The sequence below is a fragment of the Erythrobacter sp. NFXS35 genome, assembly GCF_040148725.1.
Classification (GTDB): domain Bacteria; phylum Pseudomonadota; class Alphaproteobacteria; order Sphingomonadales; family Sphingomonadaceae; genus Erythrobacter.
Window position 1 is genome coordinate 1 of sequence record NZ_JAGDEB010000001.1, and the last position, 54,600, is coordinate 54,600.

Sequence of the window (54,600 nt, forward strand, 5' to 3'; positions counted from 1 at the left end):
ATCCCAGCTTCCTGCTCCTTCAAGATCGCAATGATCTGCTCTTCATTGAACCTGCTTCGCTTCATATCGTCCGACTCCTTGCGTCAGACTCTACCAAAAAGCGGTCACATTTCAGGGGAGCACGTCACGATGATGTCATACCTTCTGACAATAGTTGTTAGTGAAAACTTCATACAAATTGATTCAGAATCATTAATTTTGGATCTGTACTGAATTAAGGGTAAACACGGAGAGTTCATTGTGGCTGATATAGACGTAAGGAAGCTCGCCGAGCAGCTCGACGCCGCTCAGGCGATCCTTGACGAGATCCGTGTGACCAGTGGCTGCGATGCATTTGGTCCAGCGCGAGAGCCAGCCTCCAAAAGAGTCGAGGCTGCCTTGGAGAGCGCTCAGCGGGCTCTTCATGAAAGAAAGACGCGGACCAATTTCGTGGGCAATCCCGAAATGTTCGGCGAGCCCGCCTGGGATATGCTTCTGGATCTTTTCATTCGCCAGACGAAGGATGAGAAGATCAGCGGGAAAAATGCCTTTATCGATGCAGAAGCGCCGACCGCCACGGCCAAGCGTTGGCTCAAGGTTCTTGAGCAGAATGGCCTCATAATTTCGCAGCCCGATCCCGCCAGCAGCGACGGCGACCGGACTCATCTCACCCCTACCGGCTATGAGGGTATGTTGCGCTATCTGGAGAGCATTGCGCACTAACCGGAGTACAACGGGGAGCCTGGGCCCATTAACGATAAGGGCTCTACAAGCTTCAGGGGCGCACGTTGATGATGGTATCAGGCGGGCTGGCTGTCGTTTGACGCAGAAGCCGCCAGTGCCTTAAATTGTGGCAGGCTCGCAAGGTCACCAGAGCTGACAGGCCTGCCGAGATAAAAACCCTGCGCCAAGTCACATCCCATCGCCTTCAGCAGAGCGAGCTGTCCTGGCGTTTCAACATGTTCGGCGACACACAGCGCGCCGGCTGCATGACAAAGGTTGATCAGGCCTAGCAGAATCTGGCGAGATCTGGCGCATTCCTGAATGCTCGTTGTTAACGAGCCGTCGAGTTTGACCACATCAAATACCAAATCACGAAGGTATGACACAGAGGCGTGGCCCGCCCCGAAATCATCGAGGGCGACAAGGCTGCCCGCGTCGCGCAGGGCCTGCAATTCCTGCTTGGCCGTCTCGAAATCGGTGAGAACGGCTGTCTCGGTTACCTCGAACAGCATGCGGGAAGGGGGAAAGTCCTGTTCGCAAACGGTCTGAAGAATACGTGCAGCAGCACCCGGACGGCTGACCTGAGTTGCGCTCAGATTGAATGAAAGACGGATGTCATCCGGCCAGCCTCGCGCACCACGAAGCGCCTTTTTCAGCAGAACTTCGCTGATCTGCTCGATCCTGCCGATCCGTTCCGCCAGATGGATGAATTCATAGGGAGCCACATCACCGAGCTCGGCGCTTCGCCAGCGGGCCAGCGCCTCGGCATAGACTGCTTTGCCATTCTCAACCATCATGATCGGCTGATATTCGACCGTCAGCTCGTTGCTCGCCTCCAAGCTGATCAGCAGTCTTTCGAGGCTTGCCTTTCGTTTGTCGATGGAGAAGACGACCTCGTCGTAGAGTTGAAATCGTCCTCGCCCAGAGGCCTTCGCGTTGTACAATGCAGAATCCGCCTGCCGCATGAATTCCGCTATCGAAGTGGTATGCGGCCCCGCCTCCGTTATCCCGCAGGAGAGGCCTACAACCAGCTTTTTACCATCCCATTCAATTGGTTGCCTGACAATTTCGCAGATGCTCGCGCCGCGCGCGAGGATCTCGTTTCGCGCAAGGCCTCTGCTCCAGAAAATCGCGAATTCATCACCGCCCAATCTTGCGACGAGCGCCTGATCTTTGAATGCTGCTACCAGGCGCTCGGCAACGACTTTGAGAATGGCATCGCCGGCGGCATGGCCGAATACGTCGTTGGCCGGCTTGAAACCATCGAGATCACATATCGCAAGCACGCTACCACCTCCCGAACTGGGTCCCGGTACCATGTTGCGTCCCATTTCCCGGATCAGGCGCGCGCGATTGGCAAGGCCGGTGAGGCCGTCTTCATCTGCGCGCTTCAAGGCTGCAACTTCTGCCGAGATCGCACGGTTGTGTTCGCGTGCAACAGCCATCCGGCTGCTGACCAAGCCGGACAGTGCATGGCCGTGGGTCTGCAACAGGCGCATGAAAAGGAGAATGACGAGCAACAGGCTCAGTCCCATCGCCTGTGTCAGATTATCGCCCGTAAAGAGCAGGCGCACTGCGACGGGAAAGCCCAGAATCGCCAATGGCAGCACGGCAGCACGCGGGAAGCTGCTCAATCCGTAAGCGGCGCCCAAGGCCGCCAATATGTTGAAGAGAATGATCGCAAGGGTCAGGTCGGGATGCCTGCTGATCAAGAGCTGCGCCCAGATCGAGAAGCCTGCGCACAAAACGACTGTAAAAAGCACCACGCCGATAAGCTCGGATTGAACTTTCTCGTGGCTCTGGGTCGGCTTTTGCAGAAAGGTCCAGAAGATCGTGCGCCAGACAAGCAGGCCCGACAGCACGGTAACGGCTGAATAGAACGATAGCTCCGAGCCCCCGATCGCAACATGCATACCGATCAGGTTGACGATGGCGCTGGCGTAAAGCAGCGGGATCTGCCTGCGCAGATTGTCATAGATCGCAATCATTTGCTCGCGCTGCTCGCACGAATTCTTCGCCGGTAAGAGGAAGTCGAGCAGCTGCATCACACGCAATAGCTTATCAAATCTGCCTCGCTTTTTGCTTAATCCAGACCTCGGGGAATCATAGGGGAACCCAAGCTGCGCGCTTAAGGTTTCTTAAGGAACCGAGCGCCTTTTGGTGTTCGCTTGGCGAGGCGTGCAACGGTTTTATTCCGGTGGTCAGGAACAGCGTCACTGGCCCGGCCGGCGGGCACGGGGGAACCGGAAAACCAGCTGGCAGGCCTGCGATTGAAGAGGGTTGCCGGGCAGAAAGCATGGTTGCGATCCAGCCATTGCCCTTGGGTGAGACCTGATCCGGGTTTGGCTCGTGGATCGCTGCTCCGCCAGTCGCCGCGCTTGGCGTTTTTGGTGCCGAAAAAGCCTGGAACCACTGTTGTGAGCCTACCGGAAGCGTCCGCATGATATCCCGGCTATCGGTCCTTTTTACGCGTGCTGATTGGGCGACAAAGCTTACCTGTCACAGGTTCAATGGCGTTTTATCCGGAAATGTCGGCGCGCTTCAGTTTTCCTGAAGGCCTGCAAGTTTGCTGCATGCAGAGGCTAGGCGGCTCTCTGCCTGTCACCTCAAGTGGGACCTGAGAGATACCTCATGCACCATGCAAGCTCCGACCGTGCGGCATTGCTCCCGCGCAGGTGAGGCGCGTGTTTGCGGCAAGGGGCCCTCCCATCGGGCCTGCCGATGCGGTTCGAGAGATATTGCAGCTCAGTCCGCCTGTCACTTGCGGCGGGCACGAGCTGCCGCGCCAGCCAGCGCGGACGGTTAGGGCAGCGCAGGCCTTATGAGGGGCAGCCAAGACTGCCGGGCTTTTAGGCACGGCGTGCCTGTCCTTACATGCAACACCGATCACCCGATGGCTTGGCGATGTGATTTTCTGCCCGATAATTAGGCAGCATAATTGCTACCTAATTATCGGTCGCCGCGGCCCGAAACCTGTGCCGCAAATTGAGGCGGTACGCCGCAGCCCGCTTCCCTTCGCGGCCCTCATTGGTGGTCTGGGTCACTGATCTCCCGGTGGGCTTATTCCTCCCAGACTCTCCCGGCTTCTTTGCAAAACAGGAACCGAGGTTGGTCGAACCTGATCATCAGGCTTTGCTCACCATACTCATCCTCCACCCAGGCATCGGAGATGATCAGGTCAGGCGTAAAGAGCGGATGTTCGATCACCTCGGTGATCGAGCGGCCCGGCAGCCGGAGCAAGATAGTGACTGGCAGTACCATGTTCCGAATCTTCACGGTGTCGTAGCGCCACGAGAAAGCTCTGGTATCCTCGTCCCATCCATGGGCGCGAACGTGGCCATCGAAGGTAGATAATGATGGTCGCGCCCCGTAATGATCAGACTGGTAGAGCAATCCAGATCGTAGGAACTCTGCTAGATCGTAATCGAGCTTGATGGCGTTGATTGCGAGCTTGTCGATCCACCCATGTGCGCCAAGCGCTGCAAGCGTCTGTTTGACTTGAGCTCTTTCAAACGGAATTCCTCTCGCGCCATATTGATCGAGGAGGTCGTTGAGGGAATCCTCTTCAAGTTCGAAACTCTCCATTTCGAGGTGCTGGTTCAGAGTTCGGTATCGCGCTATGACCGGAGTTTGCTGATGAAAATACCAAGTGCTGGTGCGTAGGATCCGAAGATCCTCTAGCTCGACCGGAATTCCATTTGCCGACCACCTTTCTGACATGATTTTGAGCCGCCACCGCGTTGTCTCAATGCGGTCTGCCAATTCCTCAAGACGCATGTCCACGCCAAACGATACCCAAAATGACACGAGATAGGCAACGCGATCCGCAAAGCGAGTTTCGGCATCATAATCGCAATCGTCCTTGTCCTCGTCATCTTCTTCCTCATCCTCATCCTCCTCTTCCTCTTCCTCGTACCCCACTTCCTCGGTACTGAATCTGACGAGCAGGACAACGCATGGAACGAGTTCAAGCTCGACGTCGCAACTGAGCTGTTCCTCATCGATCGCGATGGACAGCACCTTTGGTTGCCGCCCCTCGATTGAACACTGCTTGCGCTCGATCGCGTCCAAGACTGTCAAGGCGCTTTGCGATGCGCTGTGCCTGCCGTCCTTGCTGTGCCAGACCGTCATGACGAGGCGTCCAGCGCCAAAGTGCTGCTGTTATGGCTTATGTCCATGGCTGTGCCCTTCACTTTGGCCGGAAGGGAAAAGGCGCGAGGCCCGGCGCGGCCGTCGCTGCACGCTGAAGCGCGGCCGTGCCCTGCATCAGGCGAATGGCGAAGTCGGCGCGGGGAACCGGGCCGAAGCGCACGAGGCGTGCATTGCTGTAGCCGTATCCCGTCTCGTCATCATGTGCCGCGATCATGAACAGCTCGGGATTGGGGGAATACCACGGCGAACAGCGCGGATTGATCCTGATCTTGTTGTTGAGCCGCTCGTAGACGGCGATGTTGGTCGGTCCTTCATGTTCTTGCCCGGGCTGGAACGCGACCGCGACCACGTCGCGGTCACGCGTGAAGCCTTGCTCGTGAAGTCCGAGTTCTTTTCCTGCCGGAACCGCGATCAACGCCGCCTCCCGGGGGTTTGCAAGTTCGCGCGGGGCTCCGGTCATGATCAGAGTGGCCAGCGCGGTCACATATTTGTGAGCCTCTGCGAGGTTCAGCGGTGAGTTCTTGTAAGCATCCATTTGTCGGTCCTGTCCATGCTCCACGCGCACGCCTCCCGGTGAGGGAAGCGAACGCGGCGGAAGAGATGCGTCGCAGACGCAACTCTCCTGTGGTTCAAAATGTCGGGTTGCCGAATCCGTGGCTTGTCCACTCTCGGCCGGAGCGCCCACAAAAGGCTCGATCATATCCGGCCAGAAGGCCGCACATATGGACACGCTCACTCCCAATATCGGCACATTGTGCGGAATGTTAAAGGATTTTTTTCGGTGCCCGCGTTTTTTTTGATTTTACGCGGTCAGCCTTCGGTGTTTCGCCGCGCCGAGGGCGCGCTAGAGGCGGACGAATCCCCGGCGCCGACACCGACGAAAGCGGATTCTAAAAAGCGTGGGCGCCGAGCGCACCGGGCGATCCGCTCGTACTGGAGGGGGTCTGGCTCGGTCGATGGCCTGTCAGGCGGCACGGTGCGCGATGGGCATGGCCTGCAAGCTGCCAGCGCCGACGTCCTGTCTCGCGCGGCTTGAACAATCAGCGGTCTGGGCGGCGCGGGGCTTCGGCCGCGACCGAGGCGTTCCCTGATTGCCCGGCAGCGAATGCTGCGCTCAGGGCCGCGACTCCAGGCCCGGCGCCGCGATCGGGTGGGCAACCAGCGCGAGCGGCGGCGAGGGCTGAGCAGGCGCCGCGGCGCCCGCCAGCAAGACCGGGCGTCCGGCCGCGGCAAGGGGAAGTGGCCGGAGCCTGAGGTGAGCGCGATGCGGGCATATTAATGGCCAGGCACTGACGGAAACACCTGGCGCTGCCGGGCGGCCCCGAGCGGGCGTTGGTCGGACCGAAAACGAGCGTGCCAGGCGCTTTTTGCGTGATGCCGATCAGGATAGCGTGACGATTGCGAAATCCGGCCGATCGGGTTTGGCCCGCAATCGGCACGCTTTCCGGTGGATAAACGCAAAAAATTCCGCAGGCATCTTGCGCCCGGAATCGCGGCGAATCATAGTGTCGAAATGAGGACCACGACAGGGTACCACGGCAGGGTACCGCGGGGTTTTGACTCGAACAGAAACGCGTTTCTTTTCAATGCTTTGGATTTGAAGAAATCCATGGCTGGGGTGGCAGGATTCGAACCTGCGCATGGCGGTACCAAAAACCGCTGCCTTACCGCTTGGCTACACCCCAGCAGAGCCGCGCTCTATAGCGCGTGATTTCGCGTTGTGAAGGGGCTGAAAGCGCACAAGTGCGCCTCCTTCGGCTGCGGTTCAGACCGGCGGGCCTGAAACCAGCCGCTTGCCTTCGAAATCGGCGGCTGAATGACGCTCTTTCATCTGGGTGTCCTCATCGCCCCACACCTTGTTGACGATCCGCCCGCGTTTCACCGCCGGACGCGCCGCGATTTCCTTCACCCAGCGGCCGACGTTCTTGTACTCATCGATGCTGAGGAAAGTCTTGGCATCATTGTAGATGTGGCCAGTGGTGAAAGGAGCGAGCCACGGGAAATTGGCGATATCGGCTATGGTGTATTCGTCCCCGCCGAGATAGCGGCTGTCCGCCAGTCGCTTGTCAGCCACGTCGAAGATACGCTTCACCTCCATTGCATAGCGGTTGATCGGATATTCGTACTTTTCAGGCGCATAGGCGTAGAAGTGGCCGAACCCGCCGCCGATGAACGGGCCGGTGCCGACCTGCCAGAACACCCACGAAAGCACCTCTGCGCGGGCCGCCGGGTCGGTCGGCAGGAATGCGCCGAATTTCTCGGCGAGGTGGACGAGGATCGCTCCGCTTTCGAACACCCGGAACGGTTCCGGCCCGCTGCGGTCGATCAGCGCGGGAATCTTGGAGTTGGGGTTCGCCGCCACAAAGCCGCTGGTGAACTGCTCGCCTTCGGATATGTTGACTGTCCACGCGTCATACTCCGCGCCCGCGTGGCCCGCCTCCAGCAGTTCCTCCAGCATCACCGTCGCCTTCACGCCGTTGGGCGTGGCGAGCGAATGAAGTTGGAACGGGTGTTCGCCGACCGGCAGATCGCGGTCTTCGCGGGCTCCGGCGGTTGGGCGATTGATGCTGGCGAAGCGTCCGCCCGACACGGTATCGGGGTTCCAGACCTCGGGGGGCGTGTAGCTTGCATCGGCCATGGGAATCACTCCTTTGGGCGCGCGGGAAATGCGCGTTGTCTCGAAAGCCAAGCTGGCGTGCGGCGCGGCGCAGCGCAAGGTGGAACATCGCTGCACCGGTCCGCTTTTGCTTGGCGATGGAAAAGCTGGTCTATGTCGACGACGATCTTCCCGGCATCACCCGCAGGCGCGCGGGCAGGGGCTGGGCCTATTACGATCCAGCCGGAAAGCTGATCCGCGATTCAAGCGAACGCAAGCGGCTCAACGCGATTGCACTCCCGCCCGCCTATTCCGATGCATGGTTCTGCCCGGTGGATAACGGCCACATCCTCGCCACAGGATACGACGATGCCGGGCGCAAGCAGTACCGCTATCACCCCGGTTTTCGCGAGGCGCGAGAGAGCGCGAAATACGATGCCTGTGCCGCTTTCGGAAAGCTGCTGCCGTTGATGCGCAAGCGGGTGGACGAAGACCTCAGCCAGCCCCGCGTCACCCGCACACGCGCACTGGCCGCGGTGGTGCGTCTGCTGGATGTGTCGGCGATCCGCATCGGCAACGAGCACTACGCGCGCACCAACGAAAGCTACGGCGCGACCACGCTGCGCAGCGATCATGCCGAAGTTGGCGCACGGCGGATCGCGCTCCATTTCGTCGGCAAGGGCGGCAAGGAACGCGACATCGATCTGGCCGATGCGCGGCTGGCGCGGGCGGTGCGCCGGATGCAGGATCTGGACGACAGCGACGACGATCACCTGTTCCGCTATGAGGAGGAAAACGGGGATGGGGACGTTGCCGTGCGCCCCGTCACCTCCGCCGACGTAAACGCCTATCTGCGCGAGACGATGGGTAAGGATTTCTCGGCCAAGCATTTCCGCACCTTCCACGCCAGCGCGCTCGCCTTTGAAAAGCTGGCGACCGGCAGGGGGCACGTGAAGTTGGGCGAAATGCTCGATCACGTGGCCGAGCATCTCGGCAACACCCCGGCGATTGCGCGCAGCGCCTATGTCCATCCCGCGGTGATCGCGCGGATCGAGGGGCAGGGGGCCTGGCGCGAAGGGCTGCGACTGCCGCGCGCGACCCGCTGGCTCACCCGTGCCGAACGCGGACTGATCGCGTTTCTTGAAGAGTGCGGCGACCTGCACGATCTTCGGGCCAGCGACGACGACTGAGGCTTGAACTCTAGGCAGCGGCCCCCGCGCACGTTACAGCCGCGCGAAGCAGGAGACGCAAGCGGATGACGCAGGGCCACCCCTTTTACGATATGCACGAACACGGCTTCGTGCGCGTCGCCACAGCGACTCCGTGCAGCCGCCCGGCCGATGTTCCCCACAACACCGCAGGCGTGCTGGAAGAAGCGCGCAAGGCGCACGAAGCGAATGTCGATCTGGTGGTGTTCCCCGAACTGACGCTGTCATCCTATGCGATCGACGATCTGCTGTTGCAGGATGCGCTGCTGGCCCGTGTCGAACAGGCACTGGCGGAGGTGGTCGCGGCATCGGCCGATCTCACCCCGGTGCTGGTGCTGGGCGCGCCGCTGCGCCGCGGGGACAAGCTGTATAATTGTGCAGTGGTGATTGCGGGCGGCCAGATCCTCGGCGTGGTGCCCAAGAGCTTCCTGCCCAATTACCGGGAATTCTACGAAAAGCGTCACTTCGCTCACGGACGCGGCTGCACCGACCTGTGGATCGCGGTGGCGGGCGAGGAAGTGCCGTTCGGCACCGATCTGGTGTTTGCCGCGGCCAACCTTCCCGGCTTCCGCTTCGGCGTGGAAATCTGCGAGGATTACTGGGCGCCGATCCCGCCGGGGATGACTGCTGCTCTCGCGGGCGCGCTGATTCTGTGCAATCTCTCCGCCTCGCCGATCACCATCGGGCGTGCGGATGATCGCCACCTGCACTGCCGCTCCAGCGCCAGCCGCGCCATCGCCGCCTATGTCTATTCCGCCAGCGGCCACGGCGAAAGCACCACCGATCTCGCATGGGACGGGCAGGGCGTGGTTTACGAAATGAGCGACCTGATGGCGCAAAGCGCGCGGTTCGACCTGTCGGGCGAATTGTGCGTGGTAGACATCGATACTGATCGCCTCGCCGCCGAGCGGATGCGCAACCAGACCTACGCCGATGCCGCCGAATGGGCCGGGCGCCCCGAAGACAGCTACCGCCGGATCATCTTCGAACATGGGTATGCAGAGGGCGATATCGGGCTGCTGCGCCCGGTCGCGCGCTTTCCGTTCGTTCCGGCGCGGCCCGAAAAGCTGGACGAGGACTGTTACGAAGCGTTCAACATCCAGGTCGATGCGCTGATGCGGCGGATCGAGGCGACCGGTAGCAAGAGCCTCGTCATCGGCATTTCGGGCGGGCTGGATTCGACCCATGCGCTGATCGTGGCGGCCAAGGCGTGCGACCGGCTCGGCCTGCCGCGCAGCACCATTCGCGGCTACACCATGCCCGGCTTCGGCACGTCTGAAGGGACGAAGTCGAACGCGCACCGGCTGATGGACGCGATGGAAATCACCGCCGGAGAAATCGACATCCGCCCCGCCGCGTCCAAGATGCTGGAAGATATCGGCCACCCCTTCGCCGCCGGAGAGCCGGTGCATGACGTGACGTTCGAGAACGTGCAGGCGGGCCTGCGCACCGACTACCTGTTCCGCCTCGCCGGGCAGCACAAGGGCTTCGTGATCGGCACCGGCGATCTTTCCGAACTGGCGCTGGGCTGGTGCACCTACGGCGTGGGCGACCACATGAGCCATTACGGGGTCAATGCCGGCGTGCCCAAGACGCTGATCCAGTACCTGATCCGCTGGGTGATCCAGACCGGGCAGTTCACCGATGCGTGCGGGCAGGTTCTGGGCGCGATCCTCGATACGGAGATTTCGCCCGAACTGGTGCCGCCGGGCGCGGACGGGCAAATCCAGTCGACCGAGGAGTTGATCGGCCCGTATGAATTGAACGACTTTTTCCTCCACCACGTGATCCGCTTCGGGCAGCGCCCTTCGAAGGTGGCGTTTCTCGCATGGCATGCGTGGCGGGAGCGCGAAGGCGGCGAGTGGCCGGCAGGCTTCCCCGATGCGCGCAAGAACGAATATTCGCTGACGACCATCGCCCGCTGGCTCGACAAATTCCTGCACCGCTTCTTCGGCTTTTCGCAGTTCAAGCGTTCTGCGCTGCCCAACGGGCCGAAGGTCTCATCGGCAGGCGCGCTGTCCCCGCGCGGTGACTGGCGCGCGCCGTCGGATGCGGTGGCGACGGTGTGGCGCGAGCAGCTTCGCGAAAGCCTGCCTGCCGATGTCGCGCGAGAGGTGTTCGGCGACGACCACAGCTGATGGTTGCCGTTTCGAAGACCGGCGGCCTGCCTTTTTCAGCGCTCGCGATCATGGTGTTCTGCAACATCGCGTGGGCCCTGAATGTCGTGGTCAGCAAGATCGCGGTGAGCACGCTCGGCCTGCCGCCGCTGTTCTATACCGTGCTGCGTTCCGCCATGGTGCTGATTGTGCTGTTCCCGCTGCTGCGCCAAATCCCGGCGCGCCTGCCGTGGGTGCTCGCTATCGGCTTTGCCGTCACCGGGGGCAGTTTCGGGTTGCAATTCGTCGGACTGCAGACCGCGAGCCCATCGGCCGTGGGGATCGTCAACCTTGCAGGCGCGCCGCTGACGGTGCTGTTCGCGATCCTGTTTCTGGGTGAGGAAGTGCGCTGGCGGCGCGGCATCGGCATGGCGCTGGCATTGGGAGGCGTGGGGCTGGCGATCGGCTCGCCTTCGGCATCGGGCAGCTTTGTGGGCCTCGCCTTCGCGTTCGGCGGCGTGCTGATGGGCGCGTTTGCCTCGGTGTTCGTCAAGCGGCTGGCGATCGGCTCGGTCGCGCTTCAGGCGTGGGCGGCGGTCGCTTCGCTGGTGGTGATGCTGCCCGCCACACTGGCGCTGGAAAGCGGCCAGATCGAAGCGGTGCGCGCTGCGCCATGGGCGGTGGCAGCTTGCGTGGTATTCGCCGGGCTGGTGGTGTCGGTCGGCGCGCACTCGGCCTATTTCAAACTGTTTCAGGCGCATGATGCCAACCTGATCGTGCCGCTGACTTTGCTCACCCCGCTGCTGACGATCGCTTTCGGCACATGGCTGACGGGTGACGAGATCGGCTGGCCGCTGCTGGCGGGCGGGGCGATGGCGCTGGCGGGGGTGGCGATCATCGTGGTGCGCCCGAGCCGCAATATCTTCAAGCCGCTGCTGGTGCGCCCGCGGCTGTGACGGGCGCGCCAATGTTTCGCGTGAAACATTCGTAATCCGGCGAAGCCGAGGCAAGATCGCGGGCTGGCGGGGGCAAGCGCGACCTGTTGCGCTCGCCCCCTGCTTGCATCACGCGGCCAGCTTCATTGCGGCATCCTGCGCGGCGGCGATCTTGGCCTCGCCGTCTTCGCCCATGATCCCGTCGGCGGCCACGATTTCCACATCTGTGATCCCGAGAAAGCCGAGGAAGAAGACCAGCCACCGGCTCATGAAGTCGATGTCGCTGCCCATCGGGGTGCCGCCGCTGGCAATGGCGAGATAGGCCTTCTTGCCGGTCAGCAGCCCTTCGGGACCGGTCGGCGTGTAGCGGAAGGTCGTTCCGGCGCGCGCCACCAGATCGGCCCACGCCTTGAGCGTGGCGGGCGGGCCAAAATTATAGACCGGCGAGGCGATGACGATGGTGTCAGCCGCCTGCAATTCGGCGATCAGTTCATCGGCGATGGCGGCGAGTTCGGCCTGTTCCGGCGTGCGCTCGGCAACGGGCGCGAGGTTTGCGGCGAAACGCTCGGCGCTGACATAGGGAATATCGTTCGCGGCGAGATCGCGGGTGGCGACAGCCGCGCCGGTTTTGGTGGCAAGCCCTTCGACCAGGCGCTGACCGAGACCGCGCGAAACGCTGTCGCCGTCCGAACGGATGCTGGCGGTGATGTAGAGAATGTTGCTCATGGCGGGGTTCCTTGAATGCGGGGAGGGTGGAGCCGGCCAGCGGTTGAGGTTGGGGGAACCGGCCGGCTCCGGGGAAAGGCTTAGGCCGCGTCGACCAGCACCACTTCGCTGTCTTCCAGCGCGGTAATGGTGATGCTGTCCAGCGCGGTGATCGCCACGCCGTCACGGGCATTCGCCTCGACATCGTCGATCCGGATCTTGCCGGTGGCGGGCACCAGATACAGGTGACGGTCTGCGCTGCGGGGCGTGTAGGTCACGCTCTCACCCGCCTTGATCGTTGCCCCCAGCACCCGCGCATCGGCCCGGATCTTGAGCGCGTCATTATCATTCGCCACGCCGCTGGCGAGCGGCACGAAGGCGCCGTTGCGGCTGTCCTTCGGGAACTGGCGCGCACCCCAGCTGGGTTCGCCGCCACGCTCGTCGGGGATAATCCAGATCTGGAACAGCGTGGTGTCGGTGCCTTCGCGGTTATATTCCGAATGGCGCACGCCGTTGCCCGCGCTCATCACCTGCACGTCGCCCGCTTCGGTGCGGCCTTCGTTGCCCATGCTGTCGCGGTGGGTGATCGCGCCGGTGCGGACATAGGTGATGATCTCCATGTCGCTGTGGGGATGGGTGGGAAAACCGGTGCCCGCAGCGATCTTGTCATCGTTCCAGACCCGCAGGGCGCCCCAGTGGACGCGGGCGGGATCGTGATAGCTGGCGAACGAGAAGTGGTGGCGCGCATCCAGCCAGCCGTGGTTGGCGGCACCCAGCGTGTTGAAGGGACGAAGTTCGATCATGGCGTTTCTCATTGTTTCGGAGTGGCCCGCAACTGGGCTCGCTCTGTTGCAACGGGAGATAGGCTGGATGGTTCAGACGGATAAGTGCGATAAAACTTGCCAAGATGTTCGTATTATCTGAACATGCAGCCCATGAAACTCGGTGAACCCTCCCTCGATCAACTGCGCATTTTCATCGCGGTGGCCGACCACGGCAGCTTCGGCGGCGCGGCCAAGGCGATGGGGCGCGCGGTTTCGGCAGTGTCCTATGGCATCGCCCAGTTGGAGGCGCAGCTGGCGCTCACCCTGTTTCACCGCGAAGGATCGCGCCGCCCGGTGCTGACTGCGGCGGGCGAGGGCCTGCTGGCAGAGGCGCGCAGCGTTGCCGACCGGGCCGATGCTCTGCTGGCCAAAGCGCGCTCGCTCCACGCGGGGCAGGAAGCAGCGATCACGCTGGTGGTCGATGTCATGGTGTCCGGCGAGGTGACCGCGCACGTGCTCGGCGCATTCCGGCAGATGTTCCCCACCTGCGCGCTGACCTTGCGGATCGAAGGGCTGGGCGCGGTCGCGGCCTGCCTGATCGAGGGCGAGGCCGATCTGGCCATTGGTGGCCCGGTGATCGGCGATCAACCGGGGCTGGAGCGGCAGGTGGTGGGCGAGATCGACCTGATCCCCGTCGCCGCGCCGTCTCACCCCTTGGCGCGCGCAGGTATCGCGGCGGGGGAAAGCCGCCGCCACCTGCAGCTGGTGCTGACCGACCGCTCGCCGATGACAGAGGGCCGCGAATTCTCGGTGCTCAGCCCGCTGACATGGCGGCTGGGCGATCTGGGCGCCAAGCATTCGCTGCTGCGCGAAGGGCTGGGCTGGGGCAACATGCCGCGCGCGATGGTGGCGGGCGATCTGGCGTCGGGCGCGCTGGTGGAACTCGACCTGCCGGAAAAGCCGGGGGCGCAGTATCGTCTCAGCGCCCTGTGGCGGCGCGACGCGCGGCTCGGCCCGGCGGCGAGTTGGTTGGTCGATGCGTTTCGGGAGGGGCTTTGATGGCGTGTTCAGATTGCGCGATCAGTCCCCCGAACCCGTTTCCCTGTCGGCCAAAGTCACCCTGAGGGTCGTCTCAGCCATACAAGAGCTTGCATCTTGCTGTCGCAAAATTCGACCTCGATGCCTTGGCTTAGGCGGCTGTATTGTAGCTTCACAAGGGCTGGAGCGGACACAATCGCAACGCGCTGAAGCCCGTATTTTTGCGACATCATCAAGTGATCGCGAATTGCCGCGCCGGTTTGGCGGTCCTGAGCCAAAAATCCTTCCATTTCACCCAACACACGAATTGGCGTTCGCTGTTTGACAATTGGAGCAGCGGCATTGATCAACTCGTCAAGAAACGCTCTCATCTGTTCGAGCTTCCAGAACCCACCGATGGCGAAATAGATTTCGCCAAGTCGGACGTTTCGAGTGACCTCGTGGCTGGGAGCTGTCGTGACCATCCCAATCACTGTAAACGAGCCGTGTTAACATAGTGTTAGCGCGATAATTTAGCGGGGCCGAACATTACAGGTGCATCCCCTGCGATCAGAGATTGGTGGGAACTTGCCGCCCCCTAAACCTGCTCCAGCGCCTCAAGCACCGTCCCCGCAGCGAGCCATGCCTGTTCGGCATCGGCCAGCGCGTCGGCGGCCTTGGCGCGGGCGCTCAGCAGACTTTGCAGCTTTGCGCTGTCCGCTCCGGGCTTGCCGCTGCTCGCCGCGAGGATCTGCTGATCCAGCCGCTCGACCTCGGCAGAGGCGCGGGCGAGGGTCTTCTCCGCCTTGTCCAATTCCGACTGGGCAAAGCGCGCCTGCGCCATGGTCTTCGCGCCGTTCGGCTTGGCGCCTGCGCTGCTCCCCTTGATCGCATCGCCCTTCGGCTTCCGGCCGAGGATGAAGTCGATGTAATCATCCATGCTGCCGGCATATTCGCGCGCGGTTCCGTTATCGACCAGCACCAGCCGGTCGGCGGTCAGTTCGACCATGTGGCGATCGTGGCTGATCAGGATCACCGCGCCGGAATAGCTGTTGAGCGCCTGAATCAATGCCTCGCGCGCGTCGACATCCAAGTGGTTGGTCGGTTCGTCGAGGATCAGCAGATGCGGCGCATCACGGGTGATCAGCGCCAGCGCCAGCCGCGCGCGTTCCCCGCCCGAAAGCTTGTCGACCCGCTGGTTCGCACGCGGCCCGGAAAAGCCGAACCGGCCCAGCTGTGCGCGAATGGCGCCCTGCGATTGCCCGTCCATCGCACGGTTCATCAGATCGAGCGGGGTGTCTTCGCCCGCCAGTTCTTCCACCTGATACTGCGTGAAATATCCGACCTTCAGCTTGCCGGGAGCATTCACCGCGCCCTCCGCCGGGGACAGCTGCGAGGCGAGCAGCCGCGCCAGCGTGGTCTTGCCATTGCCATTGCGGCCCAGCAGCGCGATCCGGTCATCAGCCTCGATCCGGAAATTCAGCCGCTTCAGGATCGGCGGCGCTTCGCCGTAACCCACCGCCGCCTGCTCCAGCGTGATCATCGGCGACTTCATTTCCGCCGGATCGGGAAAATCGAAGCTCAGCGTCGGGTCTTCCATCATCGCGGCGATGGGCTGCATCTTGGCGAGCATCTTGGCGCGCGATTGCGCCTGCTTGGCGGTCGAAGCGCGGGCCGAGTTGCGGGCGACATAATCCTGCAGCCGCGCGCGCTGAGCATCCTGCGATGCCTTGGCCGAAGCCAGCTGCGCGGCGCGTTCGGCCCGCTGCTTCTCGAACGCGTCATAGCCGCCGGGATAGAGCGTCAACTGCCCGCCCTGCAGGTGCAGGATGTGATCGACCACCTTGTTGAGCAGGTCGCGTTCGTGGCTGATGACCACCAGCGTGGCCGGGTAGGATTTGAGGAAGTTCTCCAGCCACAGCGTCGCTTCGAGATCGAGGTGGTTGCTGGGCTCGTCCAGCAGCAGGATGTCGGGTTCGGAGAACAGCAGCGCGCCGAGCGCAATGCGCATTTTCCAGCCGCCGGAAAAGCTGTCGACCGGGCGCTTCTGCATCTCTTCGTCGAACCCGAGGCCGTTGAGGATCTTGGCCGCACGTGCCGGGGCGCTGTAGGCGTCGATGGCGAGCAGACGTTCGTGGACATCGCCCATCCGGTCCATGTCGGTGCAGGTTTCCAGCTCTTCCAGCAGGCTGGCGCGCTCGGTGGCCGATGCCAGCACCACCTCTTCGGGCGTCATGCTGCCGCTGGGGGCTTCCTGCGCGATATAGCCGATCCGCGCACGCGAAGGCTTGCTGATTTCGCCATCATCCGGCTCGATCTCGCCGATCAGCGCCTTCATCAGCGTGGATTTGCCCGCGCCGTTGCGGCCGATCAGCCCGACGCGTGCGCCCACCGGCACGGTTGCGCTGGCGCGTTCGAGAATGGCCCGGCCGCCAAGCCGCACTGTGACACCGTCGATGGTAAGCATGCGCGCGCCTGTAACAGCCTATTGCTTGCGGCCCAAAGGAAATTCCGCATTGCAGCAAATGCGGCTACGGCCCGAAGCGGATCGGCGCGTCTCCCGCCTGCCAGGGCGTGAATTTGGGCATGACAGCCTTGAACAGATCCGAAGCAAGGTGCCGTTCGAGCCACTCCTGCACATGCGGCAATCCCTGCGCGTCGAACCAGTCGCGATCGGTGTTGGCGAACTGGCGGATAAACGGGAACAGCGCGATATCGGCTAGGGTCGGGCGATCACCGCGCAGATACGCGCTCATGCCAAGCCGCGCATCGAGATCGAGCAGCACCGACAGGCCATGTGTGCGATGATCGAGGCGGAATGTGGCCTCGTCGCCGGCTGCCTCTTCGGGATAGCGGTTCGGATATTTGTAACGGTCGAGATGGTGCTTGAACGGCCCGTCATTGCGCGAAATCAGCGCCGCATCATCGCCTGCCAGCCAGCCTTCGGGATCATTCTGCGCCAACGCCCAGCGCATGATGGCGAGGCTTTCGTCCACCACGGTTCCGCCCGTAAGCACCAGCACCGGCACGGTCGCCTTGGGGGAGGCTTCGGCAAGCTGCGGCGGCTTGGCGGCGAGTTTTACCTCGCGCAACTCCACCGCGATCCCCGCCGTCCATAGCGCCATCCGCGCCCGCATCGCATAGGGGCAGCGGCGGAAGGAATAGAGGATGGGCAGCGCAGTCATGGCATCACCTTGCGCACCGCACCCACGTGCAATTCACCGCGTGCCTTGGCGAGCGCTTCCTGCCGCTGGCGCTCGGCGTAACCGGCGCGTTGTTCGGGCGTGCGTTCGTCGATGCAGGCGGGGCAGCTCACCCCGTCCTCGTAGTCCGGATGGGCCAGCGCGGCGGCGTCGAGCGGGCGGCGGCAGGCGCGGCACAGCTGGAAGGTGCCTTGGGCTAAGCCATGGCGCACTGTCACGCGCTCATCGAACACGAAGCATTCGCCCTGCCACAGGCTCTCGTTTTCAGGGACGTGTTCGAGATACTTCAGAATGCCGCCCTTGAGGTGATAGACCTCCTCGATCCCCTCGGCCCGCAGGAAGCTCGTGGATTTCTCGCAGCGAATGCCCCCGGTGCAGAACATCGCAACCTTCTTTTTGCCTTCGAGCAGTTCGTCACGATGCGCGCGGAACCAGGCGGGAAAATCGCGGAAGGACGGCGTTTGCGGATCGACCGCGCCTGCGAATGTGCCGACCGCGACTTCGTAATCATTGCGGGTGTCGATCACGATGGTTTCCGGGTCCGCGATCAGCGCGTTCCAGTCATGCGGATCAACATAGTGGCCCGCCGACAGAGTGGGGTCGATGTCCGGCTCCCCCATGGTGACGATCTCGCGCTTCACCCGCACCTTCATGCGGTGGAACGGCATTTCGGGCGCGGCGGAGTATTTGACGTCGAGGTCAGCGCACCCCGGCAGCGCAAGGATATGGCCGAGCACTGACGCCAGCGCGTTGTCGGTGCCCGCAATGGTGCCGTTGATCCCTTCGCGCGCGAGCAGCAGCGTGCCCTTGATCCCGACCGCCTCGCACGCGGCGAGAAGAGGGCCGCGCAGGGCTGCGGGGTCAGGGAAGGGCGTGAACTTGTAGAGCGCGGCGACTGCGATCAAACCCGCATCACCCAGCCATGCGAATCGGCGGTCCGGCCGTTCTGGATACCCACCAGCCGCTCGCGCATCTTCGCCGTCATCTGCCCGATCCCGCCTGCGCCGATCTGGAACTCGCCCGCGGGGGAGGCGACCGTGCCGACCGGGGTTACGACCGCAGCGGTGCCGCAGGCCATGGTTTCCAGCAGCGTGCCGTTTTCGGCCTCCTCGCGCCACTGGTCGATGGCGTAAGGTTCCTCGCGCACGTCGAGCCCTTCTTCGCGCAGCATCGCGATCAGCGAATCGCGGGTGATGCCGGGCAGGATCGTACCGGTCAGCGGCGGTGTGACGACGCTGCCGTCGGAGCGGACGAAGAACAGGTTCATGCCGCCCAGCTCCTCCACCCAGCGGTGCTCGATGGCATCGAGGAACACCACCTGATCGCAGCCTTGCGCGGTGGCTTCGGCCTGCGGCACCAGCGATGCGGCGTAATTGCCGCCGGTCTTGGCCGCCCCGGTGCCGCCGGGCGCAGCGCGGACGTAATCCTGGCTCACCCAGATTTTCACCGGGTTCACGCCCTTCTTGAAGTAATTGCCCGCCGCGCTGATGATCACCACAAACTTGTATTGCTTGGCCGGTCGCACACCGAGGAAGGCTTCGGAGGCAAACATGAAGGGGCGGATATACAGCGATCCGCCTTCGATCGGCGGCAGCCATGCGGCGTCCGCAGTTACAAGTTCGCGCACGGCGGCGAGGAAGGTTTCCTCCGGAATTTCCGGCATCGCCATGCGCCGCGCACTGGCATTGAACCGCGCCGCGTTGGCCTCCGGACGAAACAGCGCCAACCCGCCATCGGCGTGCGCGAAGGCTTTCATTCCCTCGAAGATTTCCTGCGCATAGTGCAGCACGCTGGCGGCCGGATCGAGCGGGATTGGGCCGCGCGGGCCGATGGTCGGTGTCTGCCACCCACCTTTGTCCGCGTCGTAATCGATCACCACCATGTGATCGGTGAATACCGTTCCGAAGCCGGGATCGGCGATCAACGCCTCGCGGGTTGCATCGGGCGTGGGCGAAGGGTGAGGCGTGCGGGTGAAGTGCATCATGCGCGCCTAATCCTGCGCGGGGATTTGGGCAAGATACGTGTTGGCGGGCTGACGTAGTTCGTCCCTCTACCATAATTCACGTGAACCACTCCTCCGACGAGAATGACCAGAACGGGCGGAAGGCCCGCAAGGCCGGAGTCGAAGCCGGAGGCGCAGACGTGCGAAGCACACCTGCAAGGCCGCCCGCAGGCGCTCTGCGGCGCAGCGGCAGAAACAGCGCCGAGGACGAAGGCGCGGAGGCGCCTTCGCACCACAAATATGAAAAGGGCAGCTCCGCCGAATGGCTGGAACTGCCCTTGACATGGTCAGCGGCCGGAAGTGCCGCTCACGAAGCCTTACTTGGCCAGATAATTACCGAGTATGCTCCGTAGGGATCTTCACCGACCTCGCTACTGAACCATGAGACATCGGATCACCTCCTTTCGCGCTTGTGAGCCAGACCCGCCGCATCACCGGGGGCCGAGAGCCGCGATCGCCGCTGGCCTCGAGACGCAATGTGAATCATGGAGGTGACAGTGACAAGTCTTGTATAAAACTTTTCCCGCGTCATGATCTTTCTCCACCGCGCAAGCCTGTGCTGACCGGCGCCTGAGGGGAACCTCGGGCGCATTTCGTTTGGGGCGCGGAAGTGGACAGGCTGCGGACAAGCCTGTGGATATTAATGTATAGAATCGGGTGTTCCTGATTGCCTGCCCGCCGGGCCGCAGGCCCGCAAGGCCACGCGGCCGCCCCGCAGGCGCTCTGCCGCACAGCGGCAGAAGCAGCGCCGAGGACGAACCCGCGGAGGCGGGTTCGCAATACAAAATTACCGACAATCTTCGATCACCCGGCTCACTTCGGCCCAGGCAGGCAGGTAAAGCGGCGGCTGGCCCCCCGCCTCGATCGCGAATCGTCCCTTGCTCAGCGCCATCGCGTCGAGCAGCGGGTCTCCGGGTGCCATCAGCGTGCGCGTGACCATGCCACTGAGGCTGGCGACCTGCGTACGCGTTGCCGTCTCGGTGCGGATCGTGATCGGCCCTGCGCTTGCGCCATAGACGGCCACGAAGACCTCGCGGCCATAGGCGCAGGATATCGCGGCCAAACGTTCATTGTCGGGAGACAGGAATTCGGCGACACTCGAACCGTCCTCAGCGATATAACGCCATGTCCCCGGCGTCGCGGGCGCATCCATCCAGTTGTCGGTCGCCGGCGCCTGCACCGGTGGGGGCGGCACAGGAGCGGGAGCAGGGGCGGGGCGAGCCACCGGGCTGGGCGCGGGCGAGGGTACGGGAGCGGGCGCTGGCGGCACCGGAGCGGGCGCTCTGGTCGAGGGGATGCAGGCGGCAAGGCCAAATGTCAGCGCGATGGCGCCGATAGCGTGACGGTAGATAGCTTTCATGGGCGCACTTTGCGCGCTAGGGGTCGCCCTTGTCCATGCCCGAAACCCCGTCCCGTCCCGCAAAACCGCAAAAGCGTCGCGTCGATCAGCTGTTGGTCGATCGCGGTCTCGCCGAAAGCCGCGCCCGGGCGCAGGCGCTGGTGATGGCGGGGCTGGTGTTCGTGGGCGAGACCAAGATCGAGAAACCCGGCCACCAACTGCCTGAAGGTGCGGCGCTGGACGTGCGCGGGCGCGATCATCCGTGGGTCAGCCGTGGCGGGATCAAGCTGGCGCACGCGTTGGAGCATTTCGGGCTCGATCCTTCAGGTGTGACCGCGATGGATATCGGATCGTCCACCGGGGGCTTTACCGATGTGTTGCTCCAAAAAGGCGCGGCGCACGTCTTCGCGGTGGACAGCGGTACCAACCAGCTTGCGTGGCGCCTGCGCGAAGACCCGCGCGTGACCGTTCTGGAACAGACCAGCGCGCGCATTCTGACGCCTGAACAGATCAGCCGACCTTGTAGCTGGGTTGTGTGCGACGCCAGCTTCATCAGCTTGGCCAAGGTGCTCGACCGCCCGCTCGAACTTGCCGCCACACCGTGCCAGATAGTCGCCTTGATCAAGCCGCAGTTCGAAGTCGGGCGCGAAGAAGTAGGCAAGGGCGGAGTGGTGCGCGATCCTGCTTTGCATAACCGCGTGTGCGACGAAGTGCGCGAATGGATCGAAGGGCTGGGCTGGGACGTACAGGGCATTGTCGAAAGCCCGATCACCGGCCCGCAAGGCAATGTCGAATTCCTGATCGCCGCCCGGCGCCAATAGGCCGGCTCACAAACAAAAACCGGCGGCAACCCGTGGGTCACCGCCGGTCTTGTCTGTCCGCTTTCCGGTGGTTCACACCGGAACCGGCAAGCCCAAAGGCTTACTCGGCAGCGGGGGCTTCTTCAGTCATGGCTTCGCCTTCGGCAGCCATTTCACCTTCGGCAGCCATCGCGTCTTCAGCCGGGGCTTCTTCAACCATGGCTTCTTCGGCCACGGCGGTGGTGTCGGCTTCGGTCGCTGCTTCTTCAGCCGGGGCCGAGCAAGCGGCGGTGACGACAGCGAGGCTGGCGACGGCGATCAGCGCAGAAATCTTCTTCATGATATTTTCCCCTGTAAGACCGAAAGGGCGGCCTGTAATGAGCGGAAGCGCGTGGGTTCGGTAACTCCCCGCCGCCGCAACGCTTCCGAATCACGGCAGGAATGTGGCAGGCATTAGCAGACTGAAGTACGCCAACCCAAGCCCTTACTTGCCATTTGCGCCGACCTTGTCCGGTTTTGGGCCATCGAAAGCGCAAGCCGACGCAATATAGCGGGTTAATTTCGTAGCCTGTTTGGCGCTGATGCGCGGCTCTGTTATCCAGCGCAAACACGGGCGGGCGCGGGAGAATCACCTTAGCCTCGGCACGGGGAGAGCGAATGAACGTCCTTGCTTCCAAAAAACAACTGCGCGCCAGTTTCCTGCGCTGGGCGCTGTTTCTGGTGCCGCTGATATTGCTGATCGGCTTTGCTGCGGGTCAGTTGGGCGGGCCTGACACGCCGTGGTTCGCCGGGTTGGAAAAGCCAGCGATCTATCCGCCGCCGGCCGCTTTCGGGATCGTCTGGACGATCCTGTTCGTGATGATCGGCCTGTCGCTGGCACTGGTCGCCAGCGCCTGGGGCGCATCGGGTCGCGGGCTGGCGCTGGTTGTGTTCGCGCTCCATTTCATCGGCACACAGGCGTGGACCGGCGTGTTCTTCGGCCTGCAGGACATGAATGCCGCGCTGGCCGTGCTGGCATATGGAGTGATCAGCCTGTTGGTGGCGCTGGTGCTGATCTGGCGGGTGCGCCGCGTTGCCGGACTGCTGCTGCTGCCCTATCTGGCGTGGCTGTGTTTTGCCAGCGCGCTCAATTACCAGTTCATCGCCGCCAATCCGGATGGCGGCCAGCACGGCGCAAGCGGCGCGGAGACGCGGGTCGAATTGTAGGGCAAACGGGACTTACGGATGCTTCCGGACGGCGGCAGCCGTCGGCAAGGCCGACTGGCCGCCCGCAGCAACGCCCCTGCAAGGCGTATGAGCGAGGAAAGGTGCTTGCTCTACGGAGCAAGCATCTTAAATAGCAGGAATGCAAAGCCAGAACCCGATCATCGCCGACCTCGTCAAACTCGCCAACAGCGCCGCCGGAACCATGGCGGGCATGACCCGCGAAGCCCGCGAAAGCGCGCGCGAACGCATGCGCGAGGCGATGGGCGGGATCGATTTCGTCAGCCGCGAAGAATTCGACACGGTCAAGGCGATGGCCCAGAAGGCCCGCGAACAGGCCGACGCGCTCGAAGCGAAGGTCGCTGCGCTGGAAGCCAAGCTCTCCAAGAAGTAAGCGGACGGTGCGCGCGTGAACCTGCGCGCGCCCGCCATTCTGCTCGCCAGCCGCCAGCAGGGCGAGACCGGCGCGATTGCCCGTTTGCTGACGGCCGAACACGGTCTGGTCGCAGGCTATGTCGCGGGCGGTCGCGGGCGGCAGATGCGCGCGGTGATGGTGCCGGGCAACCGTGTGGCGCTTGATCTGGCCAGCCGCACGGCGAGCCAATTGCCGTTTGCCAGGCTGGAGCTGGAACATTCCCGCGCTGCCCTGATGACAGAGCCGCTGCCTGCTGCGGCAATCCAGTGGGTGTGCGGGCTGACAGCGGCGGCGCTGCCCGAACGCAATCCCTATCGCGGGATCTACGAAGCGCTTGACGGGTTGCTCGATGCGATTACGCTTGCCCCGTCGGCGCGGGGGTGGGTCATCGGATTGATCGCCTATGAAACGATGCTGCTGCGCGAGCTTGGCTATGGCGGCGGGCGACCCGACAATGCGGGAGATTTCCCCGCGCAGATGGCCGCGCTGGCAGCGTTGGAAAGGCCGCTGGCGCACTCCCTGCTTGCGGGCGCGAGGGGCGATGTTATGGCCGCGCGAAAGCTGCTGATCGAGCGGCTGCAACGCATGGCCTGAGAGACGAACTCCGATGAAAATCGCAATCCTGCCCGGCGACGGGATCGGCCCGGAAGTCACGCGCGAAGCAGTGCGCGTGCTCGAAAGCCTCGCGCTGCCGGAGTTGACCCTGTTCGAAGGCGACGTGGGCGGCATCGCCTACAAGCGCCACGGCCACCCGCTTCCGGCAGAAACGCTCGAAATGGCGCGCGCCGCCGATGCGATCCTGTTCGGCGCGGTGGGCGATCCTGACTGCGATGCGCTGGAACGCCACCTGCGGCCCGAACAGGCGATTCTGGGCCTGCGCAAGGAACTGGGCCTGTTTGCCAACCTGCGCCCCGCCAGAGTGTTCGCCGGGCTTGAGCGCCTTTCGCCGCTGCGGGCCGATATCGCCGCCAGCCTCGACATGCTGATCGTGCGCGAATTGACCGGCGACGTCTATTTCGGCGCCAAGGGCCAGCGCACCACTGACAGCGGCGAGCGCGAAGGGTGGGACGCCATGTCCTATGCCGAACACGAAGTGCGCCGCATCGCCCACGTCGCCTTCCGCGCAGCGGCGGCGGGCGGGCAGAAACTCACCAATGTCGACAAGGCCAATGTGTTGGAAACCAGCCAGCTGTGGCGCGATGTGGTGATCGAGGTCGCCGCCGAATACCCCGCTGTGCCGCTCGATCACATGTATGTCGATAATGCCGCGATGCAGGTGGTGAGCCATCCTGACCGCTTCGGCGTGGTGCTGACCGGCAATCTGTTCGGCGATATCCTGTCCGATCTGGCGAGCGCGGCGGTCGGCTCCATCGGCCTGCTGCCCAGCGCCTCGCTGGGTGAGCGCACGACCGCATTCGGCACCTTCGGCCTGTATGAACCGATCCACGGCAGCGCGCCGGATATTGCCGGTCAGGGCAAGGCCAACCCGATGGCGACGATCCTGTCGGCGGCGATGATGCTGCGCCATTCCTTCGGACGTGAGGCGGCGGCGGTGCGGATTGAGAACGCGGTTGCCGCGGCGCTGGCCGACGGCATCCTTGGCGGCGATCTCGGCGGGAGCCACGGCACGGCGGCAATCGGCGAAGCGGTGCGCGCGCGCCTCTGACGCGGGCAGGCCGGGGGGACAATCAGCGATGCTCGACCTCGCCATCATCCTGCCGACGCTGAACGAGCGCGGCAATCTTGCGCCGCTGATGAAGCGGATTGCGACGGCGATGGGTGAGGTGCGCTGGGAGGTCATCATCGTCGATGACGACAGCCATGACGGCACGGCGGACGAGGGACGCGCATTGGCGTTGGCCGATGCCCGCGTGCGGGTGATCCAGCGCATCGGGCGGCGCGGGCTGGCGAGCGCGGCGATCGAAGGCTTCTGCGCCACGCCTGCGCCCTATGTGGCGTTAATGGACGCCGATCACCAGCACGATCCGGCGCTGCTGCCTGCGATGCTGGCGGCATTGCAAGCGGGCGAGGCGGACATTTGCGTCGCCAGCCGTTTCGTCACTGGCGCCAGCACCGCCGACTGGGCGGCGCCCGAACGCGAGCGCCTCTCCGCCTTCGCCAATGGGCTTGCCCGGCGATTGACCGGTGTGGAACTGACCGACCCGATGAGCGGGTACTTCATGTTGGAAACCGCCCATGCCCGCGCGCTGGTGCCGCGTCTGTCGGGGATCGGGTTCAAGATCCTGCTGGATCTGCTGGCGACGTCGGGTGTGCCCATGCGGGTCAGAGAATTTCCCCTGCAATTCGCCGCCCGCCGGGAAGGGACAAGCAAGTTGGACCGCGCCGTGTTGTTCGATTTTCTCGCTGGGCTCTACGACAAGACGCTGGGCCGCGCGATACCCACACGCTTCGCGCTGTTCGGCACGGTCGGCGGCATCGGCGTGGTGGTGCATTTCGCGGTGCTCTCCGCATTGCTGTTCGCGTTGGGCGAAGGATTTGCGCTGGCGCAGACAGCAGCGGTGCTGGTGGCGATGAGCTTCAACTTCTGGCTCAACAACTGGCTGACGTACCGGGACAAGCGCCTGAAAGGTGCAAGTGCGGTGCTGCGCGGCTGGCTCGGCTTCTGCGCCACCTGCGCAGTGGGCGCCTTCGCCAATGTCGCGGTGGCGACCTTTCTGGAAGGGCAGGGGCTATTCTGGGCGCTCGCCGCGCTGGCAGGCATTCTGGTAGGTTCGGTGTGGAACTACGCCCTGTCGAGCCGCTTCGTGTGGGGGCGGTTTTAGCTCAAATTCAGGGTGCGCTCCCGCGAAAGCGGGAGCCTCAGGCTGGCCGCACAATGCCGACTGAGGTCCCCGACTGCGCGAGGACTCGCTTTGGCTATCTCCACCCCACCAACCACGTCCATTTCGCGAAACTCGCCGCGCTGTCCAGCGGGGCGGCGGCGAGCACCTTGTAAAACAGCGCGAAAAGCCCCGCTGATGCCGCCAGCGTGCCCCATGCCAGCCACCAGCCAAGCCTCTGGCCCCAGCCCGCATTGCGCAGGTCCGACAGCGCCAGCGCCAGCGCGCCGAGCAGGAAGAAACTCGGCACGAAATAGTGATAATAGAACTGCACAGGCTTGGGCGCGATCAGCCACAGGCCCAGCGCGGCGGCATAGCCGATCACGACCCCCAGCCGTGCCCAATCGCTCCGCCACGCGCCGATCACCAGACACCACGCCAGCGCGGGCAGGCCGAGCAGCATGGTGAACGGATTGCCGATCAGCAGCACCCCGCGCTGCGCCCCGTCGACCACCTCGTAAAGATACCAGATCCCGCGCGTATTGAGCAGCCATTGCGGCCAGTTGCTCTGGTAATTGTGCGGTGTGAGCACCTGCTGTTGCAGGCTGAGAATTTCGCCGTGAAAGCCGATCAGGCCCTGCTGCGCCAGCGGTGAGGGGCGCAGATATTCGCTCAGCCAATATCCCGGCAGAAAGGTCAGCGCATAGGCGACCAGCGGCACGATCCCGAGCCACACGAACGCCTCGACCAGCGTCACACCCGGCACCGGCGCGCCCCGGCGGGACAGGAACAGCCGCCGCCGCCCTGCCGATAGCCGGGCCGCGAAGAACGCCAGCCCCGGCAGCATCGCCAGCGGGATTGCGTTCCACTTTGCCCCCATCGCACAGCCCAGCGCGATGCCTGCCAGCGCCAGCCGCCTGCGGCCTTTCTCCGGCTCCCGAATCGCACCGGCAAACTGCCACGCCGCCACTGCCAGAAACGCGGCCAAGAACACATCGAGCATGGCGATCCGCGATTGCACGAACAGGTGGAAGCCGGTTGCCAGCAGTACGCCGAACGCCAGCGTGGCGAAGCGGTCTGCGCTGGCGTGCCACAGCGCGCGCATCGACGCGAACAGCGCCAGAGTGCCGAACGCCAGCGGCATGATCCGCCAGCCCAGCGGATTATCCCCGAGCAGCGCCATCCCGAGCGCAATCAGCACCTTGCCCAGCAGCGGGTGTTCGCGGTTGAGATAGGCGCCCTGGCCTTCCTCCCACAGCGTCAGCAGCTCGCGGGCGGCGGGCACGTAATGCACCTCGTCGAAGAACGGGATTGAAGGGATCGCCAGCCGCCACCCTGCCAGCAGCGCGTACAGCCCGGTGATCGCAAGGCACCACGCCAACGGATCGCGGGGATGAACCGGCGGGGCGGAATTCGTCAGGTCTGGTGAGCGCCCCTCGGCCATGATCCGTCGCTTAGGCAGCGGCAGGCGCTCGGGCAAGCGGGATTATGCGGCAGTGTCGCCCGCCGTCCGCTCCAGCCAGAACAGCCGCGCGCACATGGCGAGGAGGCCGATGCTGGCGGTGGAGCCGACGAAGATTGCCCATAGCGGGACATTCATGCCCTGCCTGCGCGCACGCGGCGCGATGAGGAACAGGGCGATCATGACGCACATGACCAGATCCCACCACACCTGCACTCCGGTCAGGTTCTGGGTGTGGTTGGTGTAGAAGCCGATCACACCTTCCTGCGCGATCTGCACGGCTGTGAACGCGCCGAACCCCGCGCACAGCATCGCTGCCGCCTCCGCGTTGCCCACCTCGCGCTTTGCGAACAGGATGGTAAGGAGGGCGATAAGGCCGCCGACCACCACGGCGATCCAGATAATTTCGAGGGTGTTCATCAATGCCTCCCTTATGTAGCACTTGCTACGCCCACTGATAGATTGATGTAGCGTCCGCTACAAGAGGAAAAATGCCGACCGCTCCACTGTCCCGCGAAACCCTGCTGCCCCGGCTTGCCGCGCACGTGCTCGAACATGGGCTGGGCGGGGCGAGCTTGCGTCCGCTCGCCCGCGCGGCGGGCACCAGCGACCGGATGCTGATCTACCATTTCGGCAACAAGGAGACGCTGATCGCCGATCTGCTGGGCTATATTGCCGATATCTACTCCGCCGCGCTCGATGCGGCGCTCGGTCCGCAGCGGCCTCAGACCCGGCAGGAATGTCTGGCGCGAATCCTTGCTGAAGGACGCAAACCGGCGATGGCGGCGTTTCTGGTGCTGTGGTGGGACATTGTCGCCGGATCGGCGCGCGGACTTCCCGGCTATCGCGAAGCCGCGCACGCGATGATGGCGCGCCAGCTTGCGTGGCTGGAAGGGCAGATGCCTGAAGACGATCCCGATCCGTCGGGCGGCGCGCGATATATGATGACGCTGATCGAAGGGGCGTTGATGCTCAGCGCCGTCGGCCACGAAGACACCGCGCTCCAAGGCCTGCTTGCGAGCGGTCTTCTGCGGCTCTAAGCAGCGCGCCATGAAAAAGACCACCGGAATGGACCGCGCCGCCACCGCCAACTGGCGCCCCGCCACCAAGGCGCTGCGCGGCGGCACCTGGCGCAGCGAACATGGCGAAACCAGCGAGGCGCTGTTCCTCACCTCGGGCTACACCTACGACGACGCCCAGACCGTCGCCGACCGGTTCGCGGGCGAGGCCGAGGGCATGACCTATTCGCGCCTGCAGAACCCCACCGTCGCGATGCTGGAAGAACGCATTGCGCTGATGGAGGGGGCGGAGGCCTGCCGCACGCAGGCGAGCGGGATGGCGGCGATGACGGCGGCGCTGCTGTGCCAGCTCAAGACCGGCGATCACGTGGTCGCCGCGCGCGCCGCGTTCGGAAGCTGCCGTTGGCTGTGCGATCAATTGCTGCCCAAGTTCGGGATCGATGTCACCATCATCGACAGCGCCGATAATGCTTCGTGGGAAGCCGCAATCCGGCCCGAAACTCGGGTGTTCTTCTTCGAGACCCCGGCCAATCCGACGCTCGATATCGTCGATCTCGCGCATGTTTGCGGGCTGGCACGGGCGCATGGGATCACCACCGTGGTCGACAATGCCTTCGCCTCGCCCGTCCTCCAGCGCCCGATGGAGTTCGGCGCGGATGTGGTGGCTTACAGCGCGACCAAGCTGATGGACGGGCAGGGCCGCGTGCTGGCGGGCGCGATCTGCGCCAGCAAGCAGTGGATCGACGAGGTGCTGATGCCGTTCCAGCGCAACACCGGCCCGACCTTGTCGGCGTTCAACGCGTGGGTGGTAATGAAGGGGCTGGAGACGCTGCCCCTGCGCGCCTTCAAGCAGAGCGAGCAGGCAGTGGCGCTCGGCCAGTTCCTCGAACCGCGTGTGACGGCAGCGGGCGGGCATCTGCTCCACCCCGGCCTGCCGAGCCACCCGCGCCACGCGCTCGCCACTGCGCAGATGGACGCGACCGGTCCGATCTTCGCGCTCGATGTCGGCACCCGCGCGCGGGCCTTCGCGCTGCTCGATGCGCTGCAACTGATCGATATCTCCAACAATATCGGCGATGCCCGCAGCCTGATGTGCCACCCGGCCTCCAGCACCCACGCCAACATGGGCGACGAGGCCCGCGCCGCGATGGGCGTGACCGAGGGACTGCTGCGGATCAATGTCGGGCTGGAGGATATCGCCGATCTGACCGAGGACATGGATCAGGCGCTCGCCGCCGCCGGTATCTGAGAGGGTAATTCACATGGCCAACCGCGTAGAACTGGTGTTCGATTTCGTTTCCCCCAACGCCTATCTGGTGTGGTGGCCTTTGCGCGAGTTGGTGAACCGATACGAGGCGGAACTGGACGTGATCCCGGTGTTCCTGGGCGGAATGCACAAGCTGACCGGCAATGCCCCGCCGATGATCCGCGACGCTGACGTGAAGGGCAAGAATGAATACGCGATGCTGGAAATGCAGCGTTTCATCGACCGCCACGAGCTGTCCGATTACCGGATGCACCCGCAGTTTCCGTTCAATTCGATCACCTTGCAACGGATGCTGACCGCCGCTGACGAGGATGGGCGCGGGGTGCAGTTCGCCGAATGCCTGCTGCGCGCGATCTGGGAGGAGGGGCTGGACATCACTTCACCGGAAGCCATCGGCGCTGCGGTGAGCGCGGGCGGTTTCGACGCCGCAGACCTGTTCGCCCGCGCGCAGACCGACGCCATCAAGCAGCGCCTTGCCGCCAACACCGATGCAGCCGTTGCGCGCGGGGCCTTCGGCATTCCGACGATCTGGGTCGGGCGCGGCGACGGGGATGCCGAAATGTTCTTCGGCAAGGAGCGGCTTGGCCAGATCGAGGACCTGCTGGCGCGGGGGTGAAGCCGGATCGCGCGGCAGCTTTGCGGCGCGATGGTTTCGGTTGGGAACGGCAGCAGGTGGGTGGTTTCCTGCCGCGCGCGCGCTGGCCACCCCATCAAACTGTTGCCGACTGCACAATCCTTCGCCAACGCGCGCTGATGAAGCTGACGCGCGATCCGATCCGGCTGGTGCCGAGCCTGTTTTTGCTCGCCATCGCTTTTGGCACCTTGCTGCTCAGCCTGCCGATCGCGGCGGCTGACGGCAGCCGCGCGCCGTTTCTCACCGCACTGTTCACGGCCACGTCGGCGGTTTCGGTCACCGGATTGATTGTAGTCGATACAGGCACCTATTGGTCACCCGTCGGGCAAGTGGCGATCCTGCTGATGTTCCAGATCGGTGGTCTGGGAATCATGACGGCGGCGACCCTGTTCGGCCTGATCGCCGGGCGCGGTTTCGGCCTGCATGATCGGATCGCGACGCAGGTCGAACGCGGACGGCTGGAAACCGGCGATGCACTGTCAGTGCTCAAGCTGGTGTTGGGCATAACGCTTACGGTGGAGGCAGTGGTCGCGGCGATCCTCGCGCTACGGATGATGACCACCTACGACATGAGTTTGGGCGAAGCGCTGTGGCACGGTGTTTTCCACGCGGTCAGCGCGTTCAACAACGCGGGCTTCTCGACCCATGCCGACAGCATGATGGGCTATCAGTCCGACCCGGTCATCCTTGTGCCGATCATGCTCGCCATAATCCTGACCGCGCTCGGCTTTCCGGTAATGCAGGATTTGCGCGACAGGCGATTTGCTTGGAAGCGGTGGTCGCTGCATTCCAAGGTCACGGTCTATGGCACCGTGGCTTTGCTGGCGCTGGGGTTCGTTGCCATCCTGGCGATGGAATGGACCAACGCAGCCACGCTCGGCCCGATGAGCGTGGGAGCCAAGCTCCTCAATGCTGCGTTCCATTCGGTGATGCCGCGTACAGCCGGCTTCAACAGCGTGGATGTCGGCGCCTTCCATGATCAGACCCTGATGGTCAATTACCTGCTGATGTTTATCGGTGGCGGCAGCGCGGGCACGGCGGGCGGGATCAAGGTGACGACCTTCATCGTGCTGTTCGCCATCGTCTTGTCCGAAGTGCTGGGCCGCCGCGACGCCGGCCTGTTCGACCGACGCTTCGGCAGCGAGGTGGAGCGGCAGGCGCTAACCGTTACCGTGCTGGCGGCCAGCCTGATCTTTGCCTCCACCACCTATATTGCATCGATCACCACCCTGCCGCTGCCGGATATCCTGTTCGAGTGTATCTCGGCATTCTCCACCGTTGGCCTGTCCACCGGTATAACCGCCGACCTGCCGCCATCCGCACAAGTCGTCATCGTGCTGCTGATGTTCATCGGCCGGGTGGGAACAATCACCGTCGCCACCGCGCTTGCGGTAGGACGGCCCGCGCGCCCCTATCGCTATCCCAAGGAGAACCTCATTGTCGGCTGACAAGCGCAAACCCGTTCTGGTCGTTGGTCTGGGCCGTTTCGGCGGCGCGGTCGCCCGGACGCTTACCAACATGGGCAGCGAAGTGCTGGGAGTCGATAGCGACCCGCACTTTGTGCAGGAATACGCGGCCGACCTGACCAAGGTGGTCGAGGCCGATTGCACCGATGGCGATGTGCTCAGGCAATTGGGCGTCGCCGATTTCGAGGCGGCGGTCGTCGCGATCGGCAGCGACATCGAGGCCAGCGTGCTGACGGTGCTGGCACTCGCCGATCTGGGCCTCACCAACATCTGGGCCAAGGCGAGCAATGCAAAACACGCCCGCATTCTCGAACGCATCGGAGCGACCCACGTGGTCTTCCCCGAACAGCGCATGGGTGAGCGCGTGGCGCACCTGCTGAACGAACGGCTGCTCGATTTCATCGCTTTCGGTGACGAGTTCGCGATTGCGCGCCTGTGCGCCCCAGAACCGATTGTCGGATTGCCGCTGGTGACCAGTGCGTGCCGCAAGAAATATCATGTGACGGTGGTGGGGGTTAAGCGTGTGGGGGAGGACTTTATCCATGCCGTCCCAGACACCATCATTTTCCCCGAAGACGAATTGGTGGTGTCCGGCAGGATCAAGGATATCGAGCGCTTTTCGGCGATCTGATCCAGCAAGGGCCGCTATCGGGCTGTAACATCCTTTCGCGGATGTCTGGTTTGGGGTCGCAAGCCGAATGGCGGCAATTGTATCGCGAGTCTCGAAAGCAGACCAATTGCTGCGCCGCAGCGCTCAGACCCATTGCTCACCCCGCCGTCACATCCTCCAGTGGCACGTCCATGATCGGATAGCGCCGCCACTCGGCCCAGTCGTAATGCCACCATTCGTTGGCGAGCGGGACGAAGCCTTCGGCCACCATCCAGCCTTCCAGCATCCGGCTTGCGGCAAGCGCTTCGGCCGGGGCATCGGTGTTGCTGCGATAGGCAGCCGGGGTGAAATCGTCATACGGGCTCGGCATCGCGACCTCGCTGCCGCCGCGGTGAAGCGAAAGGTCGATCGAACAGCCGCGATTGTGGCGCGATCCGCTGGCCGGATCGGCGACGAATTCGCGTTGGGCGGGCGGGGTTGCGTCCCACATCATCTTCGTGATGCGCCACGGGCGATAGGCGTCGAAGATCAGCAGGCCGTATCCCGCCGCCTCGGCGCGGGTCTGCACGCGGGACAGTGCCTCGGCAACGGGGCGCTGCGTCACGGCGCGGGCGACGGGGTAGAGCACGCGGCCCATGAAGTTGCCGGGCGTGGCATAGCGGATGTCCAGCCGCAGGCGCGGATCAAACCGGGCGAGATCGACCAGATCGGGCGTGGCGGTCGCCGCAGGATCGAGCGGCGGGGCGAGCGCCGGAGCACGGGTGACGCAGCCGGGCAGGATACCGGCCAAGGTCGCCGCGGTGATCCCCGTCAGCGCGTGGCGGCGCGTTATCCGCGTGGCTGTTCCAGCCGGGTGCCCGATCAAACCTGCTCTCCCCAATCAGCGCCGATCCCTGCCGCGCCGCAGCCTGCCACCATAGACCGGGTCCACGGATCGTCCCATCCGGAATCTTTCCCCGAACGGGATACAGCGTGGATTAAGCGCGTTGCCCCTCTTGTGACCCTGTAGAGAATCGTTACCTTGAGGCCCAACATGAAAGAGCTCTTCCAGCACGCTGCCACCACCGACGGGGTCACCGTCCGGGTTGCCGTGAACTACATGCCCGAACAGGCTCATCCTGAGGCGGGCAAGTGGTTCTGGGTCTATCACATCCGGATCGAGAACGGCAGCCACGAGCCCTTGCGCCTGCAAACCCGTCACTGGCGTATCACCGATGGACGCGGGATGGTGAACCATGTCGATGGCGAAGGCGTGGTGGGCGAACAGCCGCTGCTCGCGCCGGGGGAAAGCCACGATTATGTCTCCGGCTGCCCGCTGACGACGCCGTTCGGATCGATGGAGGGGTTCTACACCTTCCAGCGGGCCGATGGTGCGCCGTTCGAGGTGCGCATCCCGTTCTTCCCACTTTCCGCGCCGCAGACCGCCGAAGGTCGCAGCCCCAGATAATTGGCAGCGCTGATGCTTGCGGTGCGCCGCGCTCGGGCCTAATCGCATCGGTGTGAAGCGCACTCATCTCCCCCTCAATGCCCTGCGCGTGTTCGACGCAGCGGCGCGGCACCTGTCGTTCACCCGCGCGGCGGATGAACTCGCCGTCACCCCCGCCGCCGTCGGCCAGCAGATCCGTGCGCTGGAGGATGTGCTGGGCGTCGTCCTGTTCCGCCGCACGTCCAAGGGGCTGGAACTGACGCCGGAAGGCACCGCCGGGCTCGATCCCTTGCGCGAAGGGTTCCTGAGGTTCGAGGAAAGCGTCGATGCAATGCAGGCGGGGCAGGCGTCCGACCGCTACACCATTGCCGTCCCGCGCGAATTCTACGCCGAATGGCTCGCCCCGCGCCTCGCCGTGTTCCAGGCCGATACGCCCGGCATCCAGTATATCCTCGCCCCCGATGAACATGCCGATTTCACCGAGGCCAACCTCGATATCGCGATCCGGCTGGTCGACGGGCCGGGGGAACTGGAGGGGGTGCAACTCGCCCCCGCCATGCGCGTCACCGTCGCCGCGCCGCAGCACCGTGAGGCGTGGATCGACTGGCCCGGAATGCCGCTGCCCGATGGCACCAACCCCTGCATCAAGGCCGGCAGCCCCGGACAGGCGCTTGCCTCGGCAGTGGCGGGGATGGGGCGCACGGTCCTGCCGCTGGCGCTGGCCGAGGCGGCGATTGCGCGCGGCAGCCTGACGGTGCTGGAGGGGCCGGAGCCTGCGCAGCGCGCCTACTGGCTGCTCGCCCCCCCGCCGCAATGGCGCGCCAAGAAGGTGCGCGCGCTGGTGGCGTTTCTCGGCGCCTAGAACACTCTAGTCTGCCCCGGCCCCCAGTTCGGACTCCGGCCAGCGCCCCTCGGCCTTGAGCTCCTCCGCCCGCGCTGCAAAGCGCGGATCGTGCAGGTCGATCCCCACCGCCGCCAGCCGCGCCTCCCACAGCGCGGTGAACTCCTTGCGCCACGTCGCGATCTTGGCATCGAGGCTCCGGCCGATCTGCGCCATCTGCTGGGGATCGCTGTCCTGCCGCGCCTGTTCCTCGGCATAGGCGGCGGCGACTTTCTCATAGACCGGATGGCCGGGGCCGATGTCCTTCTGCCGGTCATAGCGGTGGGGCAGGCGGTTGCGCAGGAAGAACATCACGAGCTGTTCATTGTGCCGCCGCTCCGCCGCGACGACCTCGCCGCCGTGGAGGATCAGCCGCTCCTCGCCCTGGATCGCGCGGGCGAGCGCCGAATCCTCCAGCCGCGCCACCCCCCGGTCAATCGCCGCATCCCAAGCGGCGCGAAACCCCTCCGCACCGGGCCGCTGGCGCAGCTTGTACAGCGCCTCCATGCTCTTGCCGACATGGCGCGCGGCCTGCGTGACGATACCGGTCGCGGCCAGCTGCGCGATGAAGGCACGCTGGATATCGGGCGTGATGGTGTTGCTGCGTGGCTGCACGTGAGGGACGGGCATGAAGTCCAGCAGCGGATCATCGGGCGCAGGCGGCGCGAGTTCGAACGCGACAGCGGAGGTCGCCTGCTTGGGAATCTTGCGCTTGTTGCGGAGGATTGGGCGAACGGCGGAGCGCGAGGCGCGGGCGGCGGGGGAGGGGCGTTTGGTCATGGTGTTTTCGTGTCAGAGATTTTCCGAGTAGGAAAATCTGTTTTCTTGTGTTCCGCAGCGCATCCGCGCTGCGAAATCCTCGCTCACACGCCCTGCGGGCGCGTCGCTGCGGGCGGGCGGTCGCCCTTGCGGCGGCTGCGCCGCCGATCAGCGCGATGTGCGAGCGGCGTGGTGCCGCTAACTCCCCTCCCGCCTGCGGGAGGGGCCGGGGGTGGGCGCGGAGCCACAACAACGCGTATGGCGATGAACCGGCGCGCAGCGCCGCAAGCGCGACTGCGCGCCCGAGCTTATGCGAGGAAAGCCAAGGCGGACGGACGTCCGCCGCCCGGCGCCTGAGGGCGCGAACAAACAACTCGCGGAGGGGAGGGGGCTGCGTCCTTCCCCCCTTTTTGTCGCCCCGGGCTTGACCCGGGGCTAGGCTTCCTGCTGTTTCAGGCGCTGAAACCAGACTAGCGCCAGCATAAGTTTTCACCGGCTCTCGTTTCAGTTTGGCGTGCAAGTTCCGAAGCGAAGGACTGACACATTTGTCAAAGAGGCTGAATCCATGGATCTACTTGCTATGACTTCCACTCACTGGGACGTGCGTCGCCGGTTCGGTGAAATTGCCATAATAAGTTGACCACTTTTTGAAAATCGCTGTTTTCTGACGCGAGGCGATTGCAATTGGCCCAGTCTATTTCTTGCCGTTCCCTGGCGGGTATAAGAATTTGGCTTTCGGCTGGATTGTCAGGGTCGAGCTTGATTACGCCCACGCCGTGCAGTGCCGCCAGCATTCTAAGCTCTTTCAGAGTGTCAGTGCCCTCAATCTCCCCAGAGACGAGGTATGCGAAATTCGCCCATGACGAGTTAGACACTGTCTGGAAGTAAGCCTCCCGAACATTTGAGCGGTTTAGCAAGAGCTTGACTTCTAACGACCACATTCGTGCTTTTTGAGCACCAGCCTCCGACACGCACTGCCGTACTTCGACAGTCCATTCCTTAGTAAGGTCTTCCAATGCTACTACGTCTGGAAACAGCCATCGGTTACCTTGTGGACCTCGCTTGTTTGCTGAGCGCTTTTCATCGATGCGCTGTGAATGGATGCCAAATTCAACTGAAAGATACTGAGCGAGCTTCGGATAGAGCTCCATCTCGCGAAGCGGCGACTCTATCACGCCTATTGGCTGGTGATTGGGCAGCATCTTGGATTCGAACTGCTCTGTTCGAGCAACTTCAGCCTCTTCGCTAACTTCGCTCCAAAAATACAGTCGCGGGCGATCCTCCGTAGTCCGAATTTGCGGGAAGCGTTTTTCGATGGCAGGACGATTTGCGCCGATCTCAGCGACAAGTTGCTGCACTAGATCCGCTTCGGTTTGCAGCGCCTTGCTGCGTTCTAACTTTCTTTGGGTTTCCTCTGGATAGCGCGCTCTAATCCAGACCGCTATCTCCCTCGCTGTTAAGCGCCGATCCTGATGCGATTTCAGACATTCCACTACGGTCGTATTCAGCTTCATGAGGCGCCCCCTTTTCGTTATCCTTCATCCCCATAATACCGGATTAGGGCAACCCTGTTGAATGGCGACTTTTGAATGCGCGCCATGAGGTTAACCGCCAAGCCTCACGCCAGCTGCGGTGAAAGTCTGCAAGCACTATCTTTGCGAAGAATGAAATCCGCCGTGAAACGTTCTAGCTCTGCCTGCGATCACTTCAAAACTCGTTGCCCTGGTAAAGGCCACATCGACGAACGAAAAGCCACCGGCCCCGCGAGTCTATTCGTTTTCGCCCTCAATCGCCGGGCGCAGCGCGTCCGCGCTGCTTGGCTTTCCTCGCATTCGCTCGGGCGGCCGGTCGGCCTTGCGGCGGCTGCGCCGCCGGATCACCGCCACACGCTGGGGTAGTGGGTGCTGCTTGGTGCCATGCTCTCGGTTGTTGGATGCCTCTGCCCCTCCAACACTCGCGCTTGACCCCCCATCCAAACCCGCCTAGGGGCGCGCTTCATCCGGGGTCATACTCGGACAGAGCTGAACATTGGCGGCCCCGTCTCCCAACAGAGGCAGTCGTCAAAGTAACCCGGTGGCCGAAGGGCCGGATGTGCGGGTGGAGCGTTTCAGGCTCGTCAACCTTGCGAATCCCCGCGCAGGCGGGGATCTCGTGCCGCAGGCGGTTTCGCTTGTGGTCTGAGGCCCCCGCCTTCGCGGGGACTCACATGGGTTGGCGGTTTGTCTCATTCCCCCTTCATCGTCCGGCACCCGTTCCACCCTCATCAGGTGAAGTGAGAACTAATGCCGACAATCAACCAGCTGGTCCGCAAGGGCCGCGTTCCGCAGAAGGCCAAGTCCAAGGTCCCTGCGATGGAGCAGAACCCGCAGAAGCGCGGCGTTTGCACCCGCGTTTACACGACGACCCCGAAGAAGCCGAACTCGGCATTGCGCAAGGTGGCCAAGGTTCGCCTGACCAATCAGCGCGAAGTCATCAGCTACATCCCCGGTGAAGGCCACAACCTGCAGGAACACAGCGTTGTGCTGATCCGCGGCGGGCGTGTGCGCGATCTTCCCGGCGTGCGTTACCACGTCCTGCGCGGCGTGCTCGACACGCAGGGTGTGAAGGACCGCAAGCAGTCGCGTTCGAAGTACGGCGCCAAGCGTCCGAAGTAATCGGGTTTTCGTGCGCTCCCGCGAAGGCGGGAGCCTCCCGCCGCAGGCACTATGCCAGCGGCCTGAGATCCCCGCCTGCGCGGGGATGCGCAATGGATAAGGAAGAAGTCCAATGTCACGTCGTCGTCGTCCCGAAAAGCGGGTCATCCTGCCCGATCCCCAGTACGGGGATCAGATCCTGTCGAAGTTCATGAACAACCTCATGCTCGACGGTAAGAAGGCTGTTGCCGAAAAGATCGTCTATGGCGCTCTGGCCACGGTGGAAACGAAGGCCAAGGCCGATCCGATCCAGCTGTTCCACGATGCGCTGAACAATGTGAAGCCGCAGGTCGAAGTGCGCAGCCGCCGCGTTGGCGGTGCGACGTACCAGGTGCCGGTGGAAGTGCGTCCCGAACGTGCTCAGGCGCTGGCGATCCGCTGGCTGATCACGGCGGCGCGCGGTCGTCCGGAAACCACCATGTCGGCGCGTCTTTCGGGCGAGCTGATGGATGCCGCCAACAATCGCGGCAACGCGGTGAAGAAGCGTGAAGACACCCACCGTATGGCTGACGCCAACCGGGCCTTCTCGCACTACCGTTGGTAACAGATTGTGGGTTGGCCTGAAGCGGCGTCTTCCGGCTGACACAATCGTCACTATATGGGGGCCGTACCGCTGACCCGGCGGCCCCCGACAGACGCTTAAGGAAACAACTATGGCCCGCGAGTATCCGCTGGAGCGCTATCGCAATATCGGCATCATGGCGCACATCGATGCCGGCAAGACCACCACGACCGAGCGTATCCTCTATTACACCGGCAAATCCTACAAGATCGGCGAAGTGCACGATGGCGCGGCGACGATGGACTGGATGGAGCAGGAGCAGGAGCGCGGGATCACGATCACCTCGGCCGCGACCACGACCTTCTGGACCGCCGAAGATGCGACCATGGATCCGATGTCGGACCCCGACGCACTGCGCGCGGACATGCCCAAGCACCGCATCAACATCATCGACACTCCAGGCCACGTCGACTTCACCATCGAAGTCGAACGCAGCTTGCGCGTGTTGGACGGCGCGGTCGCAGTGTTCGACGGCGTTGCCGGTGTGGAACCGCAGTCCGAAACCGTGTGGCGTCAGGCAGACAAGTACGGCGTGCCGCGCATGTGCTTCATCAACAAGCTGGATCGCACCGGCGCAGACTTCTATTACTGTGTGCAGTCGATCATCGATCGCCTCGGCGCGAAGCCGCTGGTGCTGTACCTTCCGATCGGTGCAGAGAGCAATCTCGAGGGCGTTGTCGACCTCGTCAACAACCGTGGGATCGTGTGGCGGGACGAAAGCCTCGGCGCGAAGTACGAATTCATCGAGATCCCCGCCGATCTCGCCGACAAGGCAGCCGAATATCGCGAGCGCCTGATCGAGACTGCCGTCGAGCAGGACGACGACATCATGGAATCCTATCTCGAAGGTAATATTCCGGATGCAGCGACGCTCAAGGCGCTGATCCGCAAGGGCACCATGGCGCGCGCCTTCGTGCCCGTGCTGTGTGGTTCGGCGTTCAAGAACAAGGGCGTGCAGCCGCTGCTCGATGCAGTCGTCGACTACATGCCTTCGCCGCTCGACGTACCCGCGATCAAGGGCATCCTGCCCGACAGCGAAGAAGAGGCCGAGCGCCCGTCGAGCGACGATGCGCCGTTCGCTGCGCTGGCGTTCAAGATCATGAACGATCCGTTCGTCGGCTCGCTCACCTTCACCCGCATCTATTCGGGTCGTCTGGCCAAGGGTCAGGTCCTGAACTCGGTGAAGGACAAGAAGGAAAAGATCGGCCGCATGTTGCTGATGCACTCCAACAACCGCGAAGATATCGATGAGGCATTTGCCGGCGATATCGTGGCGCTGGCGGGCATGAAGGACACCACCACCGGTGACACCCTGTGCGACATGGCCCATCCCATTATCCTTGAGCGGATGGAATTCCCCGAGCCGGTGATCGAGCTCTCGGTCGAACCCAAGACCAAGGCCGACCAGGAAAAGATGGGCATCGCGCTCAATCGTCTGGCGCAGGAAGACCCTTCGTTCCGGGTGTCGACCGACCACGAAAGCGGTCAGACGATCATCAAGGGCATGGGCGAACTGCACCTCGACATTCTGGTCGACCGTATGAAGCGCGAGTTCAAGGTCGAGGCCAATGTCGGCGCGCCGCAGGTGGCCTACCGTGAATACCTCGCTCGTGAAGTCGATGTCGATTACACCCACAAGAAGCAGTCGGGTGGCTCGGGCCAGTTCGGCCGCGTCAAGGTCACCGTCATCCCCGGTGAGCGCGGTCAGGGCGTGATCTTCGAAGATGTGATCAAGGGCGGTAACATTCCGCGTGAATACATCCCGGCGATCGAAAAGGGCTTCCGTGAACAGGCTGCCAGCGGGCACCTGGTCGGCTTCCCGATCATCGATTTCAGCATCAAGCTGACCGATGGTGCGTACCACGACGTCGACTCGAGCGCGATCGCGTTCGAAATCGCCGCACGCGGTGCGATGCGTGAAGTCGCGCAGAAGGCCGGGATCAAGCTGCTCGAGCCGATCATGAAGGTCGAAGTGGTGACTCCGGATGATTATCTGGGCGACGTCATCGGCGATCTTAACTCGCGGCGCGGGCAGATCCAGGGCACCGACACGCGGGGCAATGCACAGGCGGTCGAGGCGTTCGTCCCGCTCGCCAACATGTTCGGCTACGTCAACGAACTGCGCTCGTTCACGCAAGGGCGCGCCAACTACTCAATGCAGTTCTCGCACTATGACGAGGTTCCGGCCAACGTCGCAGCCGAGGTCAAGGAGAAACTTGCCTAAGCCGACCGATCGGTTTAGGGGCGGCGCCTGATTCAGCGGGCCCGCCGTTTTTCCCGCGAACACATCGTTTCATTCAAGAAGGTACACCAGAGAAATGGCTAAGGAAAAATTCCAGCGGAACAAGCCGCACTGCAACATCGGCACCATCGGTCACGTTGACCATGGAAAGACCACGCTGACGGCGGCGATCACCAAGGTAATGGCTGAAGTCTACGGCGGCGCCGCGGTGGATTTCGCCAACATCGACAAGGCTCCCGAAGAGCGTGAGCGCGGGATCACCATCTCGACCGCACACGTCGAGTACGAATCGGCTGCGCGTCACTATGCGCACGTCGATTGCCCGGGCCACGCCGACTACGTGAAGAACATGATTACCGGTGCCGCCCAGATGGACGGCGCGATCCTGGTCGTGAACGCTGCCGACGGCCCAATGCCCCAGACCCGCGAGCACATCCTGCTCGCCCGTCAGGTCGGCGTGCCGGCGCTGGTCGTGTACATGAACAAGGTCGATCAGGTCGACGACGAAGAAATCCTCGAGCTGGTCGAACTCGAAGTGCGTGAACTGCTTTCGTCGTACGACTTCGACGGTGACAACATTCCGATCGTCAAGGGTTCGGCTCTGGCCGCTCTCGAAGGTCGCGATGACAACATCGGCAAGGATTCGATCATTGCCCTGATCGAAGCCGTCGACAGCTTCATCCCGCAGCCCGATCGTCCGGTCGACAAGCCGTTCCTGATGCCGATCGAAGACGTGTTCTCGATCTCGGGTCGCGGCACCGTGGTGACCGGCCGTATCGAAACCGGCATCGTCAACGTTGGTGACGAAGTCGAAATCGTCGGCATCAAGGACACTCGCAAGACCACCGTGACCGGCGTCGAAATGTTCCGCAAGCTGCTCGATCGCGGTGAAGCTGGCGACAACGTCGGTGCCCTGATCCGCGGCGTCGCCCGTGAAGACGTCGAGCGTGGCCAGGTGCTGTGCAAGCCCGGTTCGGTAAAGCCGCACACCGAGTTCGAAGCCGAAGTCTACGTGCTGTCGAAGGACGAAGGTGGCCGTCACACGCCGTTCTTCGCCAACTACCGCCCGCAGTTCTACTTCCGCACGACCGACGTGACCGGTGAAGTGGTTCTTCCCGAAGGCACCGAAATGGTGATGCCGGGCGACAACGTCTCGATCGGTGTCAAGCTGATCGCGCCGATCGCCATGGACGAAGGCCTCCGCTTCGCTATTCGCGAAGGCGGCCGCACCGTCGGCTCGGGCGTGGTTGCGAAGATCACCAAGTAAGGTTCTGCTCCCGCTGGGGGCGTAACTGAACGCATTTCAGGCTCGGCCGCTCGGATGAGCTGCCGGGCCTTTTTGTGAGGAGCGGGCAGGGTACAAGCGGGCGGGGGCTGGCGGATTGGTGTGGTCGTTTCACGGTCACGCAATTTCCTTGCCAATGCCCCTTGCCAGAATCCTACACGCTCCGTATAGGCGCGCATCCGCAGACGAGATTCGTCCCGTTTGTTACAAGTTTTGAAGAAGGCCGCCCGCTCTCGGGAAACCGGAATGCAGCGGGGCCGGCCTTTGTTTTTGGGAAATGTCGGACGTTCGGCAGATCCTTGGCTCTTTCGCATCGGTACAGGACATGGAAGCTCAGAATATCCGCATTCGCCTCAAGGCGTTCGACCACCGCGTTCTGGATCAGGCCACCGGCGAAATCGCCGACACGGCCCGTCGGACCGGCGCTCTTATTCGTGGCCCCATTCCGCTGCCGACGCGTATTGAGAAGTTCACCGTGAACCGCGGTCCGCACGTCGACAAGAAGTCGCGCGAGCAGTTCGAGGTGCGCACCTACAAGCGGCTGCTCGACATCGTGCAGCCCAACGCCCAGACTGTGGACGCGCTGATGAAGCTCGATCTGGCAGCTGGCGTGAACGTTGAAATCAAGCTGGCGTAAGCCGGCCGAAATGCCCCCGCTTCGGCAGGGGCCTCTATCGTTGAGGTTCAGTCCCCTTTGAAAGGGTGGCGCCTCACCTGACGATAGGGTGGATACCGCCGGATACTTATCCGGGCTGCGTCCCCCGTCTCGCTCCAGCGGCCATTCCGGCCTGCCAGAGCACTCAGCCCGGACGGGGCGATGTATGACAATTTGGGCTGAATGGGGCTGCGGCGTTTTGCGTCGCGGTCTCACACGCACCTGCGGATGGTCTGCAGGTGCCTCTGTTGAGGAGTAACTGACGATGCGCACCGGCGTTATCGCAAAGAAAGTCGGGATGACCCGCCTCTTCCAGGAGGATGGACGGCACGTGCCCGTAACCGTTCTCGCCTTGGAAGATTGCCAGGTGGTTTCGCACCGCACCGCTGACCGCGATGGTTATTTCGCGGTCCAGCTCGGCGCGGGCGAAGCCAAGCAGAAGAACGTTGCCAAGCCGCAGCGTGAACATTTCGCCAAGGCCGATGTCGGCCTGAAAAAGCGCGTCGCTGAATTCCGCGTCGAAGACGCCGATGGCCTCGTGCCGGTCGGCTCGACCATCAGCGCCGAACATTTCATCGCTGGCCAGATGGTTGACATCACCGGCCACACGCAGGGCAAGGGCTTTGCCGGCGCCATGAAGCGTTGGGGCTTCGGCGGTATGCGCGCGACCCACGGCGTTTCGATCTCGCACCGTGCTCACGGTTCGACCGGTCAGCGCCAGGATCCCGGCAAGGTGTTCAAGGGCAAGAAGATGGCCGGCCACATGGGCGACCGTCAGCGCACCCAGCAGAACCTCGAGATCGTCCGTACGGATGCCGAGCGTGGTCTGCTGTTCGTCAAGGGCTCGGTTCCCGGCGCGAAGAATGGTTGGCTGCTGGTTCGTGACGCTGTGAAGCTGCCGCTGCCCGAAGGTGTTCCGTTCCCCGGCGCCGTGCTGTCGAGGCACGCTCCGCAGGCCGAAGAGACCCCCTCGGTGGCCGAAACGGCTGCTGAAGACGTGGTCGCGGTTGAAGCTGTCGAAGCCGACGCTCCGGCCACCGACGAAAATAAGGAAGGCTGAGCCATGAAGATTAAGGTTCAGAACATCGATGGCAAGGCGCTGAAGGGCGCTGACATCGAGCTTTCGGACGAAGTGTTCGGCATTGAGCCGCGCGCCGACATCCTGCATCGGGTCGTGACCTGGCAGCTCGAAAACCGCCGCGGCACTGCCCGCCCGACGCGTGAGCGTTCGGACGTGGCCCGCACCGGCAAGAAGTTCGGCAAGCAGAAGGGCGGCGGTACCGCTCGTCACGGCGACCGCGCAGCTCCGATCTTCATCGGCGGCGGCAAGGCCCACGGCGCGCGCAAGCGTGAGTTCGAGCAGTCGCTCAACAAGAAGATCCGTGCGCTCGGTCTCAAGATGGCGCTGTCGTCCAAGGCGAAGGATGGTCTGGTGATCGTCGACAGCCTCGAACTGTCGGATGGCAAGACCAAGGTGCTCAAGGGTCACCTCGCCAATGCCGGACTTTCGGGCAAGGTTCTGGTGATCGACGGCGAACAGGTCGATGCCGGTTTCAAGAAGGCCGCTGGCAACCTGCCGGGCATCAACGTGATGCCGGCGATGGGCGCCAACGTCTATGACATCCTCAATCACGATACGCTGGTGCTGACCAAGGCCGCTGTCGAAAAGCTGGAGGCGCGCTTCAATGGCTAAGAAACAGACCGTCGATGCGCGTCATTACGACGTGATCCTCGCGCCCCACATCACTGAAAAGTCGACGCTCGCGTCGGAACACAATGCTGTGGTCTTCAAGGTCGCGGGCACCGCGACCAAGCCGCAGATCAAGGAAGCCATCGAAGCGATCTACGACAAGAAGGTCGTTTCGGTGAACACCCTGATCATGAAGGGCAAGACAAAGCGCTGGAAGGGCAAGCCCTACACTCGCTCCGACGTGAAGAAGGCCATCGTCACCCTCGCCGAGGGTGAAATGATCGACATCACCAGCGGTATCTGAGGCCGAGGGACAGGAAACGAACAATGGCACTCAAGAATTACAAGCCAACCAGTCCCGCCCGGCGCGGTCTGATCCTGGTCGACAAGACCGCCCTGTGGAAGGGCAAGCCTGTCAAGGCGCTTACCGAAGGCAAGCGCAAGACCGGCGGCCGTAACAACAAGGGCCATGTGACCTCGCGCGGCATCGCCGGTGGTCACAAGCAGAAGTACCGCTTCATCGACTTCAAGCGTCGCAAGTGGGACATGCCGGCTACTGTCGAGCGGATGGAATATGACCCCAACCGCACCGCCTTCATCGCGCTGGTGAAGTACGAGGACGGCGAACAGGCCTACATTCTGGCTCCGCAGCGTCTCGCCGTCGGCGATTCTGTTGTGGCTGGCGAAAAGGTCGACACCAAGCCGGGCAACGCGATGCTGTTGGGTCAGATGCCGGTCGGCACAATCTGCCACAATGTCGAGATGAAGCCGGGCAAGGGCGGCCAGATCGCCCGTTCGGCCGGCACCTATGTGCAGGTCGTCGGCCGTGACCGTGCGATGGTGATCGTGCGTCTGAACTCGGGCGAGCAGCGTTACCTGCGCGCCGATTGCATGGGCACTGTGGGCGCGGTGTCGAACCCCGACAACGCCAACCAGAACTTTGCCAAGGCCGGTCGCACCCGTTGGAAGGGCCGTCGCCCGCTGACGCGCGGCGTAGCGAAGAACCCGGTCGATCACCCGCACGGCGGTGGTGAAGGCCGGACCTCGGGCGGTCGCCATCCGGTGACCCCGTGGGGCAAGCCGACCAAGGGTGCTCGCACTCGCCACAACAAGCAGACGGACAAGATGATCATCCGTTCGCGTCACGCGAAGAAGAAGAGGTAAAAGACGATGGCACGTTCCGTCTGGAAAGGTCCGTTTGTCGAGCTGAGCCTTCTGAAGAAGGCTGAGAGCGCGCAGGAAGCGAGCAACACCAAGCCGATCAAGACCTGGTCGCGTCGCTCCACCATCCTGCCGCAGTTCGTCGGGCTCACCTTCACTGTTTATAACGGGCACAAGTTCATTCCCGTTTCTGTTTCGGAAGAAATGGTCGGCCACAAGCTCGGTGAATTTGCGCCTACGCGCACCTTCCCCGGTCACGCTGCCGACAAGAAGGGCAAGCGCTAATGGGCAAGGCTAAGGCACCCCGCCGCGTGGGCGACAACGAGGCGCTGGCCGTCGGCACCACGATCCGTGGTTCGGCGCAGAAGCTCAACCTCGTTGCAGCCCTGATCCGCGGCAAGAAAGCAGAAGAGGCGTTGAACATTCTCGCCTTTTCAAAGCGGGCAATGGCGCGCGATGCGAGCAAGGTGCTTGCCTCGGCGATCGCCAATGCTGAAAACAACCACAATCTCGATGTCGATGCGCTGGTCGTGGCGGAAGCCTCGGTCGGCAAGTCGGTGACGATGAAGCGGTTCCACACCCGCGGTCGCGGCAAGTCGACCCGCATCCTCAAGCCGTTCTCACGGCTGCGGATCGTGGTTCGCGAAGCAGAAGAGGCGTAAGATGGGCCAGAAGAGCAATCCGATCGGTCTGCGCCTGCAGATCAACCGCACCTGGGACAGCCGCTGGTACGCCGAAGGGCGTGACTATGCGCAGCTGCTCAAGGAAGACCTTGCGATCCGCAAGTACGTGATGGAAAACCTGCCGCAGGCAGCGATTTCCAAGGTCGTGATCGAGCGCCCGGCTAAGCTGTGCCGCGTATCGATCTATGCCGCACGTCCCGGCGTGATCATCGGCAAGAAGGGCGCAGACATCGAAAAGCTGCGTTCGAAGCTGGCGACCATGACGCCGAGCGAAGTGAAGCTGAACATCGTTGAAATCCGCAAGCCGGAAATCGATGCCAAGCTCGTTGCGCAGGGCATTGCCGATCAGCTGGTGCGCCGCGTGGCGTTCCGCCGGGCGATGAAGCGCGCAATGCAGTCAGCGATGCGGCTCGGCGCAGAGGGCATCAAGATCACCTGCGGCGGTCGTTTGGGCGGCGCAGAAATCGCGCGGGTTGAATCCTATCGTGAGGGCCGGGTCCCGGCGCACACGCTGCGTGCGAACATCGATTACGCTGATGCCGAGGCGCTGACCGCCTACGGGATCATCGGTATCAAAGTGTGGATCTTCAAGGGCGAGATTCTCGCCCATGATCCCACCGCGCAGGACCGCCTGATGATGGAAGCGCAGACTTCCGGCGTCCGGCCGGCTCGTTGAGGTAACAGACCATGCTGCAACCTAAAAAACACAAGTTCCGTAAGGCCTTCAAAGGTCGGATCAAGGGCGAAGCAAAGGGTGGCACCACCCTCAACTTCGGTTCCTATGGCCTCAAGGCGCTTGAACCCGAACGGATCACCGCGCGCCAGATCGAGGCGGCCCGCCGCGCGATCACGCGTCACATCAAGCGACAGGGCCGTCTCTGGATCCGCATCTTCCCGGATGTTCCGGTGTCGAAGAAGCCTGCCGAGGTCCGTCAGGGCAAGGGCAAGGGTTCGGTCGAATACTGGGCTGCACGGGTGAAGCCGGGCCGCATCCTGTTCGAACTCGATGGCGTGGCGGGTCCGCTCGCTGCCGAAGCGTTCGAACGTGCGGCGATGAAGCTGCCGATCAAGACCAAGGTTGTCGCCCGTCTGGGTGACACCAGCCACCTGGGAGGCGAATAATGGCCGACTTTGCGGACCTTCGCACCAAGACCGACGATCAACTGTCCGCTGAGCTCACCGAGTTGAAGCGCGAGCAGTACAATCTGCGGTTCCAGGCTGCGACCAACCAGCTCGAAGCCCCGTCGCGTATCCGTCAGGTGCGCCGGAGCATTGCGCAGATCAAGACGCTGCAAAACGAGCGTGCGGCGAAAGCCGGCGCCGTGAAGGCTTGAGGAGTTAACAATGCCGAAGCGAATCCTCGTCGGGACTGTTACTTCCGACAAGACCAACAAGACCGTGACCGTGAAGGTCGAACGCAAGGTGAAGCACCCGCTCTACGGGAAGATCATCCGGCGCTCGAAGAAGTATCACGCGCATGACGAAAACAACGAATTCACCGTGGGCGATGTCGTCCGGATCGAAGAGACCCGGCCGATTTCGAAGACCAAGACCTGGGCCGTGAAGGACCGGGTCATCGCGGGCGGCACGCAGGCGGTCGAGGCTGATCTCGACGTCGCGGAAGCCGGTAACTGAATTAGACGTAAACGGAACTGCCGGGCCCCAGTCGGATTGGGCGTCCCGGAAAGCCAGTGAGAAGGAACCGGATCGATGATCCAGATGCAATCCAATCTCGACGTCGCGGACAACAGCGGCGCCAAGCGCGTCCAGTGCATCAAGGTGCTGGGCGGGTCGAAGCGTCGTACCGCGGGCGTTGGCGACGTGATCGTCGTCTCCATCAAGGAGGCGCAGCCGCGCGCGAAGGTCAAGAAGGGTGATGTTCACCGCGCAGTGATCGTGCGCACCCGCAAGGATGTGCGCCGTCCCGACGGCACCGTCATCCGCTTCGACACCAATGCTGCGGTGCTCGTGAACAAGAACGAGGAGCCGATCGGCACCCGTATCTTTGGCCCGGTGGTGCGCGAACTGCGTGGCCGCGGCTTCATGAAGATCATCAGCCTTGCGCCGGAGGTGCTGTAATGTCGGCCGCCAAGATCAAGAAGGGTGACAGCGTCGTCGTGCTGTCGGGCAAGGACAAGGGCCGCACCGGTACGGTCGCTCAGGTCATGCCCAAGGATGGCAAGGTCGTCGTCGACGGCGTCAATGTCGTCGCCCGTCACCGTAAGCCCAGCCAGGCGAACCCGCAGGGTGGCATCGACCGGTTCCCGGCTCCGATGCACATCTCCAAGGTCGCTCTGGCTGATCCCAAGGATGGCAAGCCCACCCGCGTCCGGTTTGAAACCAAGGACGGCAAGAAGGTGCGCGTTGCTGTGAAGAGTGGGGAGACCATCAATGGCTGATGCCACCTATTCGCCGCGGATGAAGGCGAAATACGACGCCGAAATCGTCGCTGCGATGACCGAAAAGTTCGGTTACAAGAACCGCCTCGAAGTCCCCAAGCTGCTGAAGATCACGCTCAACATGGGTGTGGGCGAAGCGAGCCAGGACAAGAAGAAGGTGCAGACCGCTGCCGAGGAAATGGCGCTGATCGCCGGCCAGAAGCCGGTCATCACGATCGCCAAGAAGTCGATCGCCCAGTTCAAGCTGCGCGAAGGCATGCCGATCGGTTGCAAGGTCACCTTGCGTCGTGACCGCATGTACGAATTTCTCGATCGGCTCGTGACTGTCGCCATGCCGCGCATCCGCGACTTCCGTGGGCTCAACCCGCGTTCGTTCGACGGTCGTGGCAACTATGCGATGGGGCTGAAGGAACAGATCGTGTTCCCGGAAATCAGCTACGACCGTATCGAGAAGGTGCGTGGGATGGACATCATTGTCACCACCACCGCCAAGACCGACGAGGAGGCGCTGGAATTGCTGCGTCTGTTCGGCTTCCCTTTCCCGAGCGAAGCCAAGACTGAAGAGAAGGAGGCGGCGTGAGCCGTTTCCCCGTAGAGACACGAAAGAAGAGAGCTTAAGTCCATGGCGAAACTGAGTTCGATCAACAAGAACGAACGCCGCAAGAAGCTCGTGAAGCAGTACGCTGCGAAGTACGAAAAGCTTAAGGCGATCGCAAATGACACCTCCCTTGACGAGACCGAGCGCCTTGTCGCTCGGCTCAAGATGGCGGAGCTGCCGCGCAATGCGAACCCGACCCGGGTTCGCAACCGTTGCGCGACCACCGGCCGCCCGCGCGGCTATTACCGCAAGTTCGGCATCAACCGTATCGAACTGCGCGAACTGGGTAACAGCGGGATGATTCCCGGTCTGACCAAGTCGAGCTGGTGAGGACAACATAGATGGCTATGACCGATCCCTTGGGTGACATGCTCACCCGCATCCGCAACGGCCAGCGTGCGAAGAAGGACTCCGTCCTTACGCCCGCCAGCAACCTGCGCGCCAACGTGCTCGAAGTGCTTCAGCGCGAGGGCTACATTCGTGGCTTCTCCGAAGATACTTCGGGCAAGCACAAGGCGCTGCGGATCGAACTGAAGTATTTCGAAGGCGAGCCCGCGATCAAGCACGTGGCGCGCGTCTCCAAGCCTGGCCGCCGCGTCTATTCGGGTTCGAAGGAACTTCCGACGATCCGCAACGGCCTTGGCATTACCATCGTCTCGACGCCGCGCGGCGTGCTTTCGGATGCCGAAGCACGGACGCACAATGTCGGTGGCGAAGTGCTGGCGGAGGTGTTCTGATGAGCCGCATCGGCAAAAAGCCGGTGGCGATCCCGGGAGGGGTTTCGGCCACCATCGACAATGGCACGCTGAGCGTGAAGGGCCCGAAGGGCACCTTGACGCTGGGCCTGTCCGATCTCATCGACTACAAGGTCGAAGAGGGCGAGATCCTGGTCAAGCCGGCCAATGACAGCAAGCAGGCGCGGGCCTTCTGGGGCATGCAGCGCACGCTGGTCTCGAACCTGGTCGAAGGTGTGACCGCAGGTTTCACCAAGACCCTCGTCATCAAGGGCGTCGGCTATCGTGCGAATGCGCAGGGTCGCAATCTGAAGCTGCAGCTCGGCTACAGCCACGATGTCGATCTTCCGGTGCCGGAAGGTCTCGAGGTAAAGACCCCGGATCAGACCACGATCGAAGTGTCGGGTATCGACAAACAGTCCGTGGGCCAATTCGCCGCCGAAATCCGCCGCTGGCGCAAGCCTGAGCCTTACAAGGGCAAGGGTATCGCCTATCGCGGCGAGTACATCTTCCGCAAGGAAGGGAAGAAGAAGTAAGATGGCAAAGCTTTCCCTTTTCGAACGCCGTCGTCGCCGCGTCCGCACTGCGCTTCGTGCGCGTGCTGGCGGCAAGCCGCGTCTGTCCGTTCACCGCACTGGTCGCCACATTTACGCTCAGGTCATCGACGATGCTGCCGGCCGCACCGTGGCCGCTGCCTCGACGCTGGGCGTCGACAACAGCGGCGCCAACATCGCGGCTGCTGCCGAAGTCGGCAAGCTGATCGCCGAGGCTGCCAAGAAGGCAGGCGTGACCACTGTCGTGTTTGATCGCGGCGGGTTCCTGTTCCATGGCCGCGTCAAGGCGCTGGCCGATGCCGCCCGCGAAGGCGGGCTGGAGTTCTGATGATGGCCGATAACGCAAACACCGAGAACACCGAAGCCCAGACCGAGGTGCCCGCAGTGGCAACCACCCCTTCGGAAGCGGCCGACAACCAGTCGCCGGCGCAGGCCGGTGATGGTAATGCGCGCCAGGGCCAGGGCCAAGGCCGTGGTCGCGGTCGTGGCGGCAACCGCGAAGGCGGCGGCCCCGGCGGCGGAGACCGCGGACGCGGTCGCGGCGGTCGTGACAACAACCGCGGCGGTCGGCAGGAAGAAGATGACGGCATCATCGAAAAGCTGGTGCACATCAACCGCGTCTCCAAGACCGTGAAGGGCGGCAAGCGCTTCGGCTTTGCTGCGCTGGTCGTGGTTGGCGACGGGCAGGGGCGCGTCGGCTTCGGCCATGGCAAGGCCCGCGAAGTGCCGGAAGCCATCACCAAGGCGACTGCGGCTGCACGCAAGAAGATGATTCGCGTCTCGCTCAAGGAAGGTCGCACGCTGCACCACGATGGCAATGGCCGTTTCGGTGCGGGCAAGGTGACCCTGCGCAGCGCGCCTCCGGGGACCGGCATCATCGCCGGCGGTCCGATGCGCGCCGTGTTCGAAAGCCTGGGCGTGGCGGACGTGGTGACCAAGTCGGTCGGCACGTCGAACCCCTACAACATGATCCGCGCTACCTTCGACGCGCTGTCCGAGCAGACTTCGCCGAAGTCGGTCGCCCAGCGTCGCGGCAAGAAGGTCGCCGACCTGCTGGGTCGCGGCGGGTCGAGTGCAGCTGAGGCGGAAGCCGATGCTGCCGCGCTGACCGAATAAGAAGGGCGTGGAGTAACACAAGATGGCAACCATCAAGATCAAGCAGGTCGGTTCGCCGATCCGTCGTCCCGAAAGCCAGCGCAAGATCCTCATCGGTCTCGGGCTGAACAAGATGCACAAGATCGTCGAGCGTCAGGACACCCCTGAAGTTCGCGGTGCGATCGCCAAGATCCCGCATCTCGTGCAGGTGGTCGACTGAATTTCGTGTGGCGGGGAGGGGTACGCTCTCCCTCGTCATCCCGGCGAAGGCTGGGATCCAGTGCGGTCAGCGCGTCCGTTCTGAGGCATAGCTAACATCAGGCTCCCGCAATCGCCGGGGCAAACTCAAGCGAGTGCACACTATGAAACTGAATGACATCCGCGACAATCCCGGTGCCCGCAACGGCCGAATCCGCGTCGGACGCGGTATCGGCTCGGGTAAGGGCAAGACCTCAGGACGCGGCCAGAAGGGCCAGAAGAGCCGTTCGGGCGTTGCCGTCAAGGGCTTCGAGGGCGGCCAGATGCCGTTGCACATGCGGCTGCCGAAGCGCGGCTTCAACAACCCGTTTGGCAAGGATTATGCCGAGGTGAACACCGGCATGATCCAGAAGTTCATCGACGCGGGCAAGCTCGACACCAAGGGGACCATCACCGAAGACGCGCTGCGGGCTGCTGGCCTCGTACGCGGTGGCAAGGATGGTGTGCGGCTTCTGGGCAAGGGTGAGATCACCGCGAAGGCAACTTTCGCCGTGACCGGCGCTACCAAGGGCGCGATTGCAGCGGTCGAAAAGGCTGGTGGCAGCGTCGAGGTGGCTCCGGCCGCGACTCCTGAGCACGAGAAAAAGCAGGCCCGCCGCGAAGCCAACACGGCTGCCAAGGCCGCCAAGGCGAAGTAATCGACGAAATGGTGAGCGCGGGGGTTCGACAAGAGCCCCTGCGCTCCCTATTTACGCTCTCGCGCGTTGGAGCGTTGCTCAGGCAACAGGGCATTCGCCTACCCTTCGGCGCACAAGAGACGGCCTGCAGTGATGGTGCCGGACGGGTACCGCCGCAGAGCCAAGAGCTAGGATCGATGAGACGACATGGCATCACGCGCCGATAATATCGCGAGCAACCTGAACCTCGGCAACTTCGCCAAGGCGACCGAGCTTAAGCAGCGCATCTGGTTCACCATCGGCGCGCTGGTGGTGTTCCGGTTCCTTAGCTTCGTGCCGCTCCCCGGCGTAAACCCGCTGATCCTGGGCGAACTCTACGATCAGACCCGCGGCACCATCCTCGACATGTTCAACGCCTTTTCTGGCGGCGCGTTGTCGCAGATGAGCATTATCGCGCTCGGCGTGATGCCCTATATCACCGCCTCGATCGTGGTGCAGATGGCGTCTGCCCTGCACCCGACGCTCTCGGCTCTCAAGAAAGAGGGCGCGTCCGGGCGGCAGAAGCTGAACCAGTACACGCGCTATGGCACCGTGTTCCTGTGCGCCATTCAGGGCTACTTTCTGGCCGTGGGCCTTGAAACCTATGCCGCACAAAGCGGCCTCGCCGCGGTGGTCAACCCGGGTTACATGTTCCGCATCGGCGCGGTGATCAACCTTGTCGGCGGGACGATGTTCCTGCTGTGGCTGGGTGAACAGATCACCAGTCGCGGAATCGGCAACGGCGTTTCGCTGATCATCATGGCGGGTATCGTTTCGCAGTTCCCGACTTTTGCCACCAACCTGTTCGAAGGCGGGCGCACCGGCTCCATCGCTCCGGCGATCATTATCGGCTTCATCGTCATGGTGGTGATCCTCATCCTCGGCATCTCGTTCATGGAACGGGCGCAGCGCCGCCTGCTGATCCAGTACCCCAAGCGGGCAACGCAGAACGGCATGATGCAGGCGGACCGTTCGCACCTGCCGCTCAAGATCAACACCGCAGGCGTGATCCCGCCGATTTTCGCCAGTTCGCTGCTGCTGCTGCCGCTGACGATTTCGAGCTTTGCGGGCAATTCGGTCGATTCCGACAGCACTTTTGGCGGCGCCATCCTGTGGCTCAACCAGTATCTCGCGCATGGGCAGCCGGTTTATATGCTGCTCTATGCCATCGGGATCATCTTCTTCTGCTTTTTCTACACGGCAGTGGTGTTCAACCCCGAGGAAACCGCGGACAATCTGAAGAAGAACGGCGGCTTCATTCCCGGCATCCGTCCGGGCAAGCGCACAGCAGATTACCTCGAATATGTCCTCACCCGCATCACGGTGGTCGGCGCAATCTATCTGACACTGGTCTGCGTCATACCGGAGTACATGATCGCCCAGACCGGGATTCCGCTGTTCCTCGGCGGCACCAGCCTTTTGATTGTCGTCAACGTTACGGTCGACACGATCAGCCAGGTCCAGTCGCATCTTCTGGCGCACCAGTATGGCGATCTCATCAAGAAGGCCAAACTCAAGGGTCGGATGCGCTGATATCAGACGGAAGTCTGCTTGACGTGTCGCCACGCTTGGTTGAACCCGCAGTTCTGATAGCAAGCTCCCGGCGGAGACCGGCAGCAATAATGGGGGACGGTTCGTGAACATCATTCTTCTTGGTCCTCCCGGAGCCGGCAAGGGCACGCAAAGCGCCGGACTGGTCGAACGCCACGGTATGCGCCAGCTTTCGACCGGCGACATGCTGCGCGCCGCGGTCAAGGCCGGCACGCCGGTCGGGCTCAAGGCCAAGGAAGTGATGGAACGCGGCGAGTTGGTTTCGGACGAAATCGTCTCCGACCTGATCGATGCCGAGCTCGCCGCGATGGGGCCGGAAACCGGGGCGATCTTCGATGGCTATC

63 protein-coding genes and 1 tRNA gene (1 of these 64 only partly in view) are annotated in these 54,600 nt (G+C 63.2%); 45 read left to right on the forward strand and 19 right to left on the reverse strand.

What is annotated here, in order from left to right; genetic code table 11:
• Positions 1-240: 240 nt before the first annotated feature.
• Entirely contained in the window at positions 241-702 is a 462-nt protein-coding gene (locus J3454_RS00005) for a hypothetical protein (protein ID WP_349511725.1), read from the forward strand.
• Between the two features lie 77 nt (positions 703-779).
• Here the strand turns inward: J3454_RS00005 and J3454_RS00010 are convergent, their stop codons facing one another.
• From J3454_RS00010 to yghU, 5 genes are all read right to left on the reverse strand, one after another.
• Complete coding sequence (locus tag J3454_RS00010) at positions 780-2,747, reverse strand: putative bifunctional diguanylate cyclase/phosphodiesterase (RefSeq protein ID WP_349511726.1); 1,968 nt, start codon at positions 2,745-2,747, stop codon at positions 780-782.
• 1,015 nt (positions 2,748-3,762) lie between these two features.
• The gene (locus J3454_RS00015) at positions 3,763-4,833 is read right to left on the reverse strand and encodes a hypothetical protein (protein ID WP_349511727.1); all 1,071 of its coding nucleotides are present in this window, start codon (positions 4,831-4,833) and stop codon (positions 3,763-3,765) included.
• Positions 4,834-4,891: 58 nt separating this feature from the next.
• Entirely contained in the window at positions 4,892-5,338 is a 447-nt protein-coding gene (locus J3454_RS00020; RefSeq protein ID WP_349511728.1) for a hypothetical protein, read from the reverse strand.
• A 1,126-nt stretch (positions 5,339-6,464) separates the two neighbouring features.
• A tRNA-Gln gene (locus tag J3454_RS00025) sits at positions 6,465-6,539 on the reverse strand.
• A gap of 80 nt (positions 6,540-6,619) precedes the next feature.
• A complete protein-coding gene (gene yghU, locus J3454_RS00030; RefSeq protein ID WP_349511729.1) occupies positions 6,620-7,492 on the reverse strand; it encodes a glutathione-dependent disulfide-bond oxidoreductase in 873 nt (290 codons plus the stop codon).
• A 116-nt stretch (positions 7,493-7,608) separates the two neighbouring features.
• Between yghU and J3454_RS00035 the strand changes: the two genes are divergently transcribed.
• From J3454_RS00035 to J3454_RS00045, 3 genes are all read left to right on the forward strand, one after another.
• The gene (locus J3454_RS00035) at positions 7,609-8,640 is read left to right on the forward strand and encodes a DNA topoisomerase IB (RefSeq protein ID WP_349513111.1); all 1,032 of its coding nucleotides are present in this window, start codon (positions 7,609-7,611) and stop codon (positions 8,638-8,640) included.
• Positions 8,641-8,705: 65 nt separating this feature from the next.
• A complete protein-coding gene (locus tag J3454_RS00040) occupies positions 8,706-10,796 on the forward strand; it encodes an NAD(+) synthase (RefSeq protein ID WP_349511730.1) in 2,091 nt (696 codons plus the stop codon).
• On the forward strand, positions 10,796-11,710 hold the full coding sequence (locus J3454_RS00045) for a DMT family transporter (RefSeq protein WP_349511731.1): 915 nt from the start codon (positions 10,796-10,798) through the stop codon (positions 11,708-11,710). The genes J3454_RS00040 and J3454_RS00045 overlap by 1 nt, the downstream gene beginning before the upstream one ends.
• Before the next feature lie 108 nt (positions 11,711-11,818).
• Here the strand turns inward: J3454_RS00045 and J3454_RS00050 are convergent, their stop codons facing one another.
• Positions 11,819-12,415 carry an FMN-dependent NADH-azoreductase gene (locus J3454_RS00050; RefSeq protein WP_349511732.1) on the reverse strand — a complete coding sequence of 199 codons (597 nt, stop codon included), beginning with the start codon at positions 12,413-12,415 and terminating at the stop codon, positions 11,819-11,821.
• 80 nt (positions 12,416-12,495) lie between these two features.
• Positions 12,496-13,197, reverse strand: a complete 702-nt coding sequence (locus J3454_RS00055; protein WP_349511733.1) for a pirin family protein — start codon at positions 13,195-13,197, stop codon at positions 12,496-12,498.
• Positions 13,198-13,329: 132 nt separating this feature from the next.
• Here J3454_RS00055 and J3454_RS00060 point away from each other — a divergent pair, with 132 nt between their 5' ends.
• Positions 13,330-14,217 carry a LysR family transcriptional regulator gene (locus tag J3454_RS00060; protein ID WP_349511734.1) on the forward strand — a complete coding sequence of 296 codons (888 nt, stop codon included), beginning with the start codon at positions 13,330-13,332 and terminating at the stop codon, positions 14,215-14,217.
• A 56-nt stretch (positions 14,218-14,273) separates the two neighbouring features.
• Here the strand turns inward: J3454_RS00060 and J3454_RS00065 are convergent, their stop codons facing one another.
• The 6 genes from J3454_RS00065 to J3454_RS00090 all read right to left on the reverse strand — a co-directional run bounded on the left by J3454_RS00065 (position 14,274) and on the right by J3454_RS00090 (position 20,740).
• A complete protein-coding gene (locus J3454_RS00065) occupies positions 14,274-14,660 on the reverse strand; it encodes a hypothetical protein (protein WP_349511735.1) in 387 nt (128 codons plus the stop codon).
• 113 nt (positions 14,661-14,773) lie between these two features.
• A complete protein-coding gene (locus J3454_RS00070) occupies positions 14,774-16,642 on the reverse strand; it encodes an ABC-F family ATP-binding cassette domain-containing protein (protein WP_349511736.1) in 1,869 nt (622 codons plus the stop codon).
• A gap of 64 nt (positions 16,643-16,706) precedes the next feature.
• The gene (locus tag J3454_RS00075; protein WP_349511737.1) at positions 16,707-17,360 is read right to left on the reverse strand and encodes a glutathione S-transferase; all 654 of its coding nucleotides are present in this window, start codon (positions 17,358-17,360) and stop codon (positions 16,707-16,709) included.
• A complete protein-coding gene (trhO, locus tag J3454_RS00080) occupies positions 17,357-18,283 on the reverse strand; it encodes an oxygen-dependent tRNA uridine(34) hydroxylase TrhO (protein ID WP_349511738.1) in 927 nt (308 codons plus the stop codon). The genes J3454_RS00075 and trhO overlap by 4 nt, the downstream gene beginning before the upstream one ends.
• On the reverse strand, positions 18,280-19,359 hold the full coding sequence (locus J3454_RS00085) for a branched-chain amino acid aminotransferase (protein WP_349513112.1): 1,080 nt from the start codon (positions 19,357-19,359) through the stop codon (positions 18,280-18,282). Before J3454_RS00085 ends, trhO begins: the two co-directional genes overlap by 4 nt.
• Positions 19,360-20,167: 808 nt before the next feature.
• Positions 20,168-20,740: a hypothetical protein gene (locus J3454_RS00090; RefSeq protein ID WP_349511739.1), complete on the reverse strand. Its 573-nt coding sequence runs from the start codon at positions 20,738-20,740 to the stop codon at positions 20,168-20,170.
• Positions 20,741-20,775: 35 nt separating this feature from the next.
• Here J3454_RS00090 and J3454_RS00095 point away from each other — a divergent pair, with 35 nt between their 5' ends.
• The gene (locus J3454_RS00095) at positions 20,776-21,540 is read left to right on the forward strand and encodes a TlyA family RNA methyltransferase (protein WP_349511740.1); all 765 of its coding nucleotides are present in this window, start codon (positions 20,776-20,778) and stop codon (positions 21,538-21,540) included.
• A 100-nt stretch (positions 21,541-21,640) separates the two neighbouring features.
• Here J3454_RS00095 and J3454_RS00100 read toward each other — a convergent pair whose 3' ends face one another.
• Positions 21,641-21,859, reverse strand: coding sequence for a hypothetical protein (locus J3454_RS00100; RefSeq protein WP_349511741.1), 219 nt, complete (start codon positions 21,857-21,859; stop codon positions 21,641-21,643).
• 317 nt (positions 21,860-22,176) lie between these two features.
• Between J3454_RS00100 and J3454_RS00105 the strand changes: the two genes are divergently transcribed.
• From J3454_RS00105 to J3454_RS00125, 5 genes are all read left to right on the forward strand, one after another.
• The gene (locus J3454_RS00105; RefSeq protein ID WP_349511742.1) at positions 22,177-22,725 is read left to right on the forward strand and encodes a TspO/MBR family protein; all 549 of its coding nucleotides are present in this window, start codon (positions 22,177-22,179) and stop codon (positions 22,723-22,725) included.
• Positions 22,726-22,864: 139 nt separating this feature from the next.
• Positions 22,865-23,116, forward strand: a complete 252-nt coding sequence (locus J3454_RS00110; RefSeq protein WP_296715903.1) for an accessory factor UbiK family protein — start codon at positions 22,865-22,867, stop codon at positions 23,114-23,116.
• A gap of 15 nt (positions 23,117-23,131) precedes the next feature.
• Positions 23,132-23,731: a DNA repair protein RecO gene (gene recO / locus J3454_RS00115; protein WP_349511743.1), complete on the forward strand. Its 600-nt coding sequence runs from the start codon at positions 23,132-23,134 to the stop codon at positions 23,729-23,731.
• Positions 23,732-23,744: 13 nt separating this feature from the next.
• On the forward strand, positions 23,745-24,803 hold the full coding sequence (leuB, locus tag J3454_RS00120) for a 3-isopropylmalate dehydrogenase (protein ID WP_349511744.1): 1,059 nt from the start codon (positions 23,745-23,747) through the stop codon (positions 24,801-24,803).
• Positions 24,804-24,831: 28 nt separating this feature from the next.
• Positions 24,832-25,920, forward strand: coding sequence for a glycosyltransferase family 2 protein (locus tag J3454_RS00125; protein WP_349511745.1), 1,089 nt, complete (start codon positions 24,832-24,834; stop codon positions 25,918-25,920).
• Positions 25,921-26,014: 94 nt separating this feature from the next.
• On the opposite strand, the gene J3454_RS00130 is transcribed toward J3454_RS00125, so the two are convergent.
• Together J3454_RS00130 and J3454_RS00135 are read right to left on the reverse strand one after the other, a co-directional pair.
• On the reverse strand, positions 26,015-27,361 hold the full coding sequence (locus tag J3454_RS00130) for a phospholipid carrier-dependent glycosyltransferase (protein ID WP_349511746.1): 1,347 nt from the start codon (positions 27,359-27,361) through the stop codon (positions 26,015-26,017).
• Between the two features lie 42 nt (positions 27,362-27,403).
• A complete protein-coding gene (locus tag J3454_RS00135; protein ID WP_349511747.1) occupies positions 27,404-27,799 on the reverse strand; it encodes a hypothetical protein in 396 nt (131 codons plus the stop codon).
• Between the two features lie 71 nt (positions 27,800-27,870).
• Here J3454_RS00135 and J3454_RS00140 point away from each other — a divergent pair, with 71 nt between their 5' ends.
• The 5 genes from J3454_RS00140 (at position 27,871) to J3454_RS00160 (ending at position 32,396) form a co-directional block, all read left to right on the forward strand.
• Positions 27,871-28,419 carry a TetR/AcrR family transcriptional regulator gene (locus J3454_RS00140; RefSeq protein WP_349511748.1) on the forward strand — a complete coding sequence of 183 codons (549 nt, stop codon included), beginning with the start codon at positions 27,871-27,873 and terminating at the stop codon, positions 28,417-28,419.
• A 10-nt stretch (positions 28,420-28,429) separates the two neighbouring features.
• Positions 28,430-29,647, forward strand: coding sequence for a trans-sulfuration enzyme family protein (locus J3454_RS00145; protein ID WP_349511749.1), 1,218 nt, complete (start codon positions 28,430-28,432; stop codon positions 29,645-29,647).
• A 13-nt stretch (positions 29,648-29,660) separates the two neighbouring features.
• Complete coding sequence (locus J3454_RS00150) at positions 29,661-30,281, forward strand: 2-hydroxychromene-2-carboxylate isomerase (RefSeq protein ID WP_349511750.1); 621 nt, start codon at positions 29,661-29,663, stop codon at positions 30,279-30,281.
• A 137-nt stretch (positions 30,282-30,418) separates the two neighbouring features.
• Entirely contained in the window at positions 30,419-31,747 is a 1,329-nt protein-coding gene (locus J3454_RS00155) for a TrkH family potassium uptake protein (protein ID WP_349511751.1), read from the forward strand.
• Positions 31,737-32,396, forward strand: a complete 660-nt coding sequence (locus J3454_RS00160) for a potassium channel family protein (protein ID WP_349511752.1) — start codon at positions 31,737-31,739, stop codon at positions 32,394-32,396. Before J3454_RS00155 ends, J3454_RS00160 begins: the two co-directional genes overlap by 11 nt.
• 136 nt (positions 32,397-32,532) lie before the next feature.
• Here the strand turns inward: J3454_RS00160 and J3454_RS00165 are convergent, their stop codons facing one another.
• A complete protein-coding gene (locus J3454_RS00165; protein ID WP_349511753.1) occupies positions 32,533-33,240 on the reverse strand; it encodes a M15 family metallopeptidase in 708 nt (235 codons plus the stop codon).
• A gap of 168 nt (positions 33,241-33,408) precedes the next feature.
• On the opposite strand from J3454_RS00165, the gene apaG reads away from it, so the two are divergent.
• On the forward strand, positions 33,409-33,822 hold the full coding sequence (gene apaG, locus J3454_RS00170) for a Co2+/Mg2+ efflux facilitator ApaG/CorD (RefSeq protein WP_349511754.1): 414 nt from the start codon (positions 33,409-33,411) through the stop codon (positions 33,820-33,822).
• A gap of 52 nt (positions 33,823-33,874) precedes the next feature.
• On the forward strand, positions 33,875-34,663 hold the full coding sequence (locus J3454_RS00175) for a LysR family transcriptional regulator (RefSeq protein WP_349511755.1): 789 nt from the start codon (positions 33,875-33,877) through the stop codon (positions 34,661-34,663).
• A 6-nt stretch (positions 34,664-34,669) separates the two neighbouring features.
• Here the strand turns inward: J3454_RS00175 and J3454_RS00180 are convergent, their stop codons facing one another.
• Together J3454_RS00180 and J3454_RS00185 are read right to left on the reverse strand one after the other, a co-directional pair.
• Positions 34,670-35,461, reverse strand: a complete 792-nt coding sequence (locus J3454_RS00180; RefSeq protein WP_349511756.1) for a hypothetical protein — start codon at positions 35,459-35,461, stop codon at positions 34,670-34,672.
• A 557-nt stretch (positions 35,462-36,018) separates the two neighbouring features.
• The gene (locus tag J3454_RS00185; RefSeq protein WP_349511757.1) at positions 36,019-36,954 is read right to left on the reverse strand and encodes a COG2958 family protein; all 936 of its coding nucleotides are present in this window, start codon (positions 36,952-36,954) and stop codon (positions 36,019-36,021) included.
• 768 nt (positions 36,955-37,722) lie between these two features.
• Here J3454_RS00185 and rpsL point away from each other — a divergent pair.
• From rpsL to J3454_RS00320, 27 genes are all read left to right on the forward strand, one after another.
• Complete coding sequence (gene rpsL, locus J3454_RS00190) at positions 37,723-38,094, forward strand: 30S ribosomal protein S12 (protein WP_006831873.1); 372 nt, start codon at positions 37,723-37,725, stop codon at positions 38,092-38,094.
• Between the two features lie 112 nt (positions 38,095-38,206).
• On the forward strand, positions 38,207-38,677 hold the full coding sequence (gene rpsG / locus J3454_RS00195) for a 30S ribosomal protein S7 (protein WP_349511758.1): 471 nt from the start codon (positions 38,207-38,209) through the stop codon (positions 38,675-38,677).
• A gap of 109 nt (positions 38,678-38,786) precedes the next feature.
• On the forward strand, positions 38,787-40,919 hold the full coding sequence (fusA, locus tag J3454_RS00200) for an elongation factor G (protein ID WP_349511759.1): 2,133 nt from the start codon (positions 38,787-38,789) through the stop codon (positions 40,917-40,919).
• Between the two features lie 94 nt (positions 40,920-41,013).
• On the forward strand, positions 41,014-42,204 hold the full coding sequence (tuf, locus tag J3454_RS00205; protein WP_349511760.1) for an elongation factor Tu: 1,191 nt from the start codon (positions 41,014-41,016) through the stop codon (positions 42,202-42,204).
• Between the two features lie 343 nt (positions 42,205-42,547).
• The gene (gene rpsJ / locus J3454_RS00210; protein WP_017665146.1) at positions 42,548-42,859 is read left to right on the forward strand and encodes a 30S ribosomal protein S10; all 312 of its coding nucleotides are present in this window, start codon (positions 42,548-42,550) and stop codon (positions 42,857-42,859) included.
• 283 nt (positions 42,860-43,142) lie between these two features.
• Positions 43,143-43,937: a 50S ribosomal protein L3 gene (gene rplC / locus J3454_RS00215; RefSeq protein ID WP_349511761.1), complete on the forward strand. Its 795-nt coding sequence runs from the start codon at positions 43,143-43,145 to the stop codon at positions 43,935-43,937.
• 3 nt (positions 43,938-43,940) lie between these two features.
• Positions 43,941-44,570 (forward strand): 50S ribosomal protein L4, encoded by a 630-nt coding sequence (gene rplD / locus J3454_RS00220; protein ID WP_349511762.1) that lies wholly within the window; start codon positions 43,941-43,943, stop codon positions 44,568-44,570.
• Positions 44,563-44,871, forward strand: coding sequence for a 50S ribosomal protein L23 (locus J3454_RS00225; RefSeq protein WP_296715973.1), 309 nt, complete (start codon positions 44,563-44,565; stop codon positions 44,869-44,871). The genes rplD and J3454_RS00225 overlap by 8 nt, the downstream gene beginning before the upstream one ends.
• A 23-nt stretch (positions 44,872-44,894) precedes the next feature.
• A complete protein-coding gene (gene rplB, locus J3454_RS00230) occupies positions 44,895-45,731 on the forward strand; it encodes a 50S ribosomal protein L2 (RefSeq protein ID WP_296715974.1) in 837 nt (278 codons plus the stop codon).
• A 6-nt stretch (positions 45,732-45,737) separates the two neighbouring features.
• Positions 45,738-46,013: a 30S ribosomal protein S19 gene (rpsS, locus tag J3454_RS00235; RefSeq protein ID WP_296715975.1), complete on the forward strand. Its 276-nt coding sequence runs from the start codon at positions 45,738-45,740 to the stop codon at positions 46,011-46,013.
• Positions 46,013-46,390, forward strand: coding sequence for a 50S ribosomal protein L22 (gene rplV / locus J3454_RS00240; protein WP_072675056.1), 378 nt, complete (start codon positions 46,013-46,015; stop codon positions 46,388-46,390). Before rpsS ends, rplV begins: the two co-directional genes overlap by 1 nt.
• 1 nt (position 46,391) lies before the next feature.
• Positions 46,392-47,087: a 30S ribosomal protein S3 gene (rpsC, locus tag J3454_RS00245; protein ID WP_349511763.1), complete on the forward strand. Its 696-nt coding sequence runs from the start codon at positions 46,392-46,394 to the stop codon at positions 47,085-47,087.
• Positions 47,088-47,098: 11 nt separating this feature from the next.
• Positions 47,099-47,533, forward strand: a complete 435-nt coding sequence (rplP, locus tag J3454_RS00250) for a 50S ribosomal protein L16 (protein WP_349511764.1) — start codon at positions 47,099-47,101, stop codon at positions 47,531-47,533.
• Complete coding sequence (gene rpmC / locus J3454_RS00255; protein ID WP_349511765.1) at positions 47,533-47,745, forward strand: 50S ribosomal protein L29; 213 nt, start codon at positions 47,533-47,535, stop codon at positions 47,743-47,745. The genes rplP and rpmC overlap by 1 nt, the downstream gene beginning before the upstream one ends.
• Positions 47,746-47,755: 10 nt before the next feature.
• Complete coding sequence (rpsQ, locus tag J3454_RS00260; protein ID WP_296715984.1) at positions 47,756-48,046, forward strand: 30S ribosomal protein S17; 291 nt, start codon at positions 47,756-47,758, stop codon at positions 48,044-48,046.
• Between the two features lie 75 nt (positions 48,047-48,121).
• Complete coding sequence (rplN, locus tag J3454_RS00265) at positions 48,122-48,490, forward strand: 50S ribosomal protein L14 (protein ID WP_067405079.1); 369 nt, start codon at positions 48,122-48,124, stop codon at positions 48,488-48,490.
• Complete coding sequence (gene rplX, locus J3454_RS00270) at positions 48,490-48,810, forward strand: 50S ribosomal protein L24 (RefSeq protein ID WP_349511766.1); 321 nt, start codon at positions 48,490-48,492, stop codon at positions 48,808-48,810. Before rplN ends, rplX begins: the two co-directional genes overlap by 1 nt.
• Positions 48,803-49,390 (forward strand): 50S ribosomal protein L5, encoded by a 588-nt coding sequence (gene rplE / locus J3454_RS00275; protein ID WP_349511767.1) that lies wholly within the window; start codon positions 48,803-48,805, stop codon positions 49,388-49,390. The genes rplX and rplE overlap by 8 nt, the downstream gene beginning before the upstream one ends.
• 42 nt (positions 49,391-49,432) lie before the next feature.
• The gene (rpsN, locus tag J3454_RS00280) at positions 49,433-49,738 is read left to right on the forward strand and encodes a 30S ribosomal protein S14 (RefSeq protein WP_349511768.1); all 306 of its coding nucleotides are present in this window, start codon (positions 49,433-49,435) and stop codon (positions 49,736-49,738) included.
• An 11-nt stretch (positions 49,739-49,749) separates the two neighbouring features.
• Positions 49,750-50,145: a 30S ribosomal protein S8 gene (gene rpsH / locus J3454_RS00285; protein ID WP_349511769.1), complete on the forward strand. Its 396-nt coding sequence runs from the start codon at positions 49,750-49,752 to the stop codon at positions 50,143-50,145.
• Positions 50,145-50,678 (forward strand): 50S ribosomal protein L6, encoded by a 534-nt coding sequence (rplF, locus tag J3454_RS00290; RefSeq protein WP_349511770.1) that lies wholly within the window; start codon positions 50,145-50,147, stop codon positions 50,676-50,678. The genes rpsH and rplF overlap by 1 nt, the downstream gene beginning before the upstream one ends.
• Position 50,679: 1 nt before the next feature.
• Positions 50,680-51,024, forward strand: coding sequence for a 50S ribosomal protein L18 (gene rplR / locus J3454_RS00295; protein ID WP_349511771.1), 345 nt, complete (start codon positions 50,680-50,682; stop codon positions 51,022-51,024).
• Positions 51,024-51,812 (forward strand): 30S ribosomal protein S5, encoded by a 789-nt coding sequence (rpsE, locus tag J3454_RS00300; protein ID WP_349511772.1) that lies wholly within the window; start codon positions 51,024-51,026, stop codon positions 51,810-51,812. Before rplR ends, rpsE begins: the two co-directional genes overlap by 1 nt.
• Before the next feature lie 22 nt (positions 51,813-51,834).
• Complete coding sequence (gene rpmD / locus J3454_RS00305) at positions 51,835-52,011, forward strand: 50S ribosomal protein L30 (RefSeq protein ID WP_296715998.1); 177 nt, start codon at positions 51,835-51,837, stop codon at positions 52,009-52,011.
• A 142-nt stretch (positions 52,012-52,153) separates the two neighbouring features.
• Positions 52,154-52,687, forward strand: coding sequence for a 50S ribosomal protein L15 (gene rplO / locus J3454_RS00310; protein WP_349511773.1), 534 nt, complete (start codon positions 52,154-52,156; stop codon positions 52,685-52,687).
• A gap of 186 nt (positions 52,688-52,873) precedes the next feature.
• Positions 52,874-54,238 (forward strand): preprotein translocase subunit SecY, encoded by a 1,365-nt coding sequence (gene secY, locus J3454_RS00315; RefSeq protein ID WP_349511774.1) that lies wholly within the window; start codon positions 52,874-52,876, stop codon positions 54,236-54,238.
• A 103-nt stretch (positions 54,239-54,341) separates the two neighbouring features.
• Positions 54,342-54,600: the start of an adenylate kinase gene (locus J3454_RS00320; protein WP_349511775.1), read on the forward strand. It continues 389 nt past the right edge of the window; only the first 259 of its 648 coding nucleotides appear in the window; its start codon is at positions 54,342-54,344; its stop codon lies beyond the right edge, outside the window.

Excerpts from the sequence above, each read along its gene's own strand:
- J3454_RS00010 (WP_349511726.1), bottom strand. The coding sequence starts at position 2,747 with ATGCAGCTGCTCGACTTCCTCTTACCGGCGAAGAATTCGTGCGAGCAG.
- J3454_RS00015 (WP_349511727.1), bottom strand. The coding sequence starts at position 4,833 with ATGACGGTCTGGCACAGCAAGGACGGCAGGCACAGCGCATCGCAAAGC.
- yghU (WP_349511729.1), bottom strand. The coding sequence starts at position 7,492 with ATGGCCGATGCAAGCTACACGCCCCCCGAGGTCTGGAACCCCGATACC.
- J3454_RS00035 (WP_349513111.1), top strand. The coding sequence starts at position 7,609 with ATGGAAAAGCTGGTCTATGTCGACGACGATCTTCCCGGCATCACCCGC.
- J3454_RS00040 (WP_349511730.1), top strand. The coding sequence starts at position 8,706 with ATGACGCAGGGCCACCCCTTTTACGATATGCACGAACACGGCTTCGTG.
- J3454_RS00045 (WP_349511731.1), top strand. The coding sequence starts at position 10,796 with ATGGTTGCCGTTTCGAAGACCGGCGGCCTGCCTTTTTCAGCGCTCGCG.
- J3454_RS00050 (WP_349511732.1), bottom strand. The coding sequence starts at position 12,415 with ATGAGCAACATTCTCTACATCACCGCCAGCATCCGTTCGGACGGCGAC.
- J3454_RS00055 (WP_349511733.1), bottom strand. The coding sequence starts at position 13,197 with ATGATCGAACTTCGTCCCTTCAACACGCTGGGTGCCGCCAACCACGGC.
- J3454_RS00060 (WP_349511734.1), top strand. The coding sequence starts at position 13,330 with ATGAAACTCGGTGAACCCTCCCTCGATCAACTGCGCATTTTCATCGCG.
- J3454_RS00065 (WP_349511735.1), bottom strand. The coding sequence starts at position 14,660 with ATGGTCACGACAGCTCCCAGCCACGAGGTCACTCGAAACGTCCGACTT.
- J3454_RS00070 (WP_349511736.1), bottom strand. The coding sequence starts at position 16,642 with ATGCTTACCATCGACGGTGTCACAGTGCGGCTTGGCGGCCGGGCCATT.
- J3454_RS00075 (WP_349511737.1), bottom strand. The coding sequence starts at position 17,360 with ATGACTGCGCTGCCCATCCTCTATTCCTTCCGCCGCTGCCCCTATGCG.
- J3454_RS00085 (WP_349513112.1), bottom strand. The coding sequence starts at position 19,359 with ATGCACTTCACCCGCACGCCTCACCCTTCGCCCACGCCCGATGCAACC.
- J3454_RS00090 (WP_349511739.1), bottom strand. The coding sequence starts at position 20,740 with ATGAAAGCTATCTACCGTCACGCTATCGGCGCCATCGCGCTGACATTT.
- J3454_RS00095 (WP_349511740.1), top strand. The coding sequence starts at position 20,776 with ATGCCCGAAACCCCGTCCCGTCCCGCAAAACCGCAAAAGCGTCGCGTC.
- J3454_RS00100 (WP_349511741.1), bottom strand. The coding sequence starts at position 21,859 with ATGAAGAAGATTTCTGCGCTGATCGCCGTCGCCAGCCTCGCTGTCGTC.
- J3454_RS00105 (WP_349511742.1), top strand. The coding sequence starts at position 22,177 with ATGAACGTCCTTGCTTCCAAAAAACAACTGCGCGCCAGTTTCCTGCGC.
- J3454_RS00110 (WP_296715903.1), top strand. The coding sequence starts at position 22,865 with ATGCAAAGCCAGAACCCGATCATCGCCGACCTCGTCAAACTCGCCAAC.
- leuB (WP_349511744.1), top strand. The coding sequence starts at position 23,745 with ATGAAAATCGCAATCCTGCCCGGCGACGGGATCGGCCCGGAAGTCACG.
- J3454_RS00125 (WP_349511745.1), top strand. The coding sequence starts at position 24,832 with ATGCTCGACCTCGCCATCATCCTGCCGACGCTGAACGAGCGCGGCAAT.
- J3454_RS00130 (WP_349511746.1), bottom strand. The coding sequence starts at position 27,361 with ATGGCCGAGGGGCGCTCACCAGACCTGACGAATTCCGCCCCGCCGGTT.
- J3454_RS00135 (WP_349511747.1), bottom strand. The coding sequence starts at position 27,799 with ATGAACACCCTCGAAATTATCTGGATCGCCGTGGTGGTCGGCGGCCTT.
- J3454_RS00140 (WP_349511748.1), top strand. The coding sequence starts at position 27,871 with ATGCCGACCGCTCCACTGTCCCGCGAAACCCTGCTGCCCCGGCTTGCC.
- J3454_RS00145 (WP_349511749.1), top strand. The coding sequence starts at position 28,430 with ATGAAAAAGACCACCGGAATGGACCGCGCCGCCACCGCCAACTGGCGC.
- J3454_RS00150 (WP_349511750.1), top strand. The coding sequence starts at position 29,661 with ATGGCCAACCGCGTAGAACTGGTGTTCGATTTCGTTTCCCCCAACGCC.
- J3454_RS00155 (WP_349511751.1), top strand. The coding sequence starts at position 30,419 with ATGAAGCTGACGCGCGATCCGATCCGGCTGGTGCCGAGCCTGTTTTTG.
- apaG (WP_349511754.1), top strand. The coding sequence starts at position 33,409 with ATGAAAGAGCTCTTCCAGCACGCTGCCACCACCGACGGGGTCACCGTC.
- J3454_RS00180 (WP_349511756.1), bottom strand. The coding sequence starts at position 35,461 with ATGACCAAACGCCCCTCCCCCGCCGCCCGCGCCTCGCGCTCCGCCGTT.
- J3454_RS00185 (WP_349511757.1), bottom strand. The coding sequence starts at position 36,954 with ATGAAGCTGAATACGACCGTAGTGGAATGTCTGAAATCGCATCAGGAT.
- rpsL (WP_006831873.1), top strand. The coding sequence starts at position 37,723 with ATGCCGACAATCAACCAGCTGGTCCGCAAGGGCCGCGTTCCGCAGAAG.
- rpsG (WP_349511758.1), top strand. The coding sequence starts at position 38,207 with ATGTCACGTCGTCGTCGTCCCGAAAAGCGGGTCATCCTGCCCGATCCC.
- fusA (WP_349511759.1), top strand. The coding sequence starts at position 38,787 with ATGGCCCGCGAGTATCCGCTGGAGCGCTATCGCAATATCGGCATCATG.
- tuf (WP_349511760.1), top strand. The coding sequence starts at position 41,014 with ATGGCTAAGGAAAAATTCCAGCGGAACAAGCCGCACTGCAACATCGGC.
- rpsJ (WP_017665146.1), top strand. The coding sequence starts at position 42,548 with ATGGAAGCTCAGAATATCCGCATTCGCCTCAAGGCGTTCGACCACCGC.
- rplC (WP_349511761.1), top strand. The coding sequence starts at position 43,143 with ATGCGCACCGGCGTTATCGCAAAGAAAGTCGGGATGACCCGCCTCTTC.
- rplD (WP_349511762.1), top strand. The coding sequence starts at position 43,941 with ATGAAGATTAAGGTTCAGAACATCGATGGCAAGGCGCTGAAGGGCGCT.
- J3454_RS00225 (WP_296715973.1), top strand. The coding sequence starts at position 44,563 with ATGGCTAAGAAACAGACCGTCGATGCGCGTCATTACGACGTGATCCTC.
- rplB (WP_296715974.1), top strand. The coding sequence starts at position 44,895 with ATGGCACTCAAGAATTACAAGCCAACCAGTCCCGCCCGGCGCGGTCTG.
- rpsS (WP_296715975.1), top strand. The coding sequence starts at position 45,738 with ATGGCACGTTCCGTCTGGAAAGGTCCGTTTGTCGAGCTGAGCCTTCTG.
- rplV (WP_072675056.1), top strand. The coding sequence starts at position 46,013 with ATGGGCAAGGCTAAGGCACCCCGCCGCGTGGGCGACAACGAGGCGCTG.
- rpsC (WP_349511763.1), top strand. The coding sequence starts at position 46,392 with ATGGGCCAGAAGAGCAATCCGATCGGTCTGCGCCTGCAGATCAACCGC.
- rplP (WP_349511764.1), top strand. The coding sequence starts at position 47,099 with ATGCTGCAACCTAAAAAACACAAGTTCCGTAAGGCCTTCAAAGGTCGG.
- rpmC (WP_349511765.1), top strand. The coding sequence starts at position 47,533 with ATGGCCGACTTTGCGGACCTTCGCACCAAGACCGACGATCAACTGTCC.
- rpsQ (WP_296715984.1), top strand. The coding sequence starts at position 47,756 with ATGCCGAAGCGAATCCTCGTCGGGACTGTTACTTCCGACAAGACCAAC.
- rplN (WP_067405079.1), top strand. The coding sequence starts at position 48,122 with ATGATCCAGATGCAATCCAATCTCGACGTCGCGGACAACAGCGGCGCC.
- rplX (WP_349511766.1), top strand. The coding sequence starts at position 48,490 with ATGTCGGCCGCCAAGATCAAGAAGGGTGACAGCGTCGTCGTGCTGTCG.
- rplE (WP_349511767.1), top strand. The coding sequence starts at position 48,803 with ATGGCTGATGCCACCTATTCGCCGCGGATGAAGGCGAAATACGACGCC.
- rpsN (WP_349511768.1), top strand. The coding sequence starts at position 49,433 with ATGGCGAAACTGAGTTCGATCAACAAGAACGAACGCCGCAAGAAGCTC.
- rpsH (WP_349511769.1), top strand. The coding sequence starts at position 49,750 with ATGGCTATGACCGATCCCTTGGGTGACATGCTCACCCGCATCCGCAAC.
- rplF (WP_349511770.1), top strand. The coding sequence starts at position 50,145 with ATGAGCCGCATCGGCAAAAAGCCGGTGGCGATCCCGGGAGGGGTTTCG.
- rplR (WP_349511771.1), top strand. The coding sequence starts at position 50,680 with ATGGCAAAGCTTTCCCTTTTCGAACGCCGTCGTCGCCGCGTCCGCACT.
- rpsE (WP_349511772.1), top strand. The coding sequence starts at position 51,024 with ATGATGGCCGATAACGCAAACACCGAGAACACCGAAGCCCAGACCGAG.
- rpmD (WP_296715998.1), top strand. The coding sequence starts at position 51,835 with ATGGCAACCATCAAGATCAAGCAGGTCGGTTCGCCGATCCGTCGTCCC.
- rplO (WP_349511773.1), top strand. The coding sequence starts at position 52,154 with ATGAAACTGAATGACATCCGCGACAATCCCGGTGCCCGCAACGGCCGA.
- secY (WP_349511774.1), top strand. The coding sequence starts at position 52,874 with ATGGCATCACGCGCCGATAATATCGCGAGCAACCTGAACCTCGGCAAC.